The organism is Streptomyces sp. AK010, from assembly GCF_014207295.1.
GTDB lineage: Bacteria > Actinomycetota > Actinomycetes > Streptomycetales > Streptomycetaceae > Streptomyces > Streptomyces massasporeus.
In genome coordinates this window covers 411305-467367 of record NZ_JACHCX010000002.1, presented here as the reverse complement: position 1 = coordinate 467367, position 56063 = coordinate 411305, and the positions used below count along the sequence as shown (strand labels likewise).

The 56063-nt window shown below is 71.2% G+C and carries 53 protein-coding genes, 1 tRNA gene and 2 pseudogenes (2 of these 56 running past the window's edge); 20 read left to right on the top strand and 36 right to left on the bottom strand.

Annotated elements, in window-relative coordinates; all coding sequences use genetic code 11:
- The 3 genes in view from galK to galT are tightly spaced (each overlapping or abutting the next) and all read right to left on the bottom strand, a layout consistent with a single transcriptional unit that may run on beyond the window.
- On the bottom strand, positions 1–788 hold the 5' portion of the coding sequence (gene galK, locus HDC93_RS05460) for a galactokinase (RefSeq protein ID WP_185007676.1). The gene continues 367 nt to the left of window position 1, outside the view; the window shows 788 of its 1155 coding nt (coding positions 1–788); it begins with the start codon at positions 786–788; the stop codon falls past the left edge of the window.
- Complete coding sequence (gene galE / locus HDC93_RS05455) at positions 788–1756, bottom strand: UDP-glucose 4-epimerase GalE (protein WP_185007674.1); 969 nt, start codon at positions 1754–1756, stop codon at positions 788–790. Before galE ends, galK begins: the two co-directional genes overlap by 1 nt.
- Positions 1753–2814, bottom strand: coding sequence for a galactose-1-phosphate uridylyltransferase (gene galT, locus HDC93_RS05450; protein WP_185007672.1), 1062 nt, complete (start codon positions 2812–2814; stop codon positions 1753–1755). The genes galE and galT overlap by 4 nt, the downstream gene beginning before the upstream one ends.
- 164 nt (positions 2815–2978) lie before the next feature.
- Here galT and HDC93_RS05445 point away from each other — a divergent pair, with 164 nt between their 5' ends.
- Both HDC93_RS05445 and HDC93_RS05440 read left to right on the top strand, forming a co-directional pair.
- Complete coding sequence (locus HDC93_RS05445; protein ID WP_185007670.1) at positions 2979–4658, top strand: sodium:solute symporter family protein; 1680 nt, start codon at positions 2979–2981, stop codon at positions 4656–4658.
- 21 nt (positions 4659–4679) lie between these two features.
- On the top strand, positions 4680–4997 hold the full coding sequence (locus HDC93_RS05440; RefSeq protein ID WP_185007668.1) for a hypothetical protein: 318 nt from the start codon (positions 4680–4682) through the stop codon (positions 4995–4997).
- Positions 4998–5262: 265 nt separating this feature from the next.
- Here the strand turns inward: HDC93_RS05440 and HDC93_RS05435 are convergent, their stop codons facing one another.
- The 11 genes from HDC93_RS05435 to rsmI all read right to left on the bottom strand — a co-directional run bounded on the left by HDC93_RS05435 (position 5263) and on the right by rsmI (position 19060).
- Complete coding sequence (locus tag HDC93_RS05435) at positions 5263–5943, bottom strand: LuxR C-terminal-related transcriptional regulator (RefSeq protein ID WP_185007666.1); 681 nt, start codon at positions 5941–5943, stop codon at positions 5263–5265.
- 270 nt (positions 5944–6213) lie between these two features.
- On the bottom strand, positions 6214–8160 hold the full coding sequence (locus tag HDC93_RS05430) for a PQQ-binding-like beta-propeller repeat protein (protein WP_185007663.1): 1947 nt from the start codon (positions 8158–8160) through the stop codon (positions 6214–6216).
- Between the two features lie 61 nt (positions 8161–8221).
- A complete protein-coding gene (locus HDC93_RS05425) occupies positions 8222–10009 on the bottom strand; it encodes a PQQ-binding-like beta-propeller repeat protein (protein WP_185007661.1) in 1788 nt (595 codons plus the stop codon).
- Between the two features lie 191 nt (positions 10010–10200).
- Positions 10201–12009 carry an ABC-F family ATP-binding cassette domain-containing protein gene (locus HDC93_RS05420; RefSeq protein ID WP_185007659.1) on the bottom strand — a complete coding sequence of 603 codons (1809 nt, stop codon included), beginning with the start codon at positions 12007–12009 and terminating at the stop codon, positions 10201–10203.
- Positions 12010–12079: 70 nt separating this feature from the next.
- The gene (locus tag HDC93_RS38160) at positions 12080–12628 is read right to left on the bottom strand and encodes a HEAT repeat domain-containing protein (protein WP_260419415.1); all 549 of its coding nucleotides are present in this window, start codon (positions 12626–12628) and stop codon (positions 12080–12082) included.
- A gap of 66 nt (positions 12629–12694) precedes the next feature.
- The gene (locus HDC93_RS05410) at positions 12695–13597 is read right to left on the bottom strand and encodes a 4-(cytidine 5'-diphospho)-2-C-methyl-D-erythritol kinase (protein WP_185007657.1); all 903 of its coding nucleotides are present in this window, start codon (positions 13595–13597) and stop codon (positions 12695–12697) included.
- On the bottom strand, positions 13594–14484 hold the full coding sequence (gene rsmA, locus HDC93_RS05405; protein ID WP_185007655.1) for a 16S rRNA (adenine(1518)-N(6)/adenine(1519)-N(6))-dimethyltransferase RsmA: 891 nt from the start codon (positions 14482–14484) through the stop codon (positions 13594–13596). Before rsmA ends, HDC93_RS05410 begins: the two co-directional genes overlap by 4 nt.
- A 31-nt stretch (positions 14485–14515) precedes the next feature.
- Positions 14516–15943, bottom strand: a complete 1428-nt coding sequence (locus HDC93_RS05400; protein ID WP_185007959.1) for a resuscitation-promoting factor — start codon at positions 15941–15943, stop codon at positions 14516–14518.
- Positions 15944–16511: 568 nt separating this feature from the next.
- Positions 16512–17402, bottom strand: a complete 891-nt coding sequence (locus HDC93_RS05395) for a TatD family hydrolase (RefSeq protein ID WP_185007653.1) — start codon at positions 17400–17402, stop codon at positions 16512–16514.
- A 93-nt stretch (positions 17403–17495) separates the two neighbouring features.
- Complete coding sequence (locus tag HDC93_RS05390; protein ID WP_185007651.1) at positions 17496–17924, bottom strand: hypothetical protein; 429 nt, start codon at positions 17922–17924, stop codon at positions 17496–17498.
- Between the two features lie 287 nt (positions 17925–18211).
- Complete coding sequence (rsmI, locus tag HDC93_RS05385; protein WP_185007649.1) at positions 18212–19060, bottom strand: 16S rRNA (cytidine(1402)-2'-O)-methyltransferase; 849 nt, start codon at positions 19058–19060, stop codon at positions 18212–18214.
- Positions 19061–19171: 111 nt separating this feature from the next.
- Between rsmI and HDC93_RS05380 the strand changes: the two genes are divergently transcribed.
- The 3 genes from HDC93_RS05380 to HDC93_RS05370 all read left to right on the top strand — a co-directional run bounded on the left by HDC93_RS05380 (position 19172) and on the right by HDC93_RS05370 (position 24806).
- Positions 19172–20920, top strand: coding sequence for a phospholipid carrier-dependent glycosyltransferase (locus HDC93_RS05380; RefSeq protein ID WP_185007647.1), 1749 nt, complete (start codon positions 19172–19174; stop codon positions 20918–20920).
- Between the two features lie 487 nt (positions 20921–21407).
- A complete protein-coding gene (locus tag HDC93_RS05375) occupies positions 21408–23042 on the top strand; it encodes a penicillin-binding transpeptidase domain-containing protein (protein ID WP_185007645.1) in 1635 nt (544 codons plus the stop codon).
- A 96-nt stretch (positions 23043–23138) separates the two neighbouring features.
- Complete coding sequence (locus HDC93_RS05370; protein WP_185007643.1) at positions 23139–24806, top strand: penicillin-binding transpeptidase domain-containing protein; 1668 nt, start codon at positions 23139–23141, stop codon at positions 24804–24806.
- 41 nt (positions 24807–24847) lie between these two features.
- Here the strand turns inward: HDC93_RS05370 and HDC93_RS05365 are convergent, their stop codons facing one another.
- Positions 24848–25213 (bottom strand): SsgA family sporulation/cell division regulator, encoded by a 366-nt coding sequence (locus HDC93_RS05365; RefSeq protein WP_185007641.1) that lies wholly within the window; start codon positions 25211–25213, stop codon positions 24848–24850.
- Between the two features lie 168 nt (positions 25214–25381).
- Between HDC93_RS05365 and HDC93_RS05360 the strand changes: the two genes are divergently transcribed.
- The 6 genes from HDC93_RS05360 to HDC93_RS05335 all read left to right on the top strand — a co-directional run bounded on the left by HDC93_RS05360 (position 25382) and on the right by HDC93_RS05335 (position 30194).
- Positions 25382–26446, top strand: a complete 1065-nt coding sequence (locus HDC93_RS05360; RefSeq protein ID WP_185007639.1) for an energy-coupling factor ABC transporter permease — start codon at positions 25382–25384, stop codon at positions 26444–26446.
- A 1-nt stretch (position 26447) separates the two neighbouring features.
- On the top strand, positions 26448–27209 hold the full coding sequence (gene cbiQ / locus HDC93_RS05355) for a cobalt ECF transporter T component CbiQ (protein ID WP_185007636.1): 762 nt from the start codon (positions 26448–26450) through the stop codon (positions 27207–27209).
- Positions 27197–27964 carry an energy-coupling factor ABC transporter ATP-binding protein gene (locus tag HDC93_RS05350; RefSeq protein WP_030844956.1) on the top strand — a complete coding sequence of 256 codons (768 nt, stop codon included), beginning with the start codon at positions 27197–27199 and terminating at the stop codon, positions 27962–27964. The genes cbiQ and HDC93_RS05350 overlap by 13 nt, the downstream gene beginning before the upstream one ends.
- A gap of 10 nt (positions 27965–27974) precedes the next feature.
- Positions 27975–28436 (top strand): MarR family winged helix-turn-helix transcriptional regulator, encoded by a 462-nt coding sequence (locus tag HDC93_RS05345; protein ID WP_185007634.1) that lies wholly within the window; start codon positions 27975–27977, stop codon positions 28434–28436.
- A 104-nt stretch (positions 28437–28540) separates the two neighbouring features.
- Positions 28541–28987, top strand: coding sequence for an organic hydroperoxide resistance protein (locus HDC93_RS05340; protein ID WP_185007632.1), 447 nt, complete (start codon positions 28541–28543; stop codon positions 28985–28987).
- Between the two features lie 43 nt (positions 28988–29030).
- Positions 29031–30194: a serine hydrolase domain-containing protein gene (locus tag HDC93_RS05335; protein WP_185007630.1), complete on the top strand. Its 1164-nt coding sequence runs from the start codon at positions 29031–29033 to the stop codon at positions 30192–30194.
- A gap of 33 nt (positions 30195–30227) precedes the next feature.
- Here the strand turns inward: HDC93_RS05335 and HDC93_RS05330 are convergent, their stop codons facing one another.
- From HDC93_RS05330 to HDC93_RS05320, 3 genes are all read right to left on the bottom strand, one after another.
- The gene (locus tag HDC93_RS05330) at positions 30228–30503 is read right to left on the bottom strand and encodes a DUF1876 domain-containing protein (RefSeq protein ID WP_185007628.1); all 276 of its coding nucleotides are present in this window, start codon (positions 30501–30503) and stop codon (positions 30228–30230) included.
- Positions 30504–30656: 153 nt separating this feature from the next.
- Positions 30657–31169: a YbaK/EbsC family protein gene (locus HDC93_RS05325; protein ID WP_185007626.1), complete on the bottom strand. Its 513-nt coding sequence runs from the start codon at positions 31167–31169 to the stop codon at positions 30657–30659.
- A 44-nt stretch (positions 31170–31213) separates the two neighbouring features.
- Positions 31214–31372 carry a hypothetical protein gene (locus tag HDC93_RS05320; protein ID WP_398983874.1) on the bottom strand — a complete coding sequence of 53 codons (159 nt, stop codon included), beginning with the start codon at positions 31370–31372 and terminating at the stop codon, positions 31214–31216.
- A gap of 42 nt (positions 31373–31414) precedes the next feature.
- Between HDC93_RS05320 and HDC93_RS05315 the strand changes: the two are divergent.
- A pseudogene (locus tag HDC93_RS05315) lies at positions 31415–31789 on the top strand (aldehyde dehydrogenase); the annotation flags it as partial.
- A 22-nt stretch (positions 31790–31811) separates the two neighbouring features.
- Here HDC93_RS05315 and HDC93_RS05310 read toward each other — a convergent pair.
- Both HDC93_RS05310 and HDC93_RS05305 read right to left on the bottom strand, forming a co-directional pair.
- Complete coding sequence (locus HDC93_RS05310; RefSeq protein WP_185007622.1) at positions 31812–31997, bottom strand: DUF397 domain-containing protein; 186 nt, start codon at positions 31995–31997, stop codon at positions 31812–31814.
- Positions 31994–32839 (bottom strand): helix-turn-helix transcriptional regulator, encoded by an 846-nt coding sequence (locus HDC93_RS05305; RefSeq protein ID WP_185007620.1) that lies wholly within the window; start codon positions 32837–32839, stop codon positions 31994–31996. Before HDC93_RS05305 ends, HDC93_RS05310 begins: the two co-directional genes overlap by 4 nt.
- Positions 32840–32975: 136 nt before the next feature.
- Here HDC93_RS05305 and HDC93_RS05300 point away from each other — a divergent pair, with 136 nt between their 5' ends.
- Positions 32976–33377, top strand: a complete 402-nt coding sequence (locus HDC93_RS05300; protein WP_185007618.1) for an ATP-binding protein — start codon at positions 32976–32978, stop codon at positions 33375–33377.
- A gap of 58 nt (positions 33378–33435) precedes the next feature.
- On the opposite strand, the gene HDC93_RS05295 is transcribed toward HDC93_RS05300, so the two are convergent.
- Together HDC93_RS05295 and HDC93_RS05290 are read right to left on the bottom strand one after the other, a co-directional pair.
- Positions 33436–35646, bottom strand: a complete 2211-nt coding sequence (locus HDC93_RS05295; RefSeq protein ID WP_185007616.1) for an MMPL family transporter — start codon at positions 35644–35646, stop codon at positions 33436–33438.
- 94 nt (positions 35647–35740) lie between these two features.
- Positions 35741–36343 carry a TetR/AcrR family transcriptional regulator gene (locus tag HDC93_RS05290; RefSeq protein ID WP_185007614.1) on the bottom strand — a complete coding sequence of 201 codons (603 nt, stop codon included), beginning with the start codon at positions 36341–36343 and terminating at the stop codon, positions 35741–35743.
- 137 nt (positions 36344–36480) lie between these two features.
- On the opposite strand from HDC93_RS05290, the pseudogene HDC93_RS05285 reads away from it, so the two are divergent.
- Both HDC93_RS05285 and HDC93_RS39235 read left to right on the top strand, forming a co-directional pair.
- Positions 36481–37365 (top strand): annotated as a pseudogene (locus HDC93_RS05285) (PDZ domain-containing protein); the annotation flags it as partial.
- The gene (locus tag HDC93_RS39235; RefSeq protein WP_185007612.1) at positions 37274–37468 is read left to right on the top strand and encodes a hypothetical protein; all 195 of its coding nucleotides are present in this window, start codon (positions 37274–37276) and stop codon (positions 37466–37468) included. The pseudogene HDC93_RS05285 and the gene HDC93_RS39235, both read left to right, overlap by 92 nt.
- Before the next feature lie 75 nt (positions 37469–37543).
- Here HDC93_RS39235 and HDC93_RS05275 read toward each other — a convergent pair whose 3' ends face one another.
- The 4 genes from HDC93_RS05275 to HDC93_RS05260 all read right to left on the bottom strand — a co-directional run bounded on the left by HDC93_RS05275 (position 37544) and on the right by HDC93_RS05260 (position 41169).
- Positions 37544–37768, bottom strand: a complete 225-nt coding sequence (locus HDC93_RS05275) for a hypothetical protein (protein WP_185007610.1) — start codon at positions 37766–37768, stop codon at positions 37544–37546.
- Positions 37769–37844: 76 nt separating this feature from the next.
- Positions 37845–38729: an SDR family oxidoreductase gene (locus HDC93_RS05270; RefSeq protein WP_185007608.1), complete on the bottom strand. Its 885-nt coding sequence runs from the start codon at positions 38727–38729 to the stop codon at positions 37845–37847.
- Entirely contained in the window at positions 38726–39649 is a 924-nt protein-coding gene (locus HDC93_RS05265; protein WP_185007606.1) for an alpha/beta fold hydrolase, read from the bottom strand. The genes HDC93_RS05270 and HDC93_RS05265 overlap by 4 nt, the downstream gene beginning before the upstream one ends.
- The gene (locus HDC93_RS05260) at positions 39646–41169 is read right to left on the bottom strand and encodes an NAD(P)/FAD-dependent oxidoreductase (protein WP_185007604.1); all 1524 of its coding nucleotides are present in this window, start codon (positions 41167–41169) and stop codon (positions 39646–39648) included. Before HDC93_RS05260 ends, HDC93_RS05265 begins: the two co-directional genes overlap by 4 nt.
- Before the next feature lie 155 nt (positions 41170–41324).
- On the opposite strand from HDC93_RS05260, the gene HDC93_RS05255 reads away from it, so the two are divergent.
- Complete coding sequence (locus HDC93_RS05255) at positions 41325–41942, top strand: MerR family transcriptional regulator (protein ID WP_185007957.1); 618 nt, start codon at positions 41325–41327, stop codon at positions 41940–41942.
- Positions 41943–41977: 35 nt separating this feature from the next.
- Here HDC93_RS05255 and HDC93_RS05250 read toward each other — a convergent pair whose 3' ends face one another.
- Positions 41978–42862: an IS982 family transposase gene (locus HDC93_RS05250; protein ID WP_185007602.1), complete on the bottom strand. Its 885-nt coding sequence runs from the start codon at positions 42860–42862 to the stop codon at positions 41978–41980.
- Between the two features lie 62 nt (positions 42863–42924).
- Positions 42925–43728, bottom strand: a complete 804-nt coding sequence (locus HDC93_RS05245) for an exodeoxyribonuclease III (protein WP_185007600.1) — start codon at positions 43726–43728, stop codon at positions 42925–42927.
- Positions 43729–43788: 60 nt separating this feature from the next.
- On the opposite strand from HDC93_RS05245, the gene HDC93_RS05240 reads away from it, so the two are divergent.
- Positions 43789–44277 carry a GNAT family N-acetyltransferase gene (locus tag HDC93_RS05240; RefSeq protein ID WP_185007598.1) on the top strand — a complete coding sequence of 163 codons (489 nt, stop codon included), beginning with the start codon at positions 43789–43791 and terminating at the stop codon, positions 44275–44277.
- Between the two features lie 133 nt (positions 44278–44410).
- On the opposite strand, the gene HDC93_RS05235 is transcribed toward HDC93_RS05240, so the two are convergent.
- From HDC93_RS05235 to galU, 7 genes are all read right to left on the bottom strand, one after another.
- A tRNA-Ala gene (locus tag HDC93_RS05235) sits at positions 44411–44484 on the bottom strand.
- Positions 44485–44567: 83 nt separating this feature from the next.
- Complete coding sequence (glpR, locus tag HDC93_RS05230) at positions 44568–45782, bottom strand: gephyrin-like molybdotransferase receptor GlpR (protein WP_185007596.1); 1215 nt, start codon at positions 45780–45782, stop codon at positions 44568–44570.
- Between the two features lie 171 nt (positions 45783–45953).
- Complete coding sequence (locus tag HDC93_RS05225) at positions 45954–46601, bottom strand: GNAT family N-acetyltransferase (protein WP_031108727.1); 648 nt, start codon at positions 46599–46601, stop codon at positions 45954–45956.
- Positions 46598–47098 carry a molybdenum cofactor biosynthesis protein B gene (locus tag HDC93_RS05220; protein ID WP_185007594.1) on the bottom strand — a complete coding sequence of 167 codons (501 nt, stop codon included), beginning with the start codon at positions 47096–47098 and terminating at the stop codon, positions 46598–46600. Before HDC93_RS05220 ends, HDC93_RS05225 begins: the two co-directional genes overlap by 4 nt.
- The gene (moaC, locus tag HDC93_RS05215) at positions 47095–47604 is read right to left on the bottom strand and encodes a cyclic pyranopterin monophosphate synthase MoaC (RefSeq protein WP_185007592.1); all 510 of its coding nucleotides are present in this window, start codon (positions 47602–47604) and stop codon (positions 47095–47097) included. The genes HDC93_RS05220 and moaC overlap by 4 nt, the downstream gene beginning before the upstream one ends.
- A gap of 82 nt (positions 47605–47686) precedes the next feature.
- Positions 47687–49027 carry a gephyrin-like molybdotransferase Glp gene (gene glp / locus HDC93_RS05210; protein ID WP_185007590.1) on the bottom strand — a complete coding sequence of 447 codons (1341 nt, stop codon included), beginning with the start codon at positions 49025–49027 and terminating at the stop codon, positions 47687–47689.
- A gap of 4 nt (positions 49028–49031) precedes the next feature.
- Positions 49032–49955 (bottom strand): UTP--glucose-1-phosphate uridylyltransferase GalU, encoded by a 924-nt coding sequence (gene galU / locus HDC93_RS05205; protein ID WP_185007588.1) that lies wholly within the window; start codon positions 49953–49955, stop codon positions 49032–49034.
- A gap of 168 nt (positions 49956–50123) precedes the next feature.
- Between galU and HDC93_RS05200 the strand changes: the two genes are divergently transcribed.
- Positions 50124–50672: a 5-formyltetrahydrofolate cyclo-ligase gene (locus HDC93_RS05200; RefSeq protein WP_398983856.1), complete on the top strand. Its 549-nt coding sequence runs from the start codon at positions 50124–50126 to the stop codon at positions 50670–50672.
- Between the two features lie 58 nt (positions 50673–50730).
- On the opposite strand, the gene HDC93_RS05195 is transcribed toward HDC93_RS05200, so the two are convergent.
- The gene (locus HDC93_RS05195; RefSeq protein ID WP_185007584.1) at positions 50731–53565 is read right to left on the bottom strand and encodes a penicillin acylase family protein; all 2835 of its coding nucleotides are present in this window, start codon (positions 53563–53565) and stop codon (positions 50731–50733) included.
- Positions 53566–53803: 238 nt separating this feature from the next.
- Between HDC93_RS05195 and HDC93_RS05190 the strand changes: the two genes are divergently transcribed.
- Together HDC93_RS05190 and HDC93_RS05185 are read left to right on the top strand one after the other, a co-directional pair.
- Positions 53804–55333, top strand: coding sequence for a potassium/proton antiporter (locus tag HDC93_RS05190; protein WP_185007582.1), 1530 nt, complete (start codon positions 53804–53806; stop codon positions 55331–55333).
- Positions 55334–55599: 266 nt separating this feature from the next.
- Positions 55600–56063: the start of an MFS transporter gene (locus HDC93_RS05185; RefSeq protein WP_185007580.1), read on the top strand. The gene runs 829 nt beyond the window's last position; 464 of the gene's 1293 nt are visible here — the first part of the coding sequence; its start codon is at positions 55600–55602; its stop codon lies beyond the right edge, outside the window.

The window sequence follows — 56063 nt, the reverse complement described above, 5'->3', positions numbered from 1 at the left end:
TCCTCCTCGTCGCCCAGGCGGGCCAGGGCCGCGTCCAGGTCGGCGTAGGGGACGTCCCGCAGCGCGTCGACGCCCAGCAGGTCCGCGCCCTTCTCGCAGCCGGCGCGGCGCTTGCCGTACTCGCCCTCGCTGTGGGAGTGCTCGACCTGCGTGTCGACGACCAGGAGCCGCATGCCCTCGGCGGCCAGGTCGAAGGGGATCTGGCGCTGGGAGAGGTCGCGCGTGTCGAGGAACAGGGCGTGGCCGGCCTCGCAGCAGGCCGACGCCGTCTGGTCCATGATGCCGACCGGGGCACCGACGTAGACGTTCTCCGCGCGCTGGCACAGGCGGGCCAGCTGCCAGCCCCGCAGGCCGAGGGAGAACAGGTCGTTCAGGGCGAGCGCGACGACGATCTCCAGCGCCGCCGACGACGACAGGCCCGCGCCGGAGGGGACCGTGGAGGTCAGGTGGATGTCCGCGCCCGTGACCGCGTGGCCGGCCTCGCGCAGGGCCCAGAGCACGCCCGACGGGTACGCCGTCCAGTTCCGGTCCGCCCCCGGCGCCAGCTCGTCGACGCGCAGCTCGACGACCCCGCCCTCGACGTCCGCCGAGTGCAGGCGCAGCACGCCGTCCGTGCGCCGGGAGACGGCCGCCACGGCGGTGTGCGGCAGCGCGAAGGGCATCACGAAGCCGTCGTTGTAGTCGGTGTGCTCACCGATGAGGTTGACGCGGCCCGGGGCCGCCCAGACACCCTCGGGGGCGGTTCCGTAGAGCTCCTCGAAACCGTCCCGCACCTGCTGTGCGCCCACTACTGCTCCCTTGAGATGTTCTGCGCGAAGTCCCACGCGTCCGCGACGATCCCCGCGAGGTCCGCGCGGGACGGGTTCCAGCCCAGCTTCTCGCGGGCCGTGTCGGCCGACGCCACCAGGACCGCCGGGTCGCCGCCCCGGCGCGGGGCGACCACTTCCGGGATCGCGTGGCCCGTCACCGTGCGGACCGTCTCGATGACCTCGCGGACCGAGAAGCCGTTGCCGTTGCCGAGGTTGCAGATGAGGTGCTCGCCGGAGGTGGCGGCCGTCAGGGCCAGCAGGTGCGCCTCGGCCAGGTCCGCGACGTGGATGTAGTCGCGCACGCAGGTGCCGTCCGGCGTCGGGTAGTCGTCGCCGAAGACCGAGATCGCCTCGCGCCTGCCCTGCGCGACCTGGAGGACCAGCGGGATCAGGTGGGACTCGGGGTCGTGGCGCTCGCCGTACGCGCCGTACGCGCCCGCCACGTTGAAGTAGCGCAGGGAGACCGCGCCGAGGCCGTGCGCCGCCGCCTCGCCCGTGATCATGTGGTCGACGGCGAGCTTCGAGGCGCCGTAGGGGTTGGTCGGCGACGTGGGCGCCGACTCGACGATGGGGACCTGCTCCGGCTCGCCGTACGTCGCCGCCGTCGAGGAGAAGACCAGCGTGCGCACGCCCGCCTCGCGCATCGCGGCCAGCAGCGCCATGGTGCCGCCGACGTTGTTGTCCCAGTACTTCTCGGGCTTCACGACCGACTCGCCGACCTGCGAGAACGCGGCGAAGTGCAGCACGCCGTCGAAGGAGGGGTCCAGCCACTTGGCGGCGTCGCGGATGTCGCCCTCGACGAACGTCGCGCCCGCGGGGACGCCCTCGCGGAAGCCCGTGGAGAGGTTGTCGAGGACGACGACCTCGTGACCGGCCTCCAGCAGGTGCTGCGCGACCACGCTGCCGACGTATCCCGCGCCACCCGTCACCAGGTACTTCCCGCTCATGAACTCGCTACCTCTCGCAGTCGCTCGGCCGCGCGCTCCGGCGGCACGTCGTTGATGAACACGTTCATGCCGGACTCGGAACCCGCGAGAAACTTCAGCTTGCCGGAAGTGCGGCGGATGGTGAAAAGCTCGAGGTGCAGCGCGAAGTCCTCGCGCACGACCCCGTCGAACTCCTCCAGCGCGCCGAACGGCGCCTGGTGCCAGGCGGCGATGTACGGCGTCGGAGCCTCACCCTCGCCGAAGATCCGGTCGAAGCGCCTCAAGAGTTCCAGATAAACCTTGGGGAACTCTGTGCGCGCGCCCTCGTCCAGGCCGAGCAGGTCGGGCACGCGGCGCTTGGGGTACAGGTGGACCTCGTACGGCCAGTGCGCGGCATACGGCACGAAGGCGACCCAGTGTGCCCCCTCCAGGACGACCCGCTCACCGGCGAGTTCACGCTCCAGGACGGCGTCGAAGAGGTTCTCCCCGCCGGTCATCTCCTTGTGGGACGCGACCGAGCGGAGCATCAGGGCGGTGCGGGGCGTGGTGAAGGGGTAGGCGTAGATCTGCCCGTGGGGGTGCTGGAGGGTCACGCCGATCTCGGCGCCCCGGTTCTCGAAGCAGAACACCTGCTCGACGGCAGGGAGATGCGACAGCTCCGACGTGCGGTCCGTCCAGGCCTCCAGCACCAGGCCCGCCTGCTCCTCGGTGAGTTCGCCGAAGGACGCGTTGTGGTCGGAGGTGAAGCAGACGACCTCGCAGCGGCCCGAGTCGCCGGCGAGCGAGGGGAAACGGTTCTCGAACACGACGACGTCGTACGAGGAGTCCGGGATCTCGCTCAGGCGGTCGCCCTCGGAGGGGCACAGGGGGCACTCGTCGGCCGGGGGGTGGTAGGTGCGGCCCTGGCGGTGCGAGGCGATGGCGACGGAGTCGCCGAGCAGGGGGTCGCGGCGGATCTCGGACGTGGTGACGGTGCGGTCCAGCGGTCGGCGGTCGGTCGCGTTCCGCACGCTGTCGTCACGCAGGTCGTAGTAGATGAGCTCGCGACCGTCGGCCAGTCGGGTCGAGGTCTTCTTCACGCCGGACTCCTTGTCCTTCAAACAGAACCCAACATACTTAAACACGACCCACCCCAATCGTCAACATCACAATCAAACAAAGAGCGTCATCGGACGTGTTCAATCACTGAAGGCGGAGAAGTAGATTCCGCGAGGTATCGGTTCACGCTACGAAGCGAGGGCTCATGCAGACCCCCACATATCTGTCAGCCGAGCTGCGACTCCCCACGAACTGGCTCGACTACACGATCCTCGGCATCTACTTCGTCGTCGTCCTCGGCATCGGCTTCGCCGCCCGCCGCTCGGTGAAGACCAGTCTCGACTTCTTCCTCTCCGGCCGTTCGCTGCCCGCCTGGGTGACCGGCCTCGCGTTCATCGCGGCCAACCTGGGCGCAACCGAGATCCTCGGCATGGCCGCCAACAGCGCCCAGTACGGCGTCTACACCACGCACTGGTACTGGATCGGCGCCATCCCGGCCATGGTCTTCCTGGGCCTGGTGATGATGCCCTTCTACTACGGCTCCAAGGTCCGCTCGGTCCCCGAGTTCCTGCTGCTGCGCTTCGACAAGGCGGCGCACCTGCTCAGCTCGGTCCTCTTCGCCTTCGCCGCGATCCTCATCGCCGGCGTCAACCTCTACGCCCTGGCCATCGTCGTCGAGGCGCTGCTGGGCTGGCCGGAGTGGGTGGCGATCGTCGTCGCCGGCTTCTTCGTCCTCGCCTACATCACCCTCGGCGGCCTGTCCTCGGCGATCTACAACGAGGTCCTCCAGTTCTTCGTGATCCTGGCGGCGCTCATCCCCATCACCTTCCTCGGCCTGAAGAAGGTCGGCGGCTGGGACGGCCTGTCCGACTCCCTCACCGAGAGTCGCGGCGCCGACTTCATGACGTCCTGGGGCGGCACGGGCATCGGCAGCGACAACCCGCTCGGCGCGAACTGGCTGACCATCGTCCTGGGTCTCGGTTTCGTGCTCTCCTTCGGCTACTGGACGACGAACTTCGCCGAGGTGCAGCGCGCGCTGTCCGCGAAGAACCTCTCGGCGGCGCAGCGCACCCCGCTGATCGCCGCGTTCCCGAAGATCTTCATCGTGTTCCTGGTCATGATCCCGGGCCTGGTCGCCGCGGTCCTGGTCCCCAAGATCGGCACGTCCGACTCCGACCTGCAGTACAACGACGCCATCCCCTACCTGATGGAACAGCTGCTGCCCAACGGCGTGCTGGGCATCGCCGTGACCGGCCTGCTCGCGGCGTTCATGGCGGGCATGGCGGCCAACGTGTCGTCGTTCAACACGGTGTTCACGACGGACATCTGGGCGAAGTACGTCGTCCGGGACCGTGAGGACGCGTACTACGTGCGCTTCGGCCGCCTCATCACCGCGGTCGGCGTCCTGGCCTCCATCGGCACGGCGTTCCTCGCGCGGTCCTTCTCCAACATCATGGCCTACCTCCAGACGCTGTTCTCCTTCTTCAACGTGCCGATGTTCGTCGTCTTCATCATCGGCATGTTCTGGAAGCGGGCTTCGATGAAATCGGGCTTCTGGGGGCTGCTCGCGGGCACCACCGCGGCGATGGTCAACTACTTCGTCCTCTACAAGCAGGACATCATCGACATCCCCTCCGACCAGGGGGCCAACTTCGTCTCGGCGATCGCGGGCTTCGTCGCGGGTGCGGTGGTGATGGTGGCGGTGTCACTGTTCACGGCGCCCAAGCCGACCGAGGAGTTGCAGGGACTGGTCTACGGCACGACCTCACCCGGCATGGCGGAGCCTCCGGCGCCCGGGGACGAGGCCTGGTACCGCAAACCGGCGCTGCTCGGCTGGGGCGCGATCGTCCTGGCCGCGGCCTGCTACATCCCGTTCTCGTTCTGACCGACGGAGGATTGATCGCACATGTCCGAGTCCCACTCCGAGAAGGACCTGCAGCGGGAAATCACCGACCTGGAGGGCAAGTCGGCGACCGCAGCGCGGCTGTTCGACATCCGGCGGATCATCGGTGGGCTGTTCGTGGTCTACGGCGTCATCGTCACGATCGCGGGGTTTACGGCGTCCGACGCCGACATCGACAAGGCGGCGGGCGTCAACATCAACCTCTGGACCGGGTTGGGGATGCTCCTGCTGGGCCTGTTCTTCCTGGCCTGGCTCAAGCTGAGGCCGGCGGCCCCGGCTCCGCCCGGGGTTGAGCCGGAGGACGACGAGCAGGTGGGGTAGCGCTGCGCGTCGATGCCGGGGCCGGGTGGGTGCACAGCCCTGGGTAGCGGGGCACCCGGCGTCGGTGCCGAGGCCGGGTGAGCCCACGCCCCGGCATCCCGAGGTGCCACCGCGTCGGCGCCGAAGCCGGGTGGGTCCGCAGCCCGGCGGAACGGGGTGCCGCTGCGCCCACCCGTGCCGCCCCCAGCGGCACGCATGCCCGCAGCGGGGCGGCTGCGCACCCCCACCCCGCGTCAGGCAAAGCGCACGCACACCCCCACTCACCTCACAGCTCTCGCGGCACCGGTCCCGCCCGGTCCAGCAACCCCGTCCGTGCCGCCAACGCCGCCGCCTCCAACCGGGACCCCACGCCCAGTTTCATCAGCACCCGCTGGACGTGCGTACGCGCCGTCGACGGTGCGATGCCCATGCCCGCCGCGATCAGGCGGGTGTCCTCGCCGTCGGCGACACGGACCAGGACCTCCACCTCCCGCGGCGTGAGCATCTGGAGCAACCGCTGGCCCTCGTCGTCCGGTTGGGCCGCCGGGTTGAGCAACTCGCTGAACGCCCCCTGCAGCAGCTGCGGCGCCACCGCCGCCTCCCCCGACCGCGCCTTCATGATCGCTCGCTCGACACCCTCTATGCGCTCATCGTGCCGGACGTACCCCGACGCCCCCGCCGCGAACGCCGCCGCGATGCCCCGGGGGCTCGGCACCGGCCCCAGCACCAGCACCGCCACCTGCGGCCGCTCCCGCTTGATCTTCACCACCGGGTCGAAGATCCCCGGTTCCGCCGGCGTCGCCGTCCCCAGCAGGCACACCTCCGGCGCCCGCGTGATCACCAGCTCCGCCGCCCCCGCGGCCGGCGCCGCCGCGGCCAGCACCCGGTGCCCCCGCAGCTTCAACGCCGAAGCCAACGCCTCGGCCAGCAATCGGTGGTCGTCGACCACCATGAGCCGCACTCCCATCGAGCAACCCCCCAGTCACCCCAGCCCCCCACGGAAGCCCCCCGGCTCCCCCGCCTTCATGCCCCCGGAAGCTACACGCTTGTTCGACGTCGCGCTCCCCCTACCGGCGAGAATCGCCCCGGATCGCCGAAATTCCTCTCATTCCAGGTTGACCGCGCCAAACAGCTGTGGCCCCGCCCCTGAACAGGGACGGGGCCACATCAGCCACCAGTCGATCAAGAACCGGTCAGCACCCGATCAGACCCCGGTCGGAGCCCGCCCAGAGCCTGGTCAGCCCGTACCGAAGCCGACCGCCAGATACTCCTTCTCCCGCACCGTCGACCGCTTGCTCGCGTACACCTTGGACATGTACAGGTGCCCCTCGGCGTACAGGAACTCGGAGTACTCCGGCGACATGCTGGTCTCCACGTCACGGACCGACTCCGTCGAGGGATTCTGCAGCAGCGTCGTCTGCTTGAAGCTGCCCCCGGCGATGCTCACGATCTGTCCGCCCTTGTCGTAGGGCGGACGCTTGTACGCGATCAGGTTGCCGCCGTCCATGCGCAGCGGCGAGATCGTGTAGCCGTCGCCCGCGTCGGCCCGCTGCCCGGTCTGCTTGCCGGTGGCGAGGTCGAAGGCGACGATCTCGTTGGTCTGGCTGTACTTGCCGGTGCCGTCGTGCTCCTCGGTCGGCAGGTACAGCCGGTCGTTGCCGACGGCCAGCAAGTTGCAGGCCTCGACGCGCGTGATGCCCTCGCAGCGGGCCGCGAACTGCTCGCCCGGCGCGGAGATGCGCGTGCGCAGCTTGCCGGTTTTGCTGTCGATGGAGAAGAAGTCGGAGATGCCGCTGCCGTCGCCCGCGGAGTCGCCGACGTCGGCGGCCACGACCAGCGGGTTGGTCGACACGATGCTGGCGTACTCGATGCCCTCGGTCATCTTGTACTCCGAGATCACCTTCCCGGACTTCGGGTCGATGGTCTGGATGTGCAGCTGCCGCTGGTCGTACGAGCCGCACTTGCGCACCGCGACCAGCTTCTCGCCGCCGCCGTACCCGGCGTCGTAGCAGGAGTCGGTCGGCTTCGGGCTCCACAGGAGCTTGCCGGAGACGTCGAAGGCGGCGCCGCCACTGGTGCTGCCGACGGCGACGGTCTTCCCGCTGAGCGTGATGTTGTCGAAGTTGATCAGCTGGTCACCGGTCTTGACGGTCTTCGTCCACAGCTTCTTGCCGGCGTCGAGGTCGATGAGCGCGATCTGGCTGCACCCGTGCGACGGGTCGGCCTTGGTGGGCATCGCCGGCTGGTAGAGGATCGCCGTCAGGTTGTCGTCGGTGACGTGGCGGCTGGCCTGGCAGACCGGGCCGGCCAGCGGGAGCTTCCACAACTCGCTGCCCTTGTCACGGTCGTAGCCGACGATCTGGGCGATGCCGCTCTTGACGTACGCCTTGTCGGTGAGCCACGAGCCGGAGACGACGACCGTGCTGTCGTTCTTCACCTCGGGCGCCGGGACCTGGAAGAGGACCTTGGCGCTGGGGTCGGACGGCGCCTTCTCCTTGCCGGAGGTGGTGCCGCCGTTGTCGTCGTCCGTGCCGCCGGTGCCACCGCTCACACCGGCGGTGTCGTTCTGCCTGCCCTCGTCCTTGCCGGACGAGGCGTACCAGACGCCGCCGCCGATGATCAGGGCGATCGCCACGACCGCGGCGACGATGATCGCCATCTGGGCGTTGAACTTCCCGCCCCCGCCCGGCTGTCCGGCCTGCGGCTGGTGCGGCATGGCCTGCTGCGGATAGCCGTAACCGGGCTGCTGACCGTAACCGGGCTGCTGACCGTAACCGGGCTGCTGACCGTAGCCGGGCTGCTGCCCGTAACCCGGCTGCCCATAGCCCGGCTGCCCGTAAGGCGCCTGCTGCGGCTGCCCGTACGCCCCCGGCTGCTGACCGGGGTAGCCGTAGCCGGGCGGGCCCTGCCGGGCCTGCGGAGGCTGGGGCGCCGGAGCCCCCTGCGGATACCCGTACCCCTGCGGAGGCGTGGGCGGAGTCTGCGGCGCGGCCGGCGCAGGCGTCTGCGGAGCCTGCGGCGCCTGGGGGTAGCCGTACCCCGGCTCAGGGGCCTTGCCGAGGTTCGGCCCGGCCGCGGGCGGCGGGGTCTGCGGCGGCTGGTCCTGCGGCGGCTGGTCCTGGGGCGGTCCGAAGCCGCCCCCCTGCGGGGGCTGCTGGGGCGGAGGGGGCGGCGGCTGGGTCATGGCGTGGGTACCTCGGGGAAGGGGACGGACGACGGGGCGGGTTCGGAAGGAGGAGGAAGAGTCACTTGCCGTAGGCGAGCATCAACTTCTCCTTCGAGTCGTCGTTCCCGCTCAGCCGGGTCGTCGAGATGTAGAAGCGCCCGTCGACCCAGTCGATGTCCTTGGAGAAGAAGCCGTTCTCGATGTCCGCGGCACCCTCGGGGTTCTGCAGCAGCTTGGACGGCTTGTGGCTGCTGCCGCCGGTCGGGATGGACACGATCTGCCCGCCCGCGTCGTACGACGGCTGCACGTAGGCGATGAGCTTTCCGCCCTCGGTCTTCACCGGCAGCATCGACTCGTCGGAGGGTGACTTCACGCGCCACTTCTCCTTGCCGTTGGCGAGGTCGACCGCGACGATCTCGTTGGCGCCGGTGGTGGCCTCGGTCGGCAGGTACAGCGTGGTCTCGTCGGCGGCGACACCCTGGCAGCCCGTGAGATTGCGCTCGAGGATGGCCCAGCCGCACTCGGGGGCGAAGTCCTCGTCGAAGCCGACCTGCGAGCGGAACTTGCCGCCGGAGGTGAAGGTGGAGATGTTCCAGGCCTTCTTGTCCTCGTTGGTGCTGTACACGACCAGCGGGCTCACCGAGTAGGTGCGCGCGACCCGCCAGCCCTTGTCGAACGGCTGGGTCCACCTGGCCTTGCCGGTCTTCGGGTCGAGCTCCTGGATCTCGTCGTGCTCCTTGTCGGAGCCCGCGCCGCAGGAGGAGACGGCGATCAGCTTCTCGCCGCCGGCGAACGCGGCGGGGAAGCAGGCGTTGCCGTACTTCTTCTTGTCGAAGAGCTTGTCGCCGCTGGTGACGTCGTACGCCGTGCCGGACTGGGAGCGGCCCACCATCAGCGTCTTGCCGGTGATGGACAGTTCGACGGAGAGCGTGGAGTCGAACAGGGCGCCGTCGGCGACCTGTTCCTTCCAGCCCTTCTCGCCGGTGACAAGGTCGATCTCCTGGAGCTGGTTGCACTTGGCGCGGTCGCTGCTGCCGCTCATGTACGCGACGACGATCTTGTCGTCGGACGTCTTCTGCGGAGTGGTCGCGCAGATCTTCTGCGGGAAGGTGATCGCGTCCCAGGAGGGCTTGCCGTCCCCGACGTTGTACGCGGACAGCTGCTTGTAGGCGGCCTTCACCGCGATCTTGTCGGTGATCCACATGCCGTCGGCGTCGGCGCCGGAACCGGGGGCGTCGGGCGCCTCCTTGTACCAGAGGACCTTGGCCTCGCCGGCCTGGCGGCCCGCGTTGAGGTCCTCCGGGTCCTCGCCGCCGTCGCCGCTGCCGTCACCGGGGTTGACCGGGGCGGAGGAGCCGGGCTTGGCGTCGTCGGTCTTCTGGGCGACGGGCTTCTTCTTGCCCTTGCCGTCGTCGCCACCGGTGACGGCCCACACGGTGCCGCCGACCACGAGCAACGCGGCGACCGCGGCACCGATGATCATGGCGGGCTTGCCCTTGAAGGGGTTGCTCGAGCCGCCTCCGGGCGGGGTGCCGGGCGCGCCGGGGTACTGCGGCTGCTGCGGGTAGCCGTAACCGGGCTGGCCGTACGGCCCCGGCTGCTGCGGCTGCCCGTAGGGGCCGGGGCTGTACGGCCCCGGCTGCTGCGGCTGCCCGTACGGACCGGGCTGCTGCGGAGGCTGCTGCGGGTAGCCGTACCCCGGCTGCGGCGGGCCAGGCTGCGGCGGGCCCTGCGGGGGCGGCGGCGTCTGGGGCGGGCCCTGGGGCGGCGGCGGGGTCTGCGGTGCCCCGTAACCACCGCCCTGCGGCGGCTGGTTCTGCGGTGCTCCGAAGCCACCGTGCGGCGGCTGACTGGGCGGCTGGGTCATCAGCGGCTCCCCCGTTCGATCACTGATTTTTAGCCACGCCCTGAGATACGAAATGGGCTCAGAGTCGCTTCATAAAGTTCTAAGACGACTCTTTGTATCACCAGGTTCCGACAGCGACCGGGCCGTATCACCCCCTGTTCCCAAGGGAGGACCGGCCCGTGATGCCGTCGTTATGCGTCTTCACGCACCCTTCACGCGTCCTCGGCGAGTTCCAGCCAGCGCATCTCGAGCTCCTCGCGCTGACCGGCCAACTCCCGCAGCTCGGCATCCAGTTCGGCCACCTTCGCGAAGTCCGTGGCGTTTTCGGCGATTTGGGCGTGGAGCTTGGTCTCCTTCTCGGAGACCTTGTCGAGCTGCCGCTCGATCTTCTGGAGTTCCTTCTTGGCGGCGCGCTGGTCGGCGGCGCTCTTCTCCGGGGCGGCGGTCTGCGACACGGCGGCGGGGGCCGAGGCCGCCGCGGCCTCCTCCATGCGCTGCCGCCGCTCCAGATACTCGTCGATGCCGCGCGGCAGCATCCTGAGGGCACCGTCGCCGAGCAGGGCGAAGACCCGGTCGGTGGTGCGCTCGATGAAGAACCGGTCGTGGGAGATGACGATCATGGAGCCGGGCCAGCCGTCGAGCACGTCCTCCAGCTGGTTCAGCGTCTCGATGTCGAGGTCGTTGGTGGGCTCGTCGAGGAAGAGGACGTTGGGCTCGTCCATGAGCAGGCGCAGCAACTGGAGCCGGCGGCGCTCACCGCCGGACAGGTCCCCGACGGGCGTCCACTGCTTCTCCTTGGTGAAGCCGAACGTCTCGCACAGCTGCCCGGCGGTCATCTCGCGCCCCTTGCCGAGGTCGACGCGCTCGCGCACCTGCTGCACGGCCTCCAGCACGCGCGTGGCCGGGTCGAGTTCGGCCACCTCCTGCGACAGGTAGGCCAGCTTCACCGTCTTGCCGACGCGGACGCGTCCGCCGACGGGCTGGGTCTCGCCCTCGGACCTCGCGGCCTCGGCCATGGCCCGCAGCAGGGACGTCTTGCCGGCGCCGTTGACGCCGACGAGGCCGATCCGGTCGCCGGGCCCGAGCTGCCAGGTGACGTGCTTGAGGAGGACCTTGGGGCCCGCCTGGACGGTGATGTCCTCCAGGTCGAACACGGTCTTGCCCAGCCGGGTCGACGCGAACTTCATCAGCTCGCTGCTGTCCCGGGGCGGCGGCACGTCCGCGATGAGTTCGTTGGCGGCTTCGACGCGGAAACGGGGCTTGGACGTACGGGCGGGCGCCCCGCGGCGCAGCCAGGCCAGCTCCTTGCGGACCAGGTTCTGCCGCTTGGCCTCCTCGGTGGCGGCGATGCGCTCGCGCTCGGCCCGGGCGAAGACGTAGTCGGAGTAGCCGCCCTCGTACTCGTAGACGTCGCCGCGCTGGACGTCCCACATGCGCGTGCAGACCTGGTCGAGGAACCACCGGTCGTGGGTGACGCACACCAGTGCCGACCTGCGGGTCTGCAGATGCCGGGCGAGCCAGGCGATGCCCTCGACGTCGAGGTGGTTGGTGGGCTCGTCCAGGACGAGCAGGTCCTGCTCCTCGATGAGCAGCTTGGCCAGGGCGATCCGGCGCCGCTCACCGCCGGAGAGCGGGCCGATGACGGTGTCCAGTCCCTTGGGGAACCCCGGCAGGTCGAGTCCGCCGAACAGGCCGGTCAGCACGTCCCTGACCTTGGCGTCGCCCGCCCACTCGTGGTCGGCCATGTCGCCGATGACCTCGTGGCGGACGGTGGCCTCGGGGTCGAGGGAGTCGTGCTGGGTGAGTACGCCCAGGCGCAGCCCGCCGGAGTGGGTGACGCGGCCGGTGTCGGCGCTCTCCTGCCGGGCGAGCATGCGGATGAGCGTGGTCTTGCCGTCGCCGTTGCGGCCGACGACACCGATGCGGTCCCCTTCGGAGACGCCGAGGGAAACGCCGTCGAGCAGGGCGCGGGTGCCGTACACCTTGCTGACGTTCTCGACATTGACCAGGTTGACGGCCATTACTCTCCTGCCAAGGGGGATGGATCGACCCCCAGGGTAGTCGCGCGCGGGGGTGCTCCGGCCGGGGCGGTCAGCCGCCGTCCGCCGCTTCCCGGCCGCGCGGGTAGCGCCACACGTCCATCAGCCTCTCGTCGAACGGCAGCCCCGGGTCGCGGGGACCGATCCGGTGCTCGGCCTCCACGCAGCGCGGATCGTCGCGGTAGGCCAGGCCGGACACGGCGTCGATGCGGATCTCCTGGCGCTCGTCACGGGTGAGGGCGACCAGGGCGTCCCCCACCCCGGGCTCGCTCCCCCGGTAGTGCCCGAGCCGGCGGCACGCGGCCTCGCGCACGCCGGGGTCCTCGTCACCGGCCAGGGTGAGCACCGTGGTGAGGCCCTCGGGGGTGACCTGGGAGCGGCCGTCCTCGGAGCGCTCCAGGGTGTCCCGTCCGGCAGCCGGCGCAGGGGGTCGGCACCGCCCTCGAGCAGCGCCTCGGCGACCGGTGTGTCGTACGCAGCCACGGCCAGGCAGAGGACCGGCAGGCCCGTCCGCGAGGGTGTCGGGGTCGGCCCCGTCCTCCAGCAGGGCCCGGACCTCGTCCGGGTCCGAGCGCCGCACGGCCTCGACCCGTCGCTCCACGCCTGTGCTCCCCCTCGTCGACGACCCGGGGGAGCCTGGACACCCGGCGGCTGCCGGGGCACGTGATCAACCGGCGGCCGCCACCGTGGCCCCGGGCGCCGGGCCCGACGCCGTGCGGACCGTCCGGCAGCTCCCGGACGCCAGCAGGGCCTGCGCCACCGCGGCAGCCGACTCCGGGTCGCGGACGAGGAAGGCCGTGGTGGGGCCGGAGCCGGAGACGAGTGCGGTCAGGGCGCCCGCGGCCCGGCCCGCGGCCAGGGTGCCGGCGAGTTCCGGGAAGAGGGAGAGGGCGGCGGGCTGGAGGTCGTTGGAGACGGCCGCGGCGAGCGCGTCCGGGTCGCCCTTGGCGAGGGCGGCGAGGAGCTCCCCGGAGGCGACGGGTTCGGGGATGTCCGTGCCCTCGCCGAGCCGGTCGAACTCGCGGAAGACCGCCGGTGTGGACAGGCCGCGCCCGGCCATCGCGAACACCCAGTGGAAGGTGCCGCCGACCTCCAGGGGCGTCAGCTGCTCGCCCCGTCCGATGCCGAGGGCGGCGCCGCCGACCAGGCTGAACGGCACGTCACTGCCCAGCTCGGCGCAGATCTCCAGGAGTTCGTCGCGACAGGCCCCGGTCCCCCACAGCGCGTCGCAGGCCACCAGGGCGCCGGCGCCGTCCGCGCTGCCGCCCGCCATGCCGCCGGCGACGGGGATGTCCTTGGCGATGTGGAGGTGCACGTCGGGGCTGCGGCCGTAGCGCTCGGCGAGGGCTTCGGCGGCCCGCGCGGCCAGGTTCGTACGGTCCAGGGGGACCTGATCGGCGTCCGGGCCCTCGCAGGTCACGCGGAGCCCGTCGGAGGGGGTGACGGTGATCTCGTCGTAGAGGCCGACCGCGAGGAAGACGTTGGCGAGGTCGTGGAAGCCGTCGGGGCGGGCGGCGCCGACCGCCAGCTGGACGTTGACCTTGGCCGGGACGCGGACCGTGACGCTCACGCGGTCTCCTTCTCCTGGTGCCGGTTCGCCTTGTGCTCGGCGATCCGCGCGAACTCTTCCACGGTCAGCGACTCGCCCCGGGCCTGCGGCGAGACCCCGGCGGCGACGAGGGCCTCCTCGGCCGCGGCGGCGGATCCGGCCCAGCCGGAGAGGGCGGCCCGCAGCGTCTTGCGGCGCTGCGCGAACGCCGCGTCGACAACGGCGAACACCTCGCGCTTGGCGGCCGTCGTCTTCAGCGGCTCACTCCGGCGGACCAGGGAGACCAGGCCGCTGTCGACGTTGGGCGCCGGCCAGAACACGTTCCGCCCGATGGCACCGGCGCGCTTGACCTCGGCGTACCAGTTGGCCTTGACCGAGGGGACGCCGTAGACCTTCGAGCCGGGTGGGGCGGCGAGCCGGTCGGCGACCTCCGCCTGGACCATGACGAGGGTGCGCTCGATGGTCGGGAAGGTGTCGAGCATGTGCAGCAGCACCGGGACGGCCACGTTGTAGGGCAGGTTGGCGACCAGCGCGGTCGGGGCGGGGCCCGGCAGCTCGGTGACGTGCATGGCGTCCGAGTGGACCAGGGCGAACCGGTCGGCACGCTCGGGCATGCGGGCCGTGACGGTCGCGGGCAGCGCGCCGGCCAGCACGTCGTCGATCTCCACCGCCGTGACCCGGTCGGCGGCCTCCAGCAGCGCGAGGGTGAGCGAGCCGAGGCCCGGGCCGACCTCGACGACCACGTCGTCGGGGCGGACCTGTGCGGTGCGGACGATACGGCGGACGGTGTTCGCGTCGATCACGAAGTTCTGTCCGCGTTGCTTGGTCGGGCGCACGCCGAGGGCTGCCGCGAGCTCGCGGATGTCGGCGGGGCCCAGGAGGGCGTCGGGGGTGGGGCTGCTGGTCACGGGGACAAGGGTACGGGGGCCACGTCGGGGCCTACCCGCGCAGCCGTCCCCCGCAGTGCGGCCACGGGCTGGCCCCGCGCCGCACGTACAGCTTCTTCGCCCGGTACGTCTGCTCCGCCGCGGGTGCGTCCTGGGGGCGTCCGCTGCCGCCGAGGGCCTGCCAGGTCCGGGTGTCGAACTGGTAGAGGCCGCCGTAGGTGCCCGAGGAGTCGACGGCGTCGGGCCGGCCGCCGGATTCGCAGGCGGCGAGGCCCTGCCAGTCGAGGTGGTCGGCGCCCTGCACCGAGGCCGGGAGCTGCCTGGTGCCGACCTTCACCACCTGGGGGCGCGGTTCGCGCACCACCTCGGACCTGATGCGGCGCGGCTTCTGCCGGACGCCGTTGACCGTGCGCGTGGCGAAGGTGACCCGGCGCACACCGGGTTCGCCCGCCCGCTCCACGACCTCCGTGCCCCGGAACAGCGTCGGGTCCTCCGTCCGCCGCACCTGGAAGGGGATCGGCTCCTCGCGGACCTCCCTGCCGCCGGTGATCCGCAGCACGGTCACGGTCTGCCCGTCGCGCGGGAAGCTGCCCTGCGGGACCGAGGTGGTGTCCTGGCCGCGCAGGGTGATCCCGGCCTCCTCGACGGCCTCCCGTACGGTCGCCGCGTTGGTGCGTACGGTGCGGGCGCGGCCGTCCGCCATGATCGTGACCGTGCGCTCGGTCCGCACGTCCAGCGCGAGCCCCTCGCGCCCGATGCGCCGGGAGCGCGAGGTGGAGAGGTACGCGCCCTCCTGCCGTACGCCGAGCTGCCGCAGCGCCCCCTCCACCGTGTGGGCGGTCGTCCACACCTGACGGCGGTGTCCGTCGAGGGTGAGCCGCACGGGGCGGGCGTAGTGCACGGCGACCTCGTCGCCGCTGCTGATCTCCGTGCCGGGCCCGGGCGCCACCACGTCGTGGGCGCCGATCTCGACGCCCTCCTCCGTCAGCAGCTCGGTGACGTCGTCGGCGAAGGTGTGCAGCGTGCGGGTCTCGCCGTCGATGTTCAGCTCGATCGCCTTGTCCTTGGCGACGAACGCCGTGGTGCCGCCCGCGAGGAAGGCGACGACCAGGGCCTGCGGAAGCAGCCGTCGCATGGGGCTGTCGGGGCGCTCGGCGTAGCGCGCCTTGCGCCGGCGCGCGGACCTGCGATGCGAGCCGTTGCGCGCCGCGGCACGCGACCCGTCGCGCGCACCCGTGCCCGGGTCGGGGTACCCCGCGAACCCGGACCCGGGCTCGTCGCCCGAAGCGCCCTGCCGGGGCAGGCCGGGCAGGGTCGGCACCTCGTAGTCGGGCAGGGTCGGCACCTCGTAGTCGGGCAGAGTCGGTGCCTCGTAGGAGGGCAGGGTCGGCGCCCCGAAAGAGGGCGGAGTCGGCGCCCCGTAGGAGGGCAGGGTCGGCGCCCCGAAAGAGGGCGGAGTCGGCGCCCCGTAGGAGAGCAGAGTCGGCGCCCCGAAAGAGGGCGGAGTCGGCGCCCCGTAGGAGAGCAGAGTCGGCGCCTCGAAAGAGGGCGGAGTCGGCACCTCGTCGGAGAGCAGAGTCGGGGCCTCGAAAGAGGGCGGAGTCTGTGCCTCGTAGGCGGGCAGAGTCGGCGCCTCGTAGGAGAGCAGAGTCGGCGCCCCGAAAGAGGGCGGAGTCGGCGCCCCGTAGGAGGGCGGGGTCGGCGCCCCGTAGGAGGGCGGGGTCGGCGCCTGGAAAGAGGGCGGAGTCTGTGCCTCGTAGGCGGGCCGGTAGGTGTCCTGGTAGGCGCCGGGGGCCCCGGTTGTCCCGTGGGCGAGCGTCTCCGCGCTGCGCAGATCGGCCGGTGGCGCGCCGAAACCGCCGTACACCGGGTCGGCGTAGGCCGGGCCATACGTCTCGTACGTCTCGTACCGCGCGTTGCTCACGCCGCTCCAGGGGCCGGAGGGGTCCAGAGGGGTCCGGATCGGGCCCCCAGAACCTAGCGGAGCGGTCGTCACTCTCCAAAGCGACGCGACTACGCACAGTCGTGCGGTGAGGTCGGCGGCGGGGTCAGTACCCGAACGCGCGTGCCGTGTTGGCGCCGAGGGCCGTGGCCAGCGCGTCCTCGGCGACGCCGCGCACCTCGGCCATGGCCCGCACGGTGATCGGCACGAGGTACGGGGCGTTGGGCCGGCCGCGGTAGGGCGCCGGAGTGAGGAAGGGCGCGTCCGTCTCCACGAGGAGGAGCTCCAGCGGGGCCACCGCCACCGCGTCCCGCAGGTTCTGGGCGTTCTTGAAGGTGACGTTGCCGGCGAAGGACATGAAGTAGCCCGCGCTCGCGCAGATCCGCGCCATCTCGGCGTCGCCGGAGTAGCAGTGGAAGACCGTCCGCTCGGGGGCGCCCTCCTCCTTCAGCACGCGCAGGACGTCGGTGTGGGCGTCGCGGTCGTGGATGACCAGGGCCTTGCCGTGCCGCTTGGCGATCTCGATGTGGGCACGGAACGACAGTTCCTGCGCGTCTTTGCCCTCGGGCCCGGTGCGGAAGTAGTCGAGGCCCGTCTCACCGACGCCCTTGACCTGGGGCAACGCGGCGAGCCGGTCGATCTCGGCGAGCGCGCCGTCCAGGGCCGCCCGGCCGCCGGGCTCGCGGGCGCCCTGCCGCGACCAGCCGTCGGGGTCGCCGTGCACGATCCGGGGCGCCTCGTTCGGGTGCAGGGCGACCGTGGCGTGGACGGCGTCGTGCGCGGCGGCCGTCTCCGCGGCCCACCGCGACCCCTTGATGTCGCAGCCGACCTGCACGACCGTCGTCACCCCGACCGACGCCGCCTTCGCCAGTGCCTCCTCGACCGTGCCGGACTGCATGTCCAGATGAGTGTGGGAGTCGGCGACCGGCACCCGGAGGGGCTCCGGGAGGGGCGGGGCCGCGTTCTTGTCCTGGCGGCCGGAGTCGTTCGAAGGCATGCCCCGATCCTACGAAAGGGGTCTGCGCGAGGGGCACGCCCTCCCCGGTGGGGGAGGACCGGGGAGGGCGTCGGACAAGGGAAGCCGGACGGGTCAGCTCGCCTTGCGCTGGAAGGGGTGCCGCAGGTCGGACAGGTGCCAGTGGTGGTGCTCGCGCTGCTCCTGGCCGGCCGTCGCCCCGGACCCGGCGTCCGCGGTGGGCGCCTCCACCGGCCCGCCGGGCGGTGGCACGCGGGAGGGCCGGTGCGCCGCGTCACGTGCCGAGGCGACCCGTCCGGGCCGCATGATCCGCACGACGTGGCTGTCGCAGTGGTGGCACTCGGGCTTGCTCAGCGGGGAGGGCACGACCTTGCCGTCCGCGACATAGAGGACGAACTCGTGACCCGCGGCGTCCGTGTGGTGCTCTATCTCGTACGACTGCTCCCAGCCGTGCCCGCACCTCATGCAGGCGAAGGAGTAGGACTCGTTGACGACTGCGGTCGCACCGGCGCGGAGCCCGGTCTGCCCTGCGATCTCACTCATGCCAGCTCCTGTTGGTCCGCTGTGGCGTGAGGACGATTCCGTCCCCGCAACCCAGTGGACTCCTCGGCCGGACCGATGGCAGCAGACCTGTCGACTGTTGGCCCCGATTTGGTCGTCCCTTGCCTCTGCGCCCCTTGCGCTTTGCCCACGCATGGGGCGCACGCTCAAACGACATGCGCCCTGCTCAGAGGGTGTTCAGCGCCCCTTCATGGGCGCGGGGAGCTGCGCGATCAACCACACACAACGCGCACCCCGCCAAGCACTCCGGCCCCCACCCCGAACCCGGCTCACTCACCGGCGTTCTTCGCAGCGACCACAGCGTCGAAAACAACTCTCTTCGGAACACCCGCCTCCACCGCCACCGCGGCGATCGCCTCCTTGCGCCGCTCTCCCGCCTCCTCCCGCACCCGCACCCGCCGCACCAGCTCCTGCGGCCCGACCTCCTCGGGCCCCTTCTCCGGCGCGCCCTCCACGACGACCGTGATCTCCCCGCGCACCCCCTCCGCGGCCCACGCGGCCAGCTCGCCCAGCCCGCCCCGCCGCACTTCCTCGTACGTCTTGGTCAGCTCCCGGCACACCGCGGCCCGCCGCTCCGCCCCGAACACCTCGGCCATCGCCGACAGCGTGTCGTCGAGCCGGTGGGGCGCCTCGAAGTAGACGAGCGTGCGCCGCTCGTCGGCGACCTCCCGCAGCCGGCCGAGCCGCTCCCCCGCCTTGCGCGGCAGGAACCCCTCGAAGCAGAACCGGTCGACGGGCAGGCCGGACAGCGCGAGCGCGGTGAGCACCGCGGACGGCCCGGGCACGGCGGTGACCCGCACGTCCCGCTCGACCGCGGCGGCGACCAGCCGGTACCCCGGGTCGGACACCGACGGCATCCCCGCGTCCGTGACGAGCAGCACCCGCGCCCCGCCCACCAGCTCCTCCACCAGCTCCGGCGTCCGGGCGGACTCGTTGCCCTCGAAGTACGACACCACCCGGCCCTTGGGCGTGACGCCGAGCGCCTGGGTCAGCCGGCGCAGCCGCCGCGTGTCCTCGGCGGCGATCACATCGGCTCCGGCCAGTTCCTCGGCGAGCCGGGGCGGGGCGTCCGCGATGTCGCCGATGGGGGTGCCTGCGAGTACGAGGGTTCCGATCACGCTCCCATCCTCCCAGGGGCGGGGGGTGCGGACTCCTCCCAGGGGCGGAGGATGCGGACGCATACCGGCCATGCACGGGACTCACACAGAACGGTTCCCTACGATGGCGCGGTGACCAGTACCGCGTCCTCCACGGACACCCGGCAGGGCCAGGCGCCGCTCGACCAGCGGCCGTCCTGGCAGCAGCGGCTGCGCCGCTTCGGCTACCAGGGGCAGCCCAGAAGCGACGCCGGCGACGTCCGTGACCGCCTGGTGCCGCCGTACACCGAGCCCTCCCCGCGCCTGTGGGCGGCGCTCGGCGTTCCGCACCCGCTCGCGCTGCGGCTGGTGCGCTGGTCGGGCTGGATCGGCCCGCTGCTGGTCACACTGCTGGCGGGTGTGCTGCGGTTCTGGGACCTGGGCAGCCCCAGGGCGGTGATATTCGACGAGACGTACTACGCCAAGGACGCGTGGGCGCTGGTCCACCGCGGGTTCGAGCTCAACTGGGACAAGAACGCCAACGACCTGGTCCTGTCCTCGGGCGGGCACGTCACGCTTCCGACGGACGCGGCGTACGTGGTGCACCCGCCGGTCGGCAAGTACGTCATCGGGCTCGGCGAGCTGATGTTCGGGTTCGACCCCTTCGGCTGGCGGTTCATGACGGCGCTGCTCGGCACGCTGTCGGTGCTGCTGCTGTGCCGGATCGGCCGCCGCCTGTTCCGCTCCACCTTCCTGGGGTGTCTCGCGGGCGCGCTGATGGCGGTGGACGGACTGCACTTCGTGATGAGCCGCACGGCGCTGCTCGACGGCGTGCTGATGTTCTTCGTACTGGCCGCGTTCGGCTGTCTGCTGGCCGACCGGGACAGGGCCCGGGCGAAACTCGCCGCCGCGCTGCCGCTGGACGAGGACGGCCGGGCCCGGCCCGACCGGCACACGGCGGAGACGGCCCGGCTGGGATGGCGCCCCTGGCGCTGGGCGGCGGGCCTGATGCTGGGCCTGGCCATCGGCACGAAGTGGAACGGCCTCTACATCCTGGCCGCGTTCTGCCTGATGGCGGTGTTGTGGGACGTCGGTTCGCGCCGGGTCGCCGGTGCCCGTCACCCGTACGCGGCGGTCCTCAAACGCGACACGGGCCTGGCGTTCCTCGCCACGGTCCCGGTCGCCCTGGTCACCTACGTCCTGTCCTGGACCGGGTGGATCCTCTCCGCGACGAACGGCTCCGGCGGCTACTTCCGCAACTGGGCCGCGACCAGCGGCAAGGGCGGCAGCTGGACGTTCCTGCCCGACTGGCTGCGCAGCCTGTGGCACTACGAGCACCAGGTGTACGAGTTCCACGTCGGCCTGTCCTCGCCGCACACGTACCAGTCCAACCCGTGGAGCTGGCTCGTCCTGGGCCGCCCCGTCTCGTACTTCTACGAGTCCCCGGCCCCCGGCAAGGACGGCTGCCCCGCCGACGCGGGCGAGAAGTGCGCCCGCGAGGTCCTCGCCCTCGGCACGCCGATGCTGTGGTGGGTCGCCTGCTTCGCGGTCCTCTACGTCCTGTGGCGCTGGTTCTTCCGCCGCGACTGGCGCGCGGGCGCCATCGCCTGCGGCATCGCGGCCGGCTACCTCCCCTGGTTCATGTACCAGGAGCGCACGATCTTCTTCTTCTACGCCGTCGTCTTCCTGCCGTTCCTGTGCCTGGCGGTGGCGATGCTCCTCGGCGCGATCATCGGCCCACCCCGCTCCACAGACACCCGCCGCGTCGCAGGCGCCAGCGCCGCGGGCGTCCTGGTCCTCCTGATCACCTGGAACTTCATCTACTTCTGGCCGCTGTACACCGGCCAGGCGATCCCGATCGACGACTGGCGGTCGCGGATGTGGCTGGATACGTGGGTGTAGCCGGGCACACCCGCCGTGACGGTCCCGCGGGGTGCCGGGCCGTCATAGTCGTGTCCGGCCGTCAGCGGCCGGCGTCAGGCATCCTCGGACGGCCCGGTTTTGCGTCCTCGTCCAGCAGCTCCCGGCAGACTTCCGTGAAGTCGTGGCGTGTCGTCCCGGGCGGCCTGGTGCGCCGCCGCTGTGCGCGCTGGGTCTGCTCCCGCGCTCGCCCTGTCACCCGGGCGGCGCCGAGTGGGCCGACGATGCCGATCAGTCCGCCCGCCATGGCTCCGGCGAGCCCGGCAATTCCTTGATCCGCAGCAGTCATTGCCAGCCATGGAACCGAGGGCGCGTCAGGCCCGGGCCCGTCTCCGGGGCTGATCCCTGTTCGGTCAAATATCGCAACTCCCGTCCCGGTAGTAACCGCTTGTGCATAGAGTGCTCCGGACCGAGCTTTCTGAACGCGTTCAAAGGAGCGCGTGAGGCTCAACGGGGAGGGGATCGGCCGGTGGGCAAGGGGGTCAAAGCCGCCGTCATAGGCGGGGTGTTCGCGGTGATGGTGGGTGGGGCCGGGTACGGCGCCTACAACATCGTGAGCGCCTTGGACGGTGACGGGGGCGGCGCGGGCGGGGTCGCCTCGCAGAAGAGGTCGGGGCCGCCCGGCGAGGACGAGGTCAAGGAGACCACCGCCAAGTTCTTCGCGGCCTGGCGGACGGGGGCGGCCGCGCAGGCGGCGTCGTACACCAACAACGACGCGGCCGCCGAGCAACTGCTCGGCGCCTTCGCCGACGACGCGCACATCACCGACGTGAAGATCACGCCCGGCGCGGCCCGGGGCACCACCGTGCCGTACACGGTGAAGGCGAAGGTGGCCTACGGCGGGAAGTCCGAGCCGCTGAGCTACAAGAGCGAGCTGAAGGTCGTGCGCGGGCTGACCACGGGACGGGCGCTGGTCGACTGGCAGCCGTCCCTCGTGCATCCCGAGCTGAAGAAGGACGACACCCTCGTCACCGAGCGGTCGGCCACCCCGCCCATCGAGGCCGTGGGCCGCGACGGCACCGAGCTGACGAAGGAGAAATACCCCTCCCTCGGCCCGGTCCTGGACGCCCTGCGCGACAGGTACGGCGAGAAGGCCGGCGGCAGCCCGGGCATCGAGCTGGTCATCCGGCACGACGGCGACGGCGCTCCCGACACCCCGCTGCTCACCCTCGCCAAGGGCAAGCCGGGCAAGCTCACCACCACCATCAGCCCGAGCGCGCAGGCGGCGGCCGAGAAGGCGGTCAAGCGGTTCGCCCATTCGTCGGTGGTGGCCGTCAAGCCCAGCACCGGCGAGGTGCTGGCCGTCGCCAACAACCGCACGGACGGCTTCAACGCGGCCTTCGAGGGTCAGGCCGCACCCGGCTCCACCATGAAGATCATCACCGCCGCGATGCTCATCGACAACGGCGTGACCTCGATGAACGGCCCGGCGCCCTGCCCCGACACCGCCGTGTGGCAGAGCCAGACCTTCAAGAACCTCACGGGCATGAAGCCCAACGAGAACGCCACGCTCGCGAACAGCTTCATGCGGTCCTGCAACACCGCCTTCATCAAGCTCATCGACGAGAAGCCGCTCACGGACGCCTCGCTGGCCCAGGAGGCCGAGGAGCGCTTCGGTCTGGGGCAGGACAACTGGAAGACCGGCATCGTGTCGTTCGACGGCAGCGTCCCCGCGGTCGACGGGCCGGACCGGGCGGCGGGCGCCATCGGGCAGGGCCAGGTCCAGATGAGCCCGCTGAACATGGCCTCGGTCACCGCGACCGCGATCACCGGCGCCTTCCGCCAGCCCTACCTGGTCTCGCCGGAGCTGGACGGCCGGGACCTGGCCCAGGCCCGCGGTCTGCGGTCGAGCACCGCCGCACAGCTCAAGCAGATGATGCGGCTCACCGCCACGCAGGGCACCGCCGTGCAGGCCATGGCCGGACTCGGCGGCGACATCGGCGCCAAGACCGGTTCCGCCGAGGTGGACGGCAACGCCAAGTCCAACAGCTGGTTCACCGGTTTCCGGGGCGACATCGCGGCGGCGGCCATGACCGAGGAGGGCGGCCACGGCGGCGACGCGGCCGGGCCGATTGTCGCAGCCGTGCTACGAACAGGTGGCTGATCTCACCTTCGAGGGCCGGGACTCTAGGGTGGTGGCCGTCGTTGGGACAGCTGAGGGCAACGGGGACCCCGGGGATTCGCGGAGGAACGAACAGCAGTGGGCAACAGAAGGCGCGTCGCCGAGCGACGGAAGACGAGACCCGCCGTGATCGGCGGGATGATCGCCGTGGTCGTCGTGGGTGCCGGGGCCGGGGCCTACGCGCTGTACGGCGGCGGTGCCGCCGCCGACGACGGAACGCGGGCGTCGGACGGGAAGCCCGCGGTGAAGACCGGCCCGCTGTCACGGGCCGAGGTCACCACCACCGCCCGCACCTTCCTCACCGCCTGGCAGTCCGGACAGGTCCCCCAGGCCGCCGCGGTCACCGACGACCCCTCCGCGGCCCGGCCGCTGCTCACCGGCTACACCAAGGACGCCCACATCAAGGACGTCACCCTCACCCCGGGCAGTCCCACCGGTGACAAGGTGCCGTTCTCCGTCAAGGGCACGGTGTCCTACAAGGGCACCGACAAGCCGCTGGCCTACGACAGCGCACTGACCGTCACGCGCCGCACCACCGACGGGAAGCCCCTGGTCGACTGGCACTCCGCGGTCGTCCACCCGGACCTGAGGGACGGCGACGAGCTGGTCACCGGCGAGGCCGGGACGCCCCCGGTCAAGGCCCTCGACCGGGACGGCGGCGAGCTGACCAGGGCCGAGTACGCCTCGATCGGCCCGATCCTGGACGGACTGCGCGAGAAGTACGGCAAGAAGGCGGGTGGCAAGGCCGGCATCGAGCTCCGGGTCGTGCGCGGCAAGGCCGCCAAGGCGAAGGACCTCTCCGACAAGACCCTGCTGGAGCTGAGCAAGGGCACGCCCGGCACGGTGAAGACCACGCTGGACCCGGCTCTCCAGGCGGCTGCCGAGAAGCAGGTCGGGAAGAAGGCGCGCTCGTCGGTGGTCCTGCTGCGCGTGTCGACCGGCGAGATCCTGGCCGCCGCCAACGCCTCCCCGGGCTTCAACACCGCCTTCCAGGGCTCCCTGGCCCCCGGCTCCACGATGAAGGTCATCACCTCGTCGCTGCTACTGGAGAAGGGCCTGGCCTCGGCGGACAAGAAGCACCCGTGCCCGAAGTACTTCACGTACGGCCACTGGAAGTTCCAGAACGACGACAAGTTCGAGATCAAGAACGGCACCTTCAAGGCGAGCTTCGCCCGCTCCTGCAACACGGCCTTCATCAGCCAGGCGCCGAAGCTGAAGGACGACGACCTCACCAAGGAGGCCCAGCAGGTCTACGGCCTGGGGCTGAACAACTGGGCCATCGGTGTGCCGACCTTCGACGGCGCGGTGCCGGTGCAGTCGGCGGCCCAGATGGGCGCCTCGCTGATCGGGCAGGGCGGGGTCCGCATGAACCCGCTGAACATGGCGTCGGTGTCGGCGACGGTCAAGTCCGGCACCTTCCACCAGCCCTACCTGGTCTCCCCGGACGTGGACGGACGCAAGCTGGCCAAGGCCTCGCGCACGATGCCGGCGAGCACCCTGTCCCAGCTGCGTGAGCTGATGTCGTACACGGCCGCGTACGGCACGGCGGCGGAGGCGATGGCCGGGGTGAGCGGCGACGTCGGCGCGAAGACCGGGTCGGCCGAGGTCGACGGGCAGAAGAAGCCGAACGGCTGGTTCACGGCCTACCGGGGCGACCTGGCCGCAGCGGGTGTCGTGCAGCAGGGCGGGCACGGTGGCTCGACGGCCGGTCCGATCGTGGCGGCGCTGCTGAAGATGGGCGGCTGACCCTCGGGTTCAGTGGGGCTCGGGTTCAGTGGGTCCCGGGCTCAGTGCGTGACGGGTTCGGCGGCGGCCATGTAGGTCCGCCGCAGGAACCGCAGCAGCGCCTGCCGTTCGAACTGCACCACCGACACGCCCTGCGCGGAGTGGAACTCCACGACGACCTGCACCCGGCCGCAGGGCCACACCCGTACCTCGCCGCTCCCGGTGGGGGCCCGCAGCCCCTCCTCCAGCAGATCGCGGCCGAAGATCCACTCATGTCCCCCGCTGCCGGGCAGGGTCATGCGCACCGAACGGGGATCGTGGTCGGGGTCGTACCGCAGGGTGACCGGAACCGCTTCCAGCTCGTCCACGAGCGGCACGGCCGCGTCCGAGACGATGTGGGCTCGCGCGTACTGCTCGATTACGGACATCGGACGGCCCCTTCACCGTGCGCAATCCGAGTGGAAACTCTCCGTCCACTCTTCCTCCAATGTCGCATATTTTCCGTATTGCGCCCCTCGGGGTGGATATATCACGGGTGAGATAAAACGAGCGTCACGCTCTTGCAAACCGTTCGCATCAAGCCACATCATCGAACGGTGCATGTACCTGACGGATTCATCAACGCGCCCACCTCAGCCGCCACCGGCGTGATCGCCGCGGGCGCCGTCGCGGTGAGTTTGCGCGGCGCACGCCGCGAACTCGACGAGCGCACGGCGCCGCTGGCCGGACTGGTCGCGGCGTTCATCTTCGCCGTGCAGATGCTGAACTTCCCCGTCGCGGCGGGCACCAGCGGCCATCTGCTCGGCGGCGCGCTGGCGGCGATACTCGTGGGCCCCTACACCGGGGTCCTGTGCGTCTCCGTCGTCCTGCTGATGCAGGGCATCCTGTTCGCGGACGGCGGTCTGACCGCGCTCGGCGTCAACATCACCAACATGGCGATCGTCACCACCGTCGTCGCCTACGCCCTCTTCCGCGGCCTGGTGAAGGTGCTGCCCCGCACCCGCCGGTCGGTGACGGTGGCCTCCTTCGTCGCAGCCCTGGTCTCCGTCCCGGCCGCCGCGCTGGCCTTCACGCTGATGTACGCGATCGGCGGCACCACCGACGTCTCCATCGGCAAGGTCGCCACCGCCATGATCGGCGTGCACGTCCTCATCGGCATCGGCGAGGCGGTGATCACCGCCCTCACCGTCGGCGCGGTCATCGCCGTACGCCCGGACCTGGTGTACGGGGCGCGCGGACTGACGCAGAAGCTCAAGCTGCGGGTCAACGGCGAGCTGGTCGACGCCCCCGGCGCCGAGCCCGAGCCCGCGCCGGTGGCCGCCCGGACCTCGCACCGCAAGGTGTGGGCGGCCGGCCTGCTCACCTCCCTGGTCCTGGCCGGATTCGTCAGCTTCTACGCCTCCGCCGACCCTGACGGGCTGGAGAAGGTCGCGACCGATCACGGCATCGACAAGAAGGCCGAGGAGCACTCCGCCGCCGACTCCCCGCTCGCCGACTACGGCGTCAAGGACGTCGACGACGCCCGTCTGTCCGGGGGGCTCGCGGGCGTCATCGGCGTGGGCGTCACGGTCGTCGCGGGCACCGGCGTGTTCTGGGCCGTGCGGCGCCGCCGTACGGACGACGCCTCCCCGTCGGACACGACCAGCGTGACGAGCGTCTGACATGGGGGCCGGGCACGCGCACAAGCTGTACCGGCACGGGCACTCGCCCGTGCACGGCCTGCCGCCGCACACCAAGCTCGCGGCCGTGTTCGCCTTCGTGGTGGTCGTGGTGTCGACGCCGCGCGAGGCGATGTGGGCGTTCGGGCTGTACGCCGTGCTGCTCGGAGCCGTCGCCTGCGTCGCGCGCGTGCCCGCCGCCTTCCTGCTCCGACGGCTGCTGATCGAGGTGCCGTTCGTCGCGTTCGCGGTGCTCATGCCGTTCGTGGCGGAAGGCGAGCGGGTCGACGTCCTCGGCCTGTCCCTCAGCGTGAACGGCCTGTGGGGCGCCTGGAACGTGCTCGCCAAGGGCACCCTCGGCGTCGCGGCCTCGGTGCTGCTGGCCGCCACGACCGAGCTGCGCGAACTGCTCCTCGGCCTCCAGCGCCTCAAGCTCCCGCCGCTCCTCGTGCAGATCGCGTCCTTCATGATCCGCTACGGCGACGTCATCACGGACGAGATGCGGCGCATGCGGATCGCCCGCGAGTCACGCGGCTTCGAGGCGAAGGGCGTCAGGCACTGGGGCGTGCTCGCCAAGTCGGCCGGCGCGCTGTTCATCCGCTCCTACGAGCGCGGCGAGCGTGTGCACCTGGCCATGGTCAGCCGCGGCTACGCCGGTTCCATGCCGGTCATCGACGAGGTGACCGCGTCCCGGGCGCAGTGGTCGTACGCCCTCGCCCTCCCCTGCGCCGCTCTGCTCGTCTGTCTGCTGGGATGGACCCTGTGACTGCTTCTCTGGAGGTCTCCGGCCTCGCCTTCGCCTACCCCGACGGACACCAGGCCCTCTTCGGCGTCGACTTCTCGGTCGCGCGCGGTGAGCGGGTGGCGCTGCTCGGGCCGAACGGCGCCGGCAAGACGACCCTCGTGCTGCACCTCAACGGCATTCTGACCGGCGGCGCCGGCACGGTGCGGGTCGCCGGGCTGCCCGTGGACAAGCGGAACATGGCCGAGGTCCGGCGCCGGGTCGGCATCGTGTTCCAGGACCCGGACGACCAGCTGTTCATGCCGACGGTCCGGGAGGACGTGGCGTTCGGGCCCGCGGCGGCCGGGCTGAAGGGGCCCGAGCTGGAGGAGCGCGTGGACCGGGCGCTGGAGCGGGTCGGCATGGCGGAGTTCAAGGACCGCCCGCCGCACCACCTGTCCTTCGGGCAGCGCCGCCGGGTGGCCGTCGCGACCGTGCTGGCGATGGAGCCGGAGATCCTCGTCCTGGACGAGCCCTCCTCCAACCTCGACCCCGCCTCCCGCCGCGAACTGGCGGACATCCTGCGGTCCCTGGACGTGACCGTGCTGATGGTCACGCACGACCTGCCCTACGCGCTGGAGCTGTGCCCGCGCTCCCTGATCCTCAGCGACGGGGTGATCGCGGCCGACGGGCCGACCGGCGAGCTGCTGTCCGACGAGGAGCTGATGCGGGCCCATCGCCTGGAGCTGCCGTTCGGTTTCGATCCGCGTTCCGTCCCGGCGGCCGCGGCCCGTCCGTGACAATGGGCGCGTGACGAACGAGGAGGGCGACGGATCGCCGCTGCTGGACGAGCAGCTGTGCTTCGCGCTGTACGCCGCCCAGCGCGCGGTGACGGCGGCGTACCGCCCGCTCCTCGACGAGCTGGGCCTCACCTACCCCCAGTACCTCGTCCTGCTGGTCCTCTGGGAGCGCGGCGAGATCACCGTCAAGGAGCTGGCCGCGGCCCTGCGTCTCGACTACGGCACGGTCTCGCCGCTGCTGAAGCGGCTGGAGGCGGCCGGTCTGGTCCGGCGTGAGCGGTCGGCGCGGGACGAGCGGTCGGTGCTCGTGGCCGTCACGGGGCGCGGGGAGGGCCTCCGGCAGCGCGCGGCGCGGGTGCCCGGCGCGCTGCTCACGGCGACCGGCTTCGACGGGACGGAGGCCGGTCGGCTGCGGGCGGAGCTGTGGCGGCTGGCCGAGCGGGCGGAGGCGGCGGCGGACCGGGCCCGCTGAGGGTTACCCCCGGTTGCCCACCCCCTGGTAACCACTGATGAGTTACCAGCCAGTACCTTGTGCACGATGTGTTTGTGCACACCTGGTTCCCGGGGGAGGACAGCATGACTGACGGCCCCGCCGTCGACAGCCGCCCGACGAAGATCATGTACGTGGCGGAGGCCACCGCCCACGGCGGTCGCGAGGGCTACGTCACCAGCCAGGACGGTCAGCTCGACCTCAAGGTCGCGATGCCCCAGCCGCTCGGCGGCGACGGCAACGGCACCAACCCGGAACAGCTCTTCGCGGCCGGTTACAGCGCCTGCTTCCACAACGCCCTGATCCTCGTGGGCAACCGCGAGGGCTACGACCTGGCCGGCTCCACGGTCGCCGCGAAGGTCGGCATCGGCCCCAACCGTCAGCGCGGCTACGGTCTCGCGGTCGCCCTCAGCGTCTCCCTGCCGGTCGTCGACCCCGACCTCGCGACCAGGCTGGTGGAGGCGGCCCACGAGGTCTGCCCGTACTCGAACGCGACCCGCGGGAACATCGACGTGACCATCCTGCTTGGCTAGGGGGGAGCACCACGGGCACAGCGGCTATGCGAGGAGTACGGACGTGGACGTGAACGGCGCGGTCGCCGAGGGCTTCGAGCCGGTCAGGGAAGCGTTCGTACGGAACTTCGAGACGCTCGGGGACCGGGGCGCGGCGGTCGCCGTCTACCGGGACGGGCAGAAGGTCGTCGACCTGTGGGGCGGCACCCGGGACGTCGACGGCACGGCTCCCTGGGAGCGCGGCACCGCCCAGGTCGTGCGCTCGGCGACGAAGGGTGTCGCGGCGGCCGTACTCCTGCTGCTGCGCCAGCGCGGGCAGTTGGACCTGGACGCGCCGGTGGGGCACTACTGGCCGGAGTTCAAGGCGCGGGGCAAGGAGCGGGTGCTGGTCCGGCACGTGCTGAACCACCGGGCCGGGCTGCCGGTCCTCGACCGGCCGCTCACTCCGCGGGAGGCCCTCGACCCGCTGCGGGGACCGGCGGCGGTCGCGGCGCAGGCCCCGGCCTGGGAGCCCGGCACCGACCACGGCTACCACGCGCTCACCTACGGCTGGCTGCTCGACGAACTGGTGCGGCGCGTCACGGGGCACAGCACCGGGGAGTGGCTCGCGTCGCAGGTCACCGGCCCGCTGGGGCTGGACCTCTGGCTCGGTCTGCCGGAGTCGGAGGCCGGCCGGGTCGGGCGCGTGGGCCGCGTCGAGGGAGCCGAGCCGACCGGGGCGCTGCGGGCCCGCCCGAAGCGCTCGGTCACCGAGGCCTACGAGGACCCGGCCTCCCTGACACGCCGGGCGTTCGCCGCGGTCTCCCCGTTCCCGGACCAGAACGACCCCGCCTACCGGGCGGCCGCCCTCCCGGCGACCAACGCCATGGCGACGGCGGACGGACTGGCCCGCTTCTACGCGACCCTGATCGGCGACACGGCCGGTGCCACGCGCCTCTTCACGCCGGAGACGGTGGAACTGGCCCGGGCCGAGGAGTCGGCGGGCCCCGACCGGATCCTGGTGGTCGGCACCCGCTTCGGCCTCGGCTACATGCTGCACGGCAGCGCCTCGCCGTTCCTCACCCCGGGCTCCTTCGGCCACCCGGGCCGCGGCGGCGCCCTCGGCTTCGCCGACCCGGAGACGGGGATCGCCTTCGGCTACGTCACCAACGGCTTCCGCAAGACGGTGACGGCGGACCCGCGGGCGCAGGGGCTGGTGCGGGCGGTGCGGGGAGTGCTGGACCTGTAGGGCGAGTCGCCGTGGCTACGCCCCTGTGGACCGCTAGACGTGGATGGGGTGGGAGGTCCGGCCGGACGCCTGGTCGATCTCCTCGTGGGCCTTGCTCAGCAACGCCATGGCGAGTTCGTTGAGTGCCCGGGCCCCGGCGATCTCCTCCCCGACCCGCGGCTGATTCGCGTCGGACCGGTGCCGGCTGGCGTGCCCGTGCCCCCGTACCTCGCTGCCGTCGGGGAGGCGGACCATCGCGGCCGCCTTCGTGTGCTGGTCGTCCTCCGTGAACTCCATCTCGACGTGCCACCCCACAGTGGTGTGCATCATGACGATCACCTCCGGAACGCTTAGTTCCAGGGTGCTCCTCGCACGGGCCGGACGCACCCGCCTGACGGCGAGCTATCCGGCGTGCAGCACCAGCCCGATCCCGACGACCAGCAGCCCGGCCGGCGAGCAGGACGGCGGCGGTGACCAGAGGGGTCACGAGGTGCGCTCGCGCACGTCCACCAGGGTGCCGTCGGTGTGGGCGACGAGGTCCTCGGGGGCGATGGGAAACACGGTGTACGGAGTCCCGGCCGCGGCCCAGACGACGTCGTGCTCCAGCAGGGAGCGGTCGGCGAGCACACGGGTCCTGGTCTTGTGCCCGAAGGGGGGCACGCCGCCGATGGCGTACCCGGTGGTCTCCCGGACGACGTCCACCTTGGCCCGGGTGACCTTGTCGGCGCCGAGCTCCTTGCGGACGAGTTCGAGGTCGACCCGGGAGGCCCCGTCCATGAGCACGAGCACCGGCACCCCGTCCGCGGCGAAGATCAGCGACTTGCAGATCTGGCTCAGCTCGCACCCGACCGCGGCAGCGGCCTCGGTGGCGGTACGGGTGGCGTCCGGGAACCGGCGGACCCGCTCCACGAGATGTCCGAGCCCCAGCTCCCGCAGGGTTTCGGCGAATCGGGGGTGGGCTCCGGAGCTTCCGGCGTCAGTGGCGGCTGTCGTCATGCCCTGCACGCTAGCGGTACGCGCAGAGCGCACGCGAGGCCGTTTCAGCTGGTGGTGTCCTCCGGCCGGACGTCCGTGAACTCCCACCAGGCGAGCGGCAGCCGGTCACCGTCGACGAAGCCGTCGACGGAACCGCCGGTGCCCTGGATGGCCACGCGGGTCCCGACGGGGTAGGTGGTGCCGGACAGTCCAAAGACCGCCACGAGAAGGGTGCCGATACGACGAGACAAAGCGCTACTTCCCAGGCACGGGGCGACGACCGCGAGGAACCGGCGATCGTCCTGAACTCCCTGGTGGAGACGGTCCGGCCGACGGGTGCTCTCGGGGTGCCCGGCCTGTACGTCCCGAGCGACCCGGGCGGTCCGGACGAGCAGTCCAAGAAGATGCTCATAGTCGCCGTCGGACGCCTCTTCGAGAAGGGGCTCCGCAGGGGCACCGGGCAGTGCAACGTCAAGAAGTACAACCGCCACCTGCGGGACATGATCATCGAGGATCGCGCGAAGCCCAGCTTCGTCGTCTCGCACGAACTGCCGCTCGACCAGGCGTCGTCGGCATACGAGAAGTTCGACAAGCGCGTCGAGGGCTACACGAAGGTGGTCCTCCACCCGCAGGCGGCGTAGGCAGCCCGGGCAGGGCCGCCAGTCAGTCGGTGACGTACGCGAGGAACGACTCCCACGTGGCGGAGGCGACCGTCACGTGGGGAGTCCCCAGGGTCTTGGAGTCCCGGATGTGGATCGTGGCGGGGGTGTGGGCGACCTCGACGCAGTCGTTTATGTCACTGCTGCTGCTGTAGCTGCTCTTGAACCAGTGGAGTTCCGGGACACTCATAGCTCTCCCAGCTGCCGCTCGATGAAGGCCAGCGACTCCCTCGGCGTGAGAGCCTGCGCCCGGATCATTCCATAGCGCAACTCAAGGATACGAAGATCCCGAGAACTTGAGACCGGGCGGCCGTTGAACGCGCCTTCGGAACGTCCGATAGCCGTGCCGTCGGCGAACTTCAGCACCTCGATCAAGCCTTGGACTCCCGCGTGCTCCTCGCAGTCGGTTGGCATGACCTGGAGGATGACGTTCCTCAACTGCCCTACCTCCAAGAGGTATTCGAGCTGTCGACGCAGGACCGTCTTCCCACCGTGAGGGCGTTCCAGCGTCACCTGCTCCTGGACGAAACTGAGCGTGGGAGCGGGCTCCCGCTCGAAAACCGACTTCCGGGCCGCACGTGCGGCCACTCCCCGCTCGACCTCGCTCGGCGCGTATGCGGGCTGGTGCATCTCGAACAACGCCCTCGCGTACTCCGGCGTCTGGAGCAGTCCGTGGATGTTGTGGTTGCTGTAGAGCAACATCTCCACCGCCCGCTCCTCCAACTGCGCCAGCTCCCGCACCCTCTTCGGGTACCGGGCCCTCTCCATGTCCTTCGTGAACGCCCTCAGGTGCCCCTGGGCGTTCAGCACCTGGTCCGCCCTGTCCAGGTACTCCGGCCGGGGAATCCGCGCTCCTCGCTCCATCTTGCGGATCATGTCCTCCCCATAGCCGAGCACCTCGCCCAGCTCGGCGACCCGCATCCCCGCCGCCTCCCGGCACACCTTCAGCAGCTTCCCCACCGCCTGGACCAGCGGCTCGATCTCGTCGCCCGGCTCGACATCCCAGCCGGCCTCGTCGACAGCCTCGTTCATGCCCACCTCCCTCGCGCAGCCGTACCCGTACAACGCCCGGGACAGCCGAGACAGCACGAGACAAACCCCGGACAGTAGCGATACGCACACCGGCTGTCGCCGCTCGTCGGGCGCAGACTCCGCCACGCTGAGTCACATGGACCAGGAGACCACCATCCGCAACCTCAGCCTTCTGCTCTCCCCCACGCCCCGGGGAGCCCGGCTCGCCCGGCTCCTCGCCACCGAGCAACTCCGCGCGTGGGGAATGCCCTTGGACCCTGCCGGGCAGATCGTCGCCGAGCTCGCGACCAATGCCGCCACGCACGGGCGCGTCCCCGGCCGGGACTTCCGGCTGACGCTCTACGTCGTCGGCGGCACCCTCCGTATCGAGGTCACGGACACGCGCGGTGACCGGCTTCCCCACCCCACCCGGCCGGCCCCGGACGCCACCAGCGGCCGGGGCCTCCTCGTCGTGGCCGCCCTCGCCGACCGCTGGGGCGTGGCACCGGGTCCGCACCCGCGCAAGACGGTGTGGGCCGAAGTCGACGTGCCCAAGTGAAAGGCCGGTGAGGGCACCGTCCCCACGGTGCCCTCACCGGCCGGTCTCTCACGAGCGGTCAGACGCGGACCAGTTCCCTGTCTCCGTCGTCGTCTCCGGAGGCGGTGCGCAGGCCCTCGCCCTCCACGTCGACGTTGGGCAGCGCGCGGTCGAGCCACTTCGGGAGCCACCAGGCCTTGCGGCCGAGGAGGGCCAGGACGGCCGGGACGATGGCCATGCGGACGACGAACGCGTCGAAGAAGACCGCGATCGCGAGGCCGAAGCCGATCATCTTGACCATCGACTCGGACGAGCCGATGAAGCCGGCGAAGACGGCCATCATGATGACCGCGGCGGCCGTGACGACCCGCGCGCCGTGCCGGAACCCGGTGACCACGGCCTGGGCGGGCTTCTCACCGTGGACGTAGGCCTCCCGCATCCGGGTCACGAGGAACACCTCGTAGTCCATCGCCAGGCCGAAGACCACGCCGACCATGAAGATCGGCATCATCGACATGACCGGTCCGGTCTGCTCCACGCCCATCAGGCCGGACAGCCAGCCCCACTGGAAGACCGCGACGACGGCGCCGAGGGCCGCCATCACCGACAGCAGGAAGCCGAGGGCCGCCTTCAGCGGGACCAGGATCGAGCGGAAGACCACGATCAGCAGCAGGAAGGCCAGGCCGACGACCAGCACCAGATACGGCACGAGCGCGTCGTTGAGCTTCTCGCTGACGTCGATGTTCATCGCCGTGCTGCCGGTGACCAGGACGTTGGCGTCAGTCTCGGCCTTGATGTCCGCGCCCGCGTCCCGGATGCCGTGCACCAGGTTCTCCGTCGTGACGGAGGACGGCTTGGAGCCGGGGATGACGGTGATGGTGGCGGTGTCGCCGGCCTTGTTGGGCTGCGCCGGGGTGACCGTGACGACGTCCTTCAGGCCCTTGATCGCGTCGCCGGTCTCAGTGAAGGCCGCCTTCGGGTCGTCGCTGTTCTTCGCGTCGACGACGACCATCAGCGGGCCGTTGAAACCCGGCCCGAAGCCCTCGGACAGCAGGTCGTAGGCGCGGCGCTGGGTGGTGGAGGTGGGCTGGGAGCCGTCGTCGGGCAGGCCCAGTTCGAGGGAGGCCGCCGGGACGGCCGCCGCGCCGAGGCCGATGACGCCGAGCAGCAGGACCGCGAGCGGGCGGCGGACGACGAAGCTCGCCCAGCGGGTGCCCAGGTTCGGCTTGCCCGGCCTGTCCTGCTCCTTCTTCGCCCGGCCGAGGAGCTTGCCCTTCTCCCCCATCGGCTTCACCTTGCGGCCCGCGTAGCCGAGCATGGCCGGGACCATCGTCAGGGCGATCAGCACCGCGATGGCCACCGTGCCCGCGGCCGCGATGCCCATCTTCGTCAGCATCGGGATGTTGACGACGGACAGGCCCACCAGCGCGATCACCACCGTCAGACCCGCGAAGACCACCGCGGAGCCCGCCGTGCCGACGGCCCGGCCCGCCGCCTCCTCGCGCTCGCGGCCCTCGGCGAGTTCGGCGCGGTAGCGCGAGACGATGAACAGCGCGTAGTCGATGCCGACCGCCAGGCCGATCATCATCGCGAGGGTGGAGGTGGTCGTGCCCAGGTCCAGCGCACTGGCCAGGCCCGTGATCGCAAAGACGCCGATGCCCACGCCGATGAGCGCCGTCAGCAGCGGCAGTCCGGCCGCGACCAGCGAGCCGAAGGTGATGACCAGGACGACCGCGGCGACCGCGATGCCGATGACCTCGCTGGAGCCGGTGTGCGGCACGGCCTGGAGGGCGTCGCCGCCGATCTCGACGGTCAGCCCGGCCTTGCGCGCGTCCTGCGCGCTGTCCTTGAGGGCGTCCTTCGCGGCGTCGTCCAGCTCCATGCCGGAGACCTTGTACGACACCTGCGCGTACGCGATCGTGCCGTCCTTGCTGACGGCCTTCGCCTGGTACGGGTCGGTGACGCGGACGACCTCGGAGCCGTCGGACAGCTCCTTCACCGTGTCCTGGACCGTCGCCTTGTTGCCGGGGTCGGTCATCTTCTCGCCGCTCGGCGCCTTGAAGACGACGCGTGCGGTGGCCCCGTCGGCGCTGGTGCCCGGGAAGCGCTGCTCCAGCAGGTCGAAGGCCTTCTGGGCCTCGGTGCCGGGGATGGAGAACGAGCTGTTGCCCGCGGCGGGGGCGCTGGCGGCGCCGACACCGGCGAGGGTCAGCAGGGCCACCCATATCAGGGCGACGAAGTGCCGCCGCCGGAACGAGAGCCGGCCGAGTTTGCAGAGGAATGTGGCCACGAGGGCCCTCCCGGTCAGTCGTGGGGTGTTCAGGGCAGGGGCGATCAGCCCGACGACGTGAGCGGATACGTCAGGTAGGGGCTAGCTCAGGGGACTAGTCGGTGGTGCGTACGCCGAGGGCGGGGAGGACCACGGCGTCGATGTACGAGGTGAGGAAGGCCTGCGTCGGTGGCCGGTCGTCGATCAGCGTGCGGGTGGCGAAAGCCCCCACGAGCATGTGCATGACGAAGTCGAGTGCCGGGCGGTCGGCGCGGATCTCACCGCGGTCGACGGCCCGCCGCACCACCCGGTGGAACTCTTCCATCTCCGGCTCGATGAGCAGTTCCTTGAAGGCCTGGAGGAGGTCCGGGTTGGCGTGCACCGCCATGAACAGACCCCGCATCAGCGCGGCGTTCTGCTGCATGGTGCAGTCGTCCTCACGCGTGGTGAGGGCATGGAGGTCGCCCCGCAGGGACCCGGTGTCGACGTCGGCGATGTTGCCCGGCTTGTTGTGCCGGATCGCCTTCGCCACCAGCTCCGGCTTGCCGCCCCACTGGCGGTAGAGCGTGGCCTTGCTGGACCGGGTGCGGGCTGCCACGGCATCCATGGTGAGGGCGTCGTAGCCGACTTCCCGGAGCAGGTCGAGCACGGCCGCGTACAGCTCGGCCTCACGCTCGGGGGTGATCCGACTGCGACGCGCGGCGGCGACCTCAGCCATCTCTCTCACCTTCCCGCTCCGAACGACACGGTTTCGTACGCCACCAAGGTAGCGCAGCACTTCATAGAAACGAAACGGTTTCGTACGTGCGCTGTGTCACGGCCATGGATTTGCCTTGACTTGCCCAGGTCCGTCCACGCGGCAGCCTGTACTGGCTGACTCACCGCGACGGCCCGGCCCGCACCCTCACCGACACCCCGGGCGTCCGCGTCCGGATGCCGGAGATGCTCGGTGGCAGCGGGCGGGTGGCGTACGTGACGGACGCCGAGGGCGAGGACGCCGTCGAGATCGCCTCCCTGCCCAGGGCGAGCGGCGCCCGTGCGCCCCGGCGGCTGGTCGCGGGGGAGCTGGGCCGGGTGCGCTAGCTGGTCTCGGATCCCGACGGCGAGCGGCTCGCGGTCGCCTCGCACGACGGCCGGCTCCTCCTCGTCGACGTCACCGAATACTCCGGCGGCGAGGTCACCGAGCTGATCCGGTCGGCCAACGGGCCCGTGCGCGACCTCGCCTTCTCCCCGGACGGGGCGTGGCTCACCTGGTCGCACCCGGGCATCGGGCCGAGCCTGCGGCAGATCAAGACGGCCCGGCTCGCCGACCGGGTCGTCGGCGACGTCACCAACGGCCGCTTCGAGGACGAGAACCCGGTCTTCACCCGCGACGGCCGCTACCTCGCCTTCCTGTCCTGGCGCGGCTTCGACCCCGTCTACGACGTGCACACCGGCGGCCTGTCCTTCCCGCTGGGCTGCCGCCCCTACCTCGTACCGCTGCCCTCAGCGACGCCCTCCCCGCTGGGCGCCAACTTCGTACGCAGGGAAGGCGGCTGGGCGGTCAAGCGGATCCTGCTCGGCGACTCCTCCGACTCCAAGGCCCGCTCCCCGCCGGCCGGTACGGGCATCCGGGAGAGGGCGGTCCTCACGCGCGTACGGCTGGTCGGTGGAGAACAAGGGCGTCGCCCCCGACATCGACGTCCTGCGCACCCCGCCGGACTGGGCCGAGGGGCGGCACGCCCAGCTGACCGACGCGGTGGAGCTGGCGCTCGGGCTGCTGGAGACCCATCCGCCCGCGACGCCGCCGACCTGCAGCGACGTACCGGACCGCTCCCGCCCGAAGCTGCCGCCCAGGACGTGAACGCCCCTGCGGCACAAGGGGAAAGGGGAAAGGGGCGCCCCGCTCAGGGGAGCCCCTTCCCTTCGGCACGCAACGTCAGGCGTCGTAGTCCTGGTCGAAGCGGTCCTCCTGGTCACGCTCACGCTCACGGTCGCGCTGCGGCTCGGAGCGCTCACGGTCGCGCTGCGGGTGCGAGGGGTCCATGTCCTCGTCGCGCCGACGACCGCGGCCCTGCACCTGCTCGCGCGCCTGGTCCGCCTTCTGGCGAGCCTGGTTCTGCCACTGCTCGGACTTCTCCTGGAACTGGTCCTTCATACCCATGTGGGTTCACTCCCGTTGGGGGTGAGGGGATCTGGCTCGATCAGATTCACATGGGCCGTGACGCTGCGCATGTCGATCACTTACGCAGCGTAGTCCGCTGCTGCTCGTCGGCCGCTCCACCCGCCCCGACCAGGCCCGTGCGCATGCCCGTCAGCCGGTCCGCGAACCGCCGCATCTCGCGCTGGCCGACCGTCCCGATGACCCCGGGCAGACAGCCGCGCACGCCCTGCATGCCGCGCAGCCACCACTGCCCGTACACATGGCTCGACCGGCGCTCGATCCCCTCCACCAGCCGGTCCACGGCCGGCCCCAGCGGGTAGGTCTTGTTGGACGGCCAGGGCAGCCGCTGCCTCAACTCCCGCATGACGTCGTCCTGATCGGCCCCGCGCACCATGTCGGTGTCGGTCCACGACAGATACCCGACGCCCACCTTCACGCCCCGGTGCCCGACCTCGGCCCGCAGGCTGTGCGCGTACGCCTCCACACCCGACTTGGACGCGCAGTACGCGGTCATCATCGGCGCCGGGGTGATCGCGGCGAGGGACGCGATCTGCAGCAGATAACCCCGGCTCTCCGTCAGCAGCGGCAGGAAGGCGCGGCCGGTCACCGCCGAGCCGATCAGGTTGACCTCGATCACCCGCCGCCAGGACTCCGGGTCGGAGTCGGCGAACGGACCGCCGGTGGCGACACCTGCGTTGGCGACGACGATGTCGACCCGGCCGAAGCGCTCCTTGACCTCGCCCGCGACGCGGACCATCGCCTCGTGGTCGGTGACGTCGGCGTGCCAGTGGTCGCTCTCGCTGTGCAGCCGCGCGGAGACCTGCTTGAGCGCGTCCGGCTCCAGCCCGACCAGCGCCACCCTCACGCCCCGCGCGGAGAGCTTGCGGGCCAGCACCTCCCCGACGCCGCGCGCCGCCCCGGTCACGACGGCGACCTTGCCCTCGAGGCTCACCCTGCTCATGCGCTCTCCTCGGATACGGCCTGGATGTGTGCGTGGACGAGGCCCCGGATGGTACCGGTGACCAGTTCGGGCGCCTCGACGGGCGTCATGTGGCCGATGCCCGGCAGTTCGACGATCCCGGTGCACCGCGGCAGCGCCGCGGCCAGGGCCCTGGCCTGCGTCGGCGGGGTCAGCCGGTCCGCCGTGCCGACGATCACGGCCGTGGGCACGTCCAGCTCCCGCACGCCGTGGTCGAGGTCGAGCAGATCCAGCACCTGTGACCAGGAGTAGCGGACCTTGCGGGGGCAGGCGTGCACGATCCGGGCGCACGCCTCGATCATGTGCGGGGCCGAACCGGGGCCCATCGTGCCGTACTTGAGGATCCGGCGGGCCAGCGGCGTGACCGGCCCGAGCGGGGCGCGGGAGCCTAGGATCCGCCGGGTCAGCCAGGTCCGTACCCGCCCGGCCCGCATGGGCACGACGGTGGAGGCGGCGACCAGCTGCGAACTGCCCGTGCTGCACAGCAGGACGGCGGCGGTGTGCGCCCGGAAGGCGGCTCTCCCGGAGGCCGCCATCACGGTCATCCCGCCCATGGAGTGCCCGGCGATCACGGCCTGTTCGCCGGGCGCGAGGGTGGCTTCGAGGACGGCTTCCAGATCGTCGGCGAGCGCGTCGGAGCTGCACCCGGGGCTCGCGGGGCTGCGCCCGTGGCCGCGCTGGTCGTAGGCGATGACCCGGTGGTCGGCCGCCAGGTCGCGGATCTGGGCCGCCCAGAAGGCGGTGGAGCAGGTCCAGCCGTGGGCGAGGACGACGGCGGGCGCGCCCTCGGGGCCGTGCACCTCCACGTGCAGCCGGGCGCCGTCGGCGGAGACGGCGGTCAGTTCACGCGCCGGGGAGGGCGGGGCGTAGGGCCCGGAGCCGACGTGCATCAGGCGGCTCACGCGTCCACCCCCGCCTTCTCCGCGGCGGTGGCCTTCTTCGCCGCGGGCGCCCGCAGGACGTCGTACTCGGCGAGGTCCACCCGCCGCGTCGCCCGCCGGAACTCGGCGGTCGTGCCGGGCCAGATGGTGGTGTTGCGGCCGCTGGCGTCGAGGTACCAGCTGGTGCAGCCGCCGGTGTTCCACACGGTGCGCTTCATGCGCTCCTGCACCCGGTGGTTCCAGGCGCGCACGGCGTCCGGGCGGGCATCCAGGGCGACCCGGCCGCCGAGGACGTCGAGCTGACGGACGTAGTCGGCGAGGTAGTTCAGCTGGGACTCGATCATCAGGATCATCGAGGAGTTCCCGAGGCCGGTGTTGGGCCCGATGACCGTCATCCAGTTGGGGAAGCCGGCCGCCGAGGCGCCGCGCAGGGCCTCCATGCCGCCCTTCCAGGTCTCGGCGAGGGTCCGCCCGTCGGCGCCCACCACCCGGTCGGCGATGGGCATGTCGGTGACGTGGAACCCGGTGCCGAAGACGATCGCGTCCACCTCGGCCTCGCTGCCGTCGGCGGCGACCAGGGTCGAGCCGCGCACCTCGGCGAGGCCGCTGGCGACGACGTCCACATTGGGCTGCGCGATCGCCGGGTAGTACGCGCTGGACAGCAGGATCCGCTTGCAGCCGATGCGGTAGTCCGGGGTGAGCTTCGCCCGCAGGGCCGGGTCCTTGATGGAGCGGGCCATGTTGCGCCGGGCCAGCTGCTCGACGAAACCGAGCTCGTTCGGGCGCTTGGTGAACGCCTGGACCTGCAACTCCCGGATTCCCCACAGCAGTCCGCGGCGGACCTGCGAGGTGAAGGGCAGTTGCCGGTGGACCCACCGCTCGGCGTCGCTGATGGCCCGGTCGATGCGGGGCATCACCCACGGCGGGGTGCGCTGGAAGAGGGTGAGCCGGGAGACGTCGGGCTGGATGGACGGCACGATCTGGATGGCCGAGGCGCCGGTGCCCACCATGGCGACGCGCTTGCCGCGCAGGTCGTAGTCGTGGTCCCAGCGGGCGGAGTGGAACACCTTGCCCGGGAAGGACTCCAGGCCGGGGATGTCCGGCACCTTCGGGTCGGACAGCGGGCCGGTCGCCGACACGACGAAGTCCGCCGAGAGGCTCCCGCTGCTGGTCTCGATGTCCCAGCACAGCCGCTCGCCGTCCCAGGCCATCCGCTTCACCTCCGAGTCGAAGCGGATGTGCGGCCGCAGCCGGAACACGTCCGTCACGTGCTCCAGATAGGCGCGGATGTGCTCCTGCCCCGAGAAGGTGCGCGGCCAGTCGGGGTTGGGCGCGAAGGAGAACGAGTACAGATGGGACGGCACGTCACAGGCGCACCCCGGGTAGCTGTTGTCCCGCCAGGTGCCGCCGACACTGCTCGCCCGCTCCAGGACGACGAAGTCGGTGACACCCTCGCGGCGCAGCCGCACGGCGGCCCCCAGCCCGCCGAACCCGGACCCGATCACCGCGACCCGCACATGTTCGTGTTCGCGCTCGCCCATGCCGACACCTCCACACACCACGAGAACCGCGCCAGTGAACACTGGCGCAATGGGAGCGTAGGGCAGCGGCGTACCGATGGGTAGGGGGCGGGGCCAGGAAAGTTACCCCTGGTACGCCTTAAGGTGCCCAGGTGGCCGAGAAGCGTGAATACCGCATGGAAGAGCTGGCCCGCCTCGCCGGGATCACGGTGCGCACCCTGCGCTTCTACCGCGAACGCAAACTGATCCCGCCACCCCGCCGCGAGGGCCGCATCGCCTGGTACGACGACCACCACCTCGCCCGCTTGCGCACGATCACCGCCCTGCTGGAGCGCGGCCACACCCTCAGCGGCATCGCGGAACTGGCCGAAGCCTTCGACCACGGCCGCGACGTCGGCGACCTGCTCGGCGTCGGCGGCCCCACCGAGGAGGAGCCGGTCCACCTCACCCCCGAGGAACTCGCCGACCACTTCGCGGGCGAGGCCACCCCGGAGAACCTCGCCGCCGCGATGGACCTCGGCTACCTCGGCACCGACGGCGAGGAGATCGTCCACGTCAGTCGGCGCCTCCTCGACGTGTCCTCGGCCCTGGTCCACGAGGGCATCCCCCTCGCCGCGGTCCTCGCCGCGGCCCAACAGGTCCGCACCCACGCCGACGCCCTGGCCGAACTCTTCACCGACCTGGTCCTCGACCACGCCACCCCCGAAGACCTCCCCCGCCTGCGCCCCCTGGCCCGCAGCGTGGTGGAGGCGGAATTGTCACTGGCGTTGGACCGCAGGATGCGCAGGCCCTAGCGGGCGGCGGCCCTAGATGAATGAGTCCGATGTTCTCAGTGGTCGTAGGCGATGAGAGATCTTTTGATCTTGGCTCCGATGGTCCAGTTGTGCCAGATGCCGGCCGCCATGGCGAGGAGTCTTTGTCCGGTGCGGGCGAAGACTCCGGCCGGGGTTCTGCCGCCGTGTTGTTCCAGGCTGAGCTGGCCTTTGAGGGTGTCGAACACGGCCTCGATCCACTGGCGGACGCGGGCCAGGCGGCCGTGCCGGACCGGCTCGTCCTTGCGGTCCGGCCGCACCAGATGGACACCCAGGCGCTCGGTGAGGAACGCCTCGAACTCCCGCCCGGCGAAGCCCTTGTCCGCGAGGATCACCTGCCCGCTGCGGATGAGGTGGTGGTCGCGTTCCAGCAGCGCGGTCATCACCTCCCGCTCGCCGAGTTTCGGGTGGGCCAGACACCAGGACACGGGCATGCCCTCGGCCGTGGTGAGGAGGTAGAGCCGGAAACCCCAGAAGAAGCGGGAGTGGCTGCGGCAGTAGCCGTATCCGGCGTGGCCGGCCAGGTCGGAGCGTTTGACGGTCTCGCGGGAGGCCGCGCAGGGCAGCGGAGTGGAGTCGATCAGCCGCAGGTCGTCGTGCCAGGTCGGCACCTGCCTGGCCAGAGCTTCGATCACACGGCTGATCAGCGGCCCGGCGGCGTTGAGGCGCTTGTTGTAGGCCGACTGCTGGGGCAGGTAGCGAAAGAGGTGTCCCAGCCGGGCGTGGGCGAAGCGGATCCAGTGCCGGGCCGAGGGGAAGCCGAGCAGTACCTGGGCGACCGCCAGGCACAGCAGTTCGGCGTCCGTCAGTTTCGGGGGTCGCCCGATCCGGCGACGAGGGGCCACATGGTCGTCGATGAACACGTACAGTGCCGCAAGAAGGGCGTCCAGGCTGGTAGTCACACACGAGCCAACGGGCGCCCTTCGCCATGGTTGCGGCCAGCCCAAACATCGGACTCATTCATCTAGAGGTCGTAGACGACGGTCACGGGCGCGTGGTCGGACCACCGCTCGGCATGCGTGGCGGCCCGCTCCACGAACCCCTTCACCGCGCGCTCGGCGAGCCCCGGCGTGGCGCCGTGGTAGTCGATCCTCCACCCTGTGTCGTTGTCGAAGGCACGCCCCCGATACGACCACCACGAGTACGGCCCCTCGGTGTCCGGGTGGAGCGTCCGGACGACGTCGACGTACCCGCCGTCCGCGGGATCGAAGACCCGTGTGAGCCACTCCCGCTCCTCCGGCAGGAACCCGGAGCTCTTCTGGTTCCCGCGCCAGTTCTTCAGGTCGGCCTGCTGGTGGGCGATGTTCCAGTCGCCGCAGACGAGCACCTCGCGCCCCTCGGCGGCGGCACGCTCGCGCAGCCCCTTGAGGTGGGCGAGGAACTCGCCCATGAAGCGCTCCTTCTCGTCCTGCCGCTCGGTACCGACCTCGCCGGAGGGCAGGTAGAGGGAAGCGACGGTGACCCCCGGCAGGTCGATCTCCGCATACCGCCCGCTGCCGTCGAACTCGGCGGACCCGAAGCCGATCCTCACCCGGTCGGGCTCGCGGCGGCTGTACAGGGACACCCCGGCCCGTCCCTTGGCGGCGGCCGGCGCGTGCACCACGTGCCATCCCTCGGGCGCACGGACGTGCTCCGGCAGCTGCTCCGGCTCGGCCCGCACCTCCTGGAGGCACAGCACATCGGCTTCCGTCTCCGCGAGCCACTCCACGAAGCCCTTCTTCGCGGCGGCACGGAGCCCGTTCACATTCACAGAGGTCACAGTGAGCACCCCGGCACGATACCGGCACACTGGACGAGGTCCAGTTCCGGATCGAATACGGTAGCGGCCATGCACATACGCCGGGTCTCCTTCGACCACCCCGACGCCTTGAAGCTGAACGACCAGGTCCAGGCCGAGTACGCCGTCCGCTACGGGGACGACGGCGACGCCACGCCCATGGCCGCCGCGGACTTCGACCCGCCGAACGGCACCTACCTGATCGCGTACGACGAGGACGGCACGCCCGTGGCATCGGGTGGCTGGCGTGCCCAGGACGCCAACGGCGAGGGCAACGCCGACGGCGACGCCGAGCTCAAGCGCATGTATGTGACCGACGGCATGCGCGGCCGGGGCCTCGCCCGCCGCATCCTGGCCGCCCTGGAGGAGGACGCCCGCACGGCGGGCCGCGTCCGCATGGTCCTGGAAACCGGCACCAAGCAGCCGGAGGCCATCGCCCTGTACACGTCCAGCGGCTACGAACCGTGCGCCAAGTTCGGCTACTACCGCTTCCACGACGCGAGCCGCTGCTTCGCCAAGGACCTGCGGTCCGCCGGCTGACGGGGGCTCAGCGACCGTCCCGACTGTGGCCCGGGTCACCCGGCGCGGGCCGCCGTCGCCGCTCTCGCTCACCGATCGGGCCCTGAACATACGTCAGAGCCCGGTCGGTTTCCCGACCGGGCTCTGAGCTGCGTGGACCTGAGGGGATTTGAACCCCTGGCCCCCTCGATGCGAACGAGGTGCGCTACCGGACTGCGCCACAGGCCCTTGCAACGAGTGAAACTTTAGCACCCCGATCGGCCTGCTTGGAAATCCGTTCCCGAAGGGCGGTCACCTGCGGCTTCGCGGGGCTACTCATTGGCGGCCCGGGGGCGCTCCCCGTCCTCGTACTGGTCGAAAAGCGGCGTGCGGCCGCGCTCCCGGGCCCGTCGGGCGGAGGCCGCCCGGCGCGCGTCGGTGCGCCCGTCGCCGTCGTCCGTGTCCGGGGTGGAGGAGTCCGGCTCGCCGGGGTGGTGATCCACGGCGGGCTCGTTCTCCGCGTTCGGGGCGACCGTGCTCGACCGGGCCGCGCTCCAGGTGTCGGGGGCGCCGAGATCCACGTCGCTGGTGGCCCGCGGGGCGACCGGGGCCGTCACGTAGGTCGGCAGGGGCACCGGTACCGGCTCCCAGCTGTCGCCGCCCTGCCCGGGGCGCCGCTGCCGCTCGCGCTGCTGGTCGACCCACTCCGCGTGGTCGGTCTGCTCGACGAGGGCGCGCCGGTCCGCCGCGAGGGCCGACAGGCCGGGGTCGGTCACCGGCTCGGGTCCCTCCTCCGGTTCGTCGTTCTCGTCGGCGGCCAGGGCGCGCCGGCGGGGCTGGCGCTGGCGCTCCCGCAGGCGCTGGGCCGCGGCCTCGGCCATGCGGCGGTCCATCTGGTAGGCGAAGCGGCGGCGCTCCTGGGAGCGCAGATACGCGATGTAGACGCTGAGCATCACCGCGGGCACGCCGGGGGCCCACAGGAACGCGAGCCCGCCGACCGCTGCGACGACCGCGCCGACGGTGAAGGCGAGGAACAGCATGGTGGTGGTGCGCCGGCGGCGCGCGAGCACCTTCGAGCGCCGGGCTCGTGCCGCGGCCGCCTCGTTCGCCTGCGCCGAGGCGTTGCGCCGGGCGGCCGGTACCCGTTCCCGGGGGCGGCCGGAAGCGGCGGCGCTCGGTGCGGGCGACTGCCGGGCGGGGGGTTCGGGGGCCGCGGGCCGGGCCTGGGGCTCGGGGGCGGGCGACGGGACCGGCGCCTGGGTCTGCCGGCGGGTCTTGGACACGGCGAAGGCCCGGACGTCCACCGAATCGGTGACGGCGTCCAGGTCGTCGGCGTCCTGCTCCCCCTCGTCGGTGGAGCGCGCCCGCAGGTCCTTGGCGTACCGGCGCTCCATTCCCGCCCGTCCGGACAGCAGCCGGATGGCGGTGCTGAAGCGTTCCGTCGGACGGGCCTCGTTCAGCTCGTCCTGCCTACGGAGCCACATCGGCACCAAGTAGGCGGCCCAGGCCCCGACAATGACTGCGTAGATGAGGCCGCTGCTGCTCACGCTCACACCGTAGAGGGGTTTGCGTGAGGCCATCTGCCAATTGAGCCGGTGTGTCGCACGATCTGGCTGATATTTCGAACTTTTCTTGTGACCGATGTGATCAGCAGACCGTCCAGGCCGGGAATTCATTGCCCTGAGACGGTCACCGGCCGATCAATTTCGAACACTTATTCAATTTCCGGGGTGGTGCCGCATTCCCGGATTACTCTGCGATCGTGCCCGGTGCCAGCGCCTGAGCAACCCGTCGGGGACCTCTTCCGCCGTGAGGGCGAAGACGAGATGGTCGCGCCAGGCCCCGTCGATGTGGAGATAACGCGGCCGGAGCCCCTCCTCGCGGAATCCGAGTTTTTCCACGACCCGGCGGCTGGGCCCGTTCTCCGGGCGAATGCAGACCTCGATGCGGTGCAGCCCGACGGTGCGGAAACAGTGGTCCGTGACCAGAGCCACCGCCGTCGGCATGACGCCGCGTCCCGCCACCGACTCGTCGACCCAGTAACCGACGTGACCCGAGCACATCGAGCCCCAGGTGATGCCGGCGACCGTCAACTGCCCGACCAGCCGCCCCTGGTACTCGATGACGAAGGGCAGCATCCGGCCCGCGTTCGCCTCCGACCTCAGGTGGCGGACCATCTGGCGGAAGGTCGGGCGGTGCGTCATCGGCCCGCCGGGCGTGGGCGGCGGGATCGTCGCCTCCCAGGGGCGCAACCAGTCGCGGTTGCGCCGGTTGACCTCGCGCCATGCCCGCTGGTCGCGCAGCTTTATCGGCCGAAGGACGATGTCGCCGTCCACCAGCTCCACGGGCCAGGATGGGCTGTTCAGCTCGCACCCCCGCTGTCGGGTCTGGGGTGGTCTCCGCCCCGGAGCTGCTCCACGGCGTGGATCAGCAGCGGCTCCAGGACGGCGAGGCCGTCCTTCACTCCGCCGCTGGAGCCGGGCAGATTGACGATCAGCGTGCCGCCGGCCACCCCGGCCAGGCCCCGGGAGAGCACCGCGGTCGGTACCTTCTCCCGGCCGAACGCCCGGATGGCCTCGGCGATGCCCGGCACCTCGTGGTCGATCACGCGGCGGGTCGCCTCGGGGGTGCGGTCGGTGGGCGAGATGCCGGTGCCGCCGGTGGTGACGATGACGTCGTAGCCGGCGTCGACACCGGCGCGCAGGGCCGCCTCCACGGGGTCGCCGTCGGGGACGACCTGGGGGCCGTCGACCTCGAAGCCGAAACCCTTCAGCCCGTGCGAGATCATCGGGCCGCCCTTGTCCTCGTAGATCCCGGCGGCGGCCCGGTTCGAGGCCGTGACGACGAGAGCGCGGTAGGTCATGCCCGGCTCCAGTCGCCCGACTTGCCGCCCGTCTTCTCGTCCACCCGCACGTCCGTGATGACCGCTCCCTTGTCGACCGCCTTGACCATGTCGATCACGGTGAGCGCGGCGACGGAGACCGCGGTGAGGGCCTCCATCTCGACACCCGTGCGGTCCGTCGTCTTCACGGTGGCCAGGATCTCCACGGCGTCGTCCGCGACCGACAGGTCCAGTTTCACACCGGACACCGACAACGGGTGGCAGAGCGGGATCAGATCGGGGGTCCGTTTGGCGCCCATGATCCCCGCGATCCGCGCGGTTGCGAGAGCGTCGCCCTTGGGGACGCCCTCGCCGCGCAGCAGCTCGATCACGCGGGGCGAGACGAGGACGCGTCCGCTGGCGCGGGCGGTGCGCGCGGTCACGTCCTTCTCCGACACGTCGACCATACGGGCGGCGCCCGCCTCGTCGATGTGCGTCAGCCGGTCCGGCGTACGGGCGTCGGGCGGGGGTGGGTCCTGCGTGCTCATGCTGTGTGGCGCTCCCGGTCCGGGCCCGTCGCGGTGCAGCGCACGGGCCTGTTGTGCGCGACACGGTACCCCCAACCAGCGGCTATCGGCCGAGCAGGACCACCTCGACCTCGGTGCCGGGCTCGACACGGACGGTGTCCTCGGGGACGGCGATCAGGGCGTCCGCGTGGGCGAGGGCGGCGACCAGGTGGGATCCGGCGCCGCCGACCGGTGTGACCTTGCCGTCGGCGTAGGTGCCGCGCAGGAACTGACGGCGGCCCTTCGGGGAGGTCAGCGCCTTGTCGGCGGTCAGCGTCGCCCGGGTCGTGGGGCGGTGGACGTCCCGCAGGCCCATGAGGGCGCGGATCGCGGGGCGGACGAACAGCTCGAAGGAGACGTACGACGACACCGGGTTGCCGGGCAGGGCCAGCAGCGGGGTGTGGTCGGGACCGATGGAGCCGAAGCCCTGGGGCTTTCCGGGCTGCATGGCGAGCTTGCGGAAGTCGATGCCGCTGCCGGGCTCGTCCTCGTCGCCGACGTGCGACAGCGCCTCCTTGACCACGTCGTACGCGCCCACGCTCACCCCGCCCGTGGTGACCACCAGGTCGGCACGGACCAGCTGGTCCTCGATGGTCGAGCGCAGGGTCTCGGCGTCGTCGGCGACGGCACCCACCCGGTAGGCGATGGCGCCGGCGTCGCGGGCTGCGGCGGTGAGGGCGAAGCTGTTGGAGTCGTAGATCTGACCGGTGCCCAGTTCCGTGTCGGGCTGGACGAGTTCGCTGCCGGTGGAGAGCACCACCACGCGCGGGCGCGGGCGGACCCGGACCGTGCCGCGGCCGATCGCGGCGAGCAGGGAGATCTGGGGCGGGCCGAGGACGGTGCCGGCCTCCAGGGCGCGGTCGCCGGCCCGCACGTCGCTGCCCTTGGCGCGCACGTGCGCGCGTGCCTCGGCCGGGCGGTACACCTGCACGTGCCCGGTGGCGCCCTCGGGGCCGAGGCTGCGGGCGGGCATGCCGCGCACCGGGCCCTCGCCGAGCCCGCCGTCGGTCCACTCGACGGGCACGACCGTCTCGGCGCCGGGCGGCAGGGGGGCGCCGGTCATGATGCGGGCGGCCTGGCCGGGGCCCACATGGAGCAGTTCGGCCTGGCCGGCGGCGACGTCCCCGACGACCTCGAGGGCCGCCGGGAACTCCTCGCTCGCGCCCGCGACGTCCGCGACCCGTACCGCGTATCCGTCCATCGAGCTGTTGTCGAAGGGCGGCAGGGACACCGGCACCGTGATGTCCTCGACGAGGACGCAGCCCTGGGCGTCGAGCAGATGCAGCTCGATGGGTTCCAGGGGCCGGACGGTGGCGAGGATGTCCTCCAGGTGCTCGTCCACCGACCAGAGGTGGTCGGGGCCGAAGTGGTCCTGGCCGGTGACGTGGGGCGCGGCGCTGCTCAACGTGCTACATCTCCTCGGCTACGTAACTGCGAAGCCAGGTCCGGAAGTCCGGGCCCAGGTCTTCACGTTCGCATGCGAGTCGGACAATGGCACGCAGGTAGTCGCCGCGGTCGCCGGTGTCATAGCGGCGGCCCTTGAAGACGACGCCGTGCACCGGGCCGCCGGTCTTCTCCGCGGCGGTAGCCGCTGATGTGTATGTCTCGGCGAGCTGCTGGAGGGCGTCGGTGAGCTGGATCTCGCCGCCGCGGCCGGGCTCGGTCCGGCGGAGTATGTCGAAGATGTGCGGGTCGAGGACGTAGCGGCCGATGATGGCGTAGTTGGAGGGCGCGTCCGCCGGGTCGGGCTTCTCGACGAGGCCGCTGACCTGGACGACGTCACTGTCCTCGGTGGTCTCCACGGCCGCGCAGCCGTAGAGGTGGATCTGCTCGGGGGCGACCTCCATGAGCGCGATGACGCTGCCGCCGCGCTGCTCCTGGACCTCGACCATGCGCTGCAGCAACGGGTCGCGGGGGTCGATGAGGTCGTCGCCGAGGAGGACCGCGAAGGGCTCGTCGCCCACGTGCGGGGCGGCGCACAGGACGGCGTGGCCGAGGCCCTTGGGGTCGCCCTGGCGGACGTAGTGCATCGTCGCGAGGTCGCTGGACTCCTGCACCTTGGCGAGGCGGCCGGCGTCGCCCTTCTTCTGCAGGGCCGACTCCAGCTCGTAGTTGCGGTCGAAGTGGTCCTCGAGGGGGCGCTTGTTGCGGCCCGTCACCATGAGGACGTCGTCGAGACCCGCGGCGACCGCCTCCTCGACCACGTACTGGATCGCGGGCTTGTCCACGACCGGCAGCATCTCCTTGGGAGTGGCTTTGGTGGCCGGCAGGAACCGGGTGCCGAGGCCTGCTGCGGGAATGACAGCCTTGCTGATCCGAGGGTGCTGAGTCATGTCCGCCACCCTATCCGGTGCCTTTGCATGGAATCTGCGGCTCCGGTTCATAGGTGCTCATACGAGCGTATTGCCATAGTACGGGAGCAACCATTGAGGCCTATCGCACGTCCGGGCGAGCCTGACAAGCGGAGTTTGCGGCGCGAGATCCTCGCGGTGAGGAGCAGGTTGACGGCGGATGACCTGCGGGATACGTCGGCCGAGCTGGCCGGTCGGGCGCTGGAGCTGCCCGAGTTGGGGCAGGCCGGGACGGTGGCGGCGTATGTCTCGGTGGGGAGCGAACCGGGGACGCGCGCGCTCCTGGACGCGCTGCACGCCCGGGGCGTGCGCGTGCTGCTGCCGGTCCTGCTGCCCGACAACGACCTGGACTGGGGGCCGTACGAGGGCGAGGCCTCCCTGGCGCGGGTGCAACACGGCGGCAGGATGGCCCTCTTCGAACCCGCGGGCGAGCGCCTCGGGCCGGATGCCGTGACCACCGCCGACACGGTGCTGCTGCCGGGGCTCGCGGTGGACGCGCGCGGGATGCGGCTCGGGCGGGGCGGCGGCTCGTACGACCGGGTCCTCGCACGGCTGGAGCGGGCGGGCGCTCATCCCGCCCTGGTGGTGCTGCTGTACGACTCCGAGGTCGTCGGGCACGTCCCGGAGGAGCCGCACGACCGGCCGGTGCACGCGGTGGTGACACCGTCGGGGGTACGGCGGTTCATCCCGGAGCCGTGACGCGAAACGGCCCTCCACGCGTGCGTGGAGGGCCGTTCGTCCTACGGGTGCCGGTGGCTCACGGTTTGAGCACCAGCTTGTCGCTCGTGCTCTTCTCGACCGCCTGGTCCGAGAAGGCCCACGGCAGCAGCTCACCGTCGGCCCACTTGTCGGTCTGGTCGACGTAGTGGGCGCTGTAGGCGTGCCCTGAGGCACCGGTGAGGTTGATCCACTTCGACTTGTCGAGGTCGCCGAGGTTCACCACCATCCGCATGGACGGCACCCACACCACCCCGTAGCCGCCGGCCGCGTTCCAGCCGGTCGCGTTGACCGTGGCCTCGCCGCCGCCGAGCTCCCAGGGGCCGCGGTTGAGGGCGTACTGGATGAATTCGGGGCCCGCGGTGCCGAGGGTCTGGTTCTTCAGGAACAGGCGGTGCAGCCGGCCCCAGCTCCAGGAGTCGATGTCCTTGCCGAGCTTGGCGGTCAGCTCCCAGCGAGCGTCGATCATGGCCCGCTTGAACAGCTGGTCGCGGTTGTGGGCGGCGGGGCGGGTGCCCACCTTGGGGGTGCTCCACCATTCGCTGTCCGGCTGGTCCATCAGCTTGCGGACCACCTCGAACCACCGGTCGCCGCCGTCCGGCTGCGCCTTGTCGGGGTCGCGCTGGCCGCACTCGCGGACCTTCTCGGCCTCGTCGGCGGGGCCGGTGGTGTTGACCGGCTCGACCCACAGGCACTGGCCCTTGGGACGCAGCTCCTTGGGCAGCTTGTTGCCGAAGGCGAGCTTGAGGACGTTGCGCCAGACCGCGTTGAAGTAGGCCGCGGCCGCGGAGTCGGCGTCCTGGGTGTAGTCCCAGCCCTCCAGGAGCTTCTGCGCCTCGCGGACGTCCTTGTTCTCGGGGTCGATCTTCAGCAGCGTGGGCACCAGCAGCCGGGCGACCTCGCTGCTGTTGTCCAGCTGCATCTGGCGCATGTCGTCCGTGGAGATCTTGCCGCCGTCCTTGATCTTCGACTGGATCAGGTCGGTGATCCGCTGGCTGCGCGCGCCGTAGCCCCAGTCCGCGGTGAGCGTGTACGGGTACTTGTCCGGGTCGATCACGGCCTGGTTGGCGGTGACGATGTAGCCGCGCTCCGGGTCGTACTCGTAGGGCAGCGCGTCCTGCGGGATGTAGCCGGTCCAGCGGTACTCGGGGTCCCAGCCGGGCGCCGGGATGGAGCCGTTGTCGCTCTCCTCGCGCAGGGGGATCTTCCCCGGCAGCGTGTAGCCGATGTGGTTCTCGTTGTCGGCGTAGATCAGGTTCTGCGACGGCACCTCGAACTGCGAGGCGGCCTTGCGGAAGTCGGTCCAGTTCTTCGCCTTGTCCATGGCGAAGACGGCGTCCATGGTGGTGCCGGGCTCCAGGGCGGTCCAGCGCAGCGCGACGCCGTAGCCGTCACCCCGGTCGGGTGCGGCGGTGTCGACGGTGGCCTTCCTGCCGACCTTCACGAGCTCCTCGTCGCGGTCGGACAGCAGGGGCCCGTTGTTGGTCTCCCGGACGACGATCTTCTTGGACTCGCCCCCGGCGACCTTGATGGTCTCCTCGCGCGTCACGAAGGGCTTGACCTTGCCGTCGTACAGGTAGCCGTCGCCGGTGATCTTCTCCAGGTAGAGGTCCGTGACGTCGACGCCGGAGTTGGTCATGCCCCAGGCGATGTCCTGGTTGTGACCGATCACCACGCCCGGCATGCCGGCGAAGGTGTAGCCGCTGACGTCGTACTGGCACGTGCTGGAGACGCTGCGGCAGTGCAGGCCCATCTGGTACCAGACGGACGGCAGGGACGGCGACAGGTGCGGGTCGTTGGCCAGCAGCGGCTTGCCGCTGATGGTGTGCTTCCCGCCGACGACCCAGGAGTTGGAGCCGATGCCGTCGCCGTTCACGCCGACGGCCGGCGGGAGGTCGTCCAGGACCCGGGTCAGGCCGCCGAGCTGGCTGTCCAGGCCCGCGGTGCCCGAGGCCCCGGAGGCGGTGCCGCTCATGCCGGAAGCGGTACCGCTCGTGCCGGAGCCGCCGGACGCCGTGCCGGTGGAGGTGCCGCCCGTTCCGTTCGTCCCGGAGGCGCCGTTCGTGCCGGAGGTGCCGTTCGTGCCGCCCTGCTGGAACGCTCCCGCCAGTTCGCTGTACTGGCCCTCCTGGACGATCGCCTTGTTCCGGCTGTACGGGTACTGCGGGTACAGGTCGGCGATCTGCTTCGGGCCGAGGCGGCTGGTGAGCAGGGCGCGGTCGATCTCGTCCTGCATGTTGCCGCGCAGGTCCCAGGCCATCGCCTTCAGCCAGGAGATCGAGTCGACCGGGGTCCACGCCTGCGGCTTGTAGTCGTGGGTGAAGCCCAGCGCCGCGTACTCCAGGGAGATGTCCTCGCCGTCCTTGCCCTGGAGGTAGGAGTTGACTCCCTCGGCGTAGGCCTGGAGGTACTTCTTCGTGGCGGGCGACAGCTTGGTGTCGTACTCCTGCTTCGCGACCCGGTCCCAGCCGAGGGTGCGCAGGAACTCGTCGTTGTCGACCTGGCTCTTGCCGAACATCTCCGACAGCCGCCCGGAGGCCATGTGGCGGCGGACGTCCATCTCGTAGAAGCGGTCCTGCGCCTGGACGTAGCCCTGCGCCATGAACAGGTCCGCGTCGGAGGAGGCGTAGATCTGCGGGATGCCGTAGTTGTCGCGTTTGACCTCGACGGGACCCGACAGGCCCTTCAGCGTGAGGGTGCCCTTGGTCTGCGGGAAGGAGGCCCGGACGGTACTGATGGACCAGTACGACCCGTAGGCCACGCCTCCGATGAGGGCCAGCACCAGGACGAGCACGATAAGTCGGGCTTTGCGCCCCTTTCTCCTGCCGGACTTGCCGGGCTGCTGACCCGTGGAGGCGGTGGTGTTGGGGGGCATCGCTGTCCTTGCTGTCCTAACGCGAGCGGCAGGTTCGGCTGTGCTTTTAACTGAGCGCTGGAGCAACGATAGGCGCAGGGCCTTGCACCCCTTGACGCGGAGTCGGGAACCAGCGCGCACGGACGTTCGATCTTGCCCCCGGAAGCGTCAAGAAATCGTCAAGAGTTAGGTAAGGTAACGAAGTAGTTGGCGCGGTGCGCCACAGCTTGATGTGCGATGTACGTGAGCCCACGCGGGCGTGCGTGCGGGCCAGGGAAGGATTCAGCCGCTGACTGTTCACCACCTCAACCAGCTCCTGCTCGTCTGCTCGCTCGTCCTGCTCGTCGCCGTCGCAGCGGTACGGATCTCCTCGCGCAGCGGGCTCCCCAGCCTGCTCGTGTACCTGGGGATAGGCGTCGCCATGGGCCAGGACGGCGTGGGCGACATCCACTTCGACAACGCCGAACTGACCCAGGTCATCGGATACGCGGCCCTGGTCGTGATCCTGGCCGAGGGCGGTCTGGGCACGAAGTGGAAGGAGATCAAACCGGCCCTGCCCGCCGCCACGGCACTGGCGCTGGCCGGTGTCGCGGTGAGCGTCGGGGTGACGGCCTCTGCCGCGCACTATCTGATCGGGCTGGAATGGCGGCAGGCGCTCATCATCGGGGCGGTCGTCTCCTCGACGGACGCGGCGGCCGTGTTCTCCGTGCTGCGCAAGATCCCCCTGCCCGCGCGCGTGACGGGCATGCTGGAGGCGGAGTCCGGCTTCAACGACGCCCCGGTGGTCATCCTCGTGGTGTCCCTGTCCACGGCAGGGCCGGTCGAGCACTGGTACTCGCTGCTGGGCGTGATCCTGCTGGAGCTGGCCATCGGCGCGGCCATCGGTCTCGCGGTGGGCTGGCTGGGCTCCTGGGGGCTGCGACACGTGGCGCTGCCCGCGTCCGGCCTCTACCCGATCGCCGTCATGGCGATCGCCGTGGTGGCGTACGCGGCGGGCGCGCTGGCCCACGGCAGCGGCTTCCTCGCGGTGTACCTCGCCGCGATGGTGATGGGCAACGCGCGACTGCCGCACTGGCCGGCCACGCGCGGGTTCGCCGACGGGCTCGGCTGGATGGCCCAGATCGGCATGTTCGTCCTGCTCGGCCTGCTGGTCACGCCGCACGAGCTGGGCGATGACATCGTGCCCGCGCTGGTCATCGGGCTGGTGCTGACCATGGTGGCGCGACCGCTCAGCGTGGTGCTCTGCCTCTCGCCGTTCCGGGTGGCCTGGCAGGAGCAGGCCCTGATGTCCTGGGCGGGACTGCGCGGGGCCGTGCCCATCATCCTGGCGACCATCCCGATGGTGCAGGGCGTCGACGCCAGCCGCCGGATCTTCAACATCGTCTTCGTGCTGGTGGTCGTCTACACCCTGGTCCAGGGCCCGACGCTGCCCTGGCTGGGCCGCAAGCTGCGCCTCGGCGACGGTTCGCAGGCCTCCGACCTCGGCATCGAGTCGGCACCCCTGGAGCGGCTGCGCGGGCACCTGCTGTCCGTGGCGATCCCCGACGGATCGAAGATGCACGGCGTGGAGGTGGCCGAGCTGCGGCTGCCGCACGGCGCGGCCGTCACGCTCATCGTGCGCGGCGGCGAATCGTTCGTCCCGCTGCCGACGACGATCCTGCAACGAGGGGACGAGCTCCTGGTGGTCGCCACGGATCCCGTCCGGGACGCGACCGAGAGCCGGCTGCGGGCCGTGGGACACGGCGGCAAACTGGCCGGCTGGCTGGGGACGGACGGGGCAGGCCAGTAAGACAGGTTTTATCCCCAATGTGATTTGCAAGGCGGACCGGCCCGTGGTGCTCACTTTCACAGGCACGCACCCCTTGATCCCTGTACGATGAAGGCGTTATTCAGATCGAACCAACTCTGCCTGACGCAGAGCTGGCGCGACCGTATGGCGGTCGGGACACCCCTCCTCACCGGGCCCCGGCATCTACCGCAGTTCCGCGCAAGAGGACAGCTCTCGGCGCCGCCCGCTACGGGGCCGCGCTACCAGGCGGCAGAAAGGCACGGGCCGTGGTGTCCACGGTCACCTCGAAGGCGTCGGAGAACCCGGCGGCTTCCGCCCGCCCGGGATACGGCCGGCTGCTGCGCACCCGCGGCGCCTGGACGTTCCTGCTCCCCGGCTTCGCAGCACGTCAGCCGTTCGCGATGCTGACCATCTCCATCGTGCTGCTGGTGCAGCACACCACCGGCTCGTACGGAGCGGCGGGCGCCGCCGCGGCCGTCACCGGTGTCTCCATGGCGCTGTTCGCGCCGTACAGCGGCCGCCTCGCCGACCGCTACGGGCAGCGCGCCGTGCTGATCCCCGGCGTGCTGCTGCACGCACTGTCCGGGCTGACGCTCACCGCGCTGGCGTTGCTGGACGCGCCCCTGTGGGCGGTGTTCGTGGCGGCCGTCCCGACCGGTGCCTCGGTGCCGCAGGTCGGCCCGATGGTGCGGGCCCGCTGGGGCGTGAAGCTCAAGGACTCGCCGCTGAT

Bases quoted from the DNA above. Each gene is read 5' to 3' on its own strand.
- galE (WP_185007674.1), bottom strand. From the start codon at position 1,756: ATGAGCGGGAAGTACCTGGTGACGGGTGGCGCGGGATACGTCGGCAGC.
- HDC93_RS05445 (WP_185007670.1), top strand. From the start codon at position 2,979: ATGCAGACCCCCACATATCTGTCAGCCGAGCTGCGACTCCCCACGAAC.
- HDC93_RS05440 (WP_185007668.1), top strand. From the start codon at position 4,680: ATGTCCGAGTCCCACTCCGAGAAGGACCTGCAGCGGGAAATCACCGAC.
- HDC93_RS05435 (WP_185007666.1), bottom strand. From the start codon at position 5,943: ATGGGAGTGCGGCTCATGGTGGTCGACGACCACCGATTGCTGGCCGAG.
- HDC93_RS05430 (WP_185007663.1), bottom strand. From the start codon at position 8,160: ATGACCCAGCCGCCGCCCCCTCCGCCCCAGCAGCCCCCGCAGGGGGGC.
- HDC93_RS05425 (WP_185007661.1), bottom strand. From the start codon at position 10,009: ATGACCCAGCCGCCCAGTCAGCCGCCGCACGGTGGCTTCGGAGCACCG.
- HDC93_RS05420 (WP_185007659.1), bottom strand. From the start codon at position 12,009: ATGGCCGTCAACCTGGTCAATGTCGAGAACGTCAGCAAGGTGTACGGC.
- HDC93_RS05395 (WP_185007653.1), bottom strand. From the start codon at position 17,402: ATGCCTTCGAACGACTCCGGCCGCCAGGACAAGAACGCGGCCCCGCCC.
- HDC93_RS05390 (WP_185007651.1), bottom strand. From the start codon at position 17,924: ATGAGTGAGATCGCAGGGCAGACCGGGCTCCGCGCCGGTGCGACCGCA.
- HDC93_RS05365 (WP_185007641.1), bottom strand. From the start codon at position 25,213: ATGTCCGTAATCGAGCAGTACGCGCGAGCCCACATCGTCTCGGACGCG.
- cbiQ (WP_185007636.1), top strand. From the start codon at position 26,448: ATGGGGGCCGGGCACGCGCACAAGCTGTACCGGCACGGGCACTCGCCC.
- HDC93_RS05350 (WP_030844956.1), top strand. From the start codon at position 27,197: ATGGACCCTGTGACTGCTTCTCTGGAGGTCTCCGGCCTCGCCTTCGCC.
- HDC93_RS05340 (WP_185007632.1), top strand. From the start codon at position 28,541: ATGACTGACGGCCCCGCCGTCGACAGCCGCCCGACGAAGATCATGTAC.
- HDC93_RS05330 (WP_185007628.1), bottom strand. From the start codon at position 30,503: ATGATGCACACCACTGTGGGGTGGCACGTCGAGATGGAGTTCACGGAG.
- HDC93_RS05325 (WP_185007626.1), bottom strand. From the start codon at position 31,169: ATGACGACAGCCGCCACTGACGCCGGAAGCTCCGGAGCCCACCCCCGA.
- HDC93_RS05310 (WP_185007622.1), bottom strand. From the start codon at position 31,997: ATGAGTGTCCCGGAACTCCACTGGTTCAAGAGCAGCTACAGCAGCAGC.
- HDC93_RS05305 (WP_185007620.1), bottom strand. From the start codon at position 32,839: ATGAACGAGGCTGTCGACGAGGCCGGCTGGGATGTCGAGCCGGGCGAC.
- HDC93_RS05300 (WP_185007618.1), top strand. From the start codon at position 32,976: ATGGACCAGGAGACCACCATCCGCAACCTCAGCCTTCTGCTCTCCCCC.
- HDC93_RS05290 (WP_185007614.1), bottom strand. From the start codon at position 36,343: ATGGCTGAGGTCGCCGCCGCGCGTCGCAGTCGGATCACCCCCGAGCGT.
- HDC93_RS05275 (WP_185007610.1), bottom strand. From the start codon at position 37,768: ATGGGTATGAAGGACCAGTTCCAGGAGAAGTCCGAGCAGTGGCAGAAC.
- HDC93_RS05270 (WP_185007608.1), bottom strand. From the start codon at position 38,729: ATGAGCAGGGTGAGCCTCGAGGGCAAGGTCGCCGTCGTGACCGGGGCG.
- HDC93_RS05260 (WP_185007604.1), bottom strand. From the start codon at position 41,169: ATGGGCGAGCGCGAACACGAACATGTGCGGGTCGCGGTGATCGGGTCC.
- HDC93_RS05255 (WP_185007957.1), top strand. From the start codon at position 41,325: ATGGAAGAGCTGGCCCGCCTCGCCGGGATCACGGTGCGCACCCTGCGC.
- HDC93_RS05240 (WP_185007598.1), top strand. From the start codon at position 43,789: ATGCACATACGCCGGGTCTCCTTCGACCACCCCGACGCCTTGAAGCTG.
- HDC93_RS05220 (WP_185007594.1), bottom strand. From the start codon at position 47,098: ATGACCTACCGCGCTCTCGTCGTCACGGCCTCGAACCGGGCCGCCGCC.
- moaC (WP_185007592.1), bottom strand. From the start codon at position 47,604: ATGAGCACGCAGGACCCACCCCCGCCCGACGCCCGTACGCCGGACCGG.
- galU (WP_185007588.1), bottom strand. From the start codon at position 49,955: ATGACTCAGCACCCTCGGATCAGCAAGGCTGTCATTCCCGCAGCAGGC.
- HDC93_RS05195 (WP_185007584.1), bottom strand. From the start codon at position 53,565: ATGCCCCCCAACACCACCGCCTCCACGGGTCAGCAGCCCGGCAAGTCC.